General features: G+C 69.9%; 54 protein-coding genes and 2 pseudogenes (2 of these 56 cut by a window edge). 34 read left to right on the top strand and 22 right to left on the bottom strand.

The features are described 5' to 3' along the window. Both ACS5NL_RS09130 and ACS5NL_RS09125 read right to left on the bottom strand, forming a co-directional pair. Nucleotides 1–1,200, bottom strand: the 5' portion of a protein-coding gene (locus ACS5NL_RS09130; protein WP_439353414.1) for an AMP-binding protein. The gene continues 492 nt to the left of window position 1, outside the view; only the first 1,200 of its 1,692 coding nucleotides appear in the window; the start codon lies at nt 1,198–1,200; the stop codon falls past the left edge of the window. A gap of 157 nt (nt 1,201–1,357) precedes the next feature. Further along, a complete protein-coding gene (locus ACS5NL_RS09125; RefSeq protein WP_439353413.1) occupies nt 1,358–2,881 on the bottom strand; it encodes an APC family permease in 1,524 nt (507 codons plus the stop codon). 140 nt (nt 2,882–3,021) lie between these two features. Between ACS5NL_RS09125 and ACS5NL_RS09120 the strand changes: the two genes are divergently transcribed. The 10 genes from ACS5NL_RS09120 to ACS5NL_RS09075 all read left to right on the top strand — a co-directional run bounded on the left by ACS5NL_RS09120 (nt 3,022) and on the right by ACS5NL_RS09075 (nt 14,548). After that, nucleotides 3,022–4,017, top strand: coding sequence for a helix-turn-helix domain-containing protein (locus ACS5NL_RS09120; RefSeq protein WP_439353412.1), 996 nt, complete (start codon nt 3,022–3,024; stop codon nt 4,015–4,017). A gap of 351 nt (nt 4,018–4,368) precedes the next feature. Beyond that, complete coding sequence (locus ACS5NL_RS09115; protein ID WP_439353411.1) at nt 4,369–5,829, top strand: NAD-dependent succinate-semialdehyde dehydrogenase; 1,461 nt, start codon at nt 4,369–4,371, stop codon at nt 5,827–5,829. 14 nt (nt 5,830–5,843) lie between these two features. Next, complete coding sequence (locus ACS5NL_RS09110) at nt 5,844–7,208, top strand: aminotransferase class III-fold pyridoxal phosphate-dependent enzyme (protein WP_439353410.1); 1,365 nt, start codon at nt 5,844–5,846, stop codon at nt 7,206–7,208. Then, on the top strand, nt 7,205–8,491 hold the full coding sequence (locus ACS5NL_RS09105; protein WP_439353409.1) for a Tm-1-like ATP-binding domain-containing protein: 1,287 nt from the start codon (nt 7,205–7,207) through the stop codon (nt 8,489–8,491). The genes ACS5NL_RS09110 and ACS5NL_RS09105 overlap by 4 nt, the downstream gene beginning before the upstream one ends. Continuing rightward, complete coding sequence (locus ACS5NL_RS09100; RefSeq protein ID WP_439353408.1) at nt 8,488–9,147, top strand: HAD-IA family hydrolase; 660 nt, start codon at nt 8,488–8,490, stop codon at nt 9,145–9,147. The genes ACS5NL_RS09105 and ACS5NL_RS09100 overlap by 4 nt, the downstream gene beginning before the upstream one ends. Before the next feature lie 34 nt (nt 9,148–9,181). Continuing rightward, the gene (gene ygiD, locus ACS5NL_RS09095; RefSeq protein ID WP_439353407.1) at nt 9,182–10,111 is read left to right on the top strand and encodes a 4,5-DOPA-extradiol-dioxygenase; all 930 of its coding nucleotides are present in this window, start codon (nt 9,182–9,184) and stop codon (nt 10,109–10,111) included. 38 nt (nt 10,112–10,149) lie between these two features. Then, nucleotides 10,150–10,845 (top strand): alpha/beta hydrolase, encoded by a 696-nt coding sequence (locus tag ACS5NL_RS09090; protein WP_439353406.1) that lies wholly within the window; start codon nt 10,150–10,152, stop codon nt 10,843–10,845. 91 nt (nt 10,846–10,936) lie between these two features. Beyond that, entirely contained in the window at nt 10,937–11,689 is a 753-nt protein-coding gene (locus ACS5NL_RS09085; protein ID WP_439353405.1) for an SDR family NAD(P)-dependent oxidoreductase, read from the top strand. Between the two features lie 103 nt (nt 11,690–11,792). Continuing rightward, entirely contained in the window at nt 11,793–13,742 is a 1,950-nt protein-coding gene (locus ACS5NL_RS09080) for a methyl-accepting chemotaxis protein (RefSeq protein WP_439353404.1), read from the top strand. A 101-nt stretch (nt 13,743–13,843) separates the two neighbouring features. Then, nucleotides 13,844–14,548: an alpha/beta hydrolase gene (locus ACS5NL_RS09075; protein ID WP_439353403.1), complete on the top strand. Its 705-nt coding sequence runs from the start codon at nt 13,844–13,846 to the stop codon at nt 14,546–14,548. On the opposite strand, the gene ACS5NL_RS09070 is transcribed toward ACS5NL_RS09075, so the two are convergent. Further along, entirely contained in the window at nt 14,525–16,003 is a 1,479-nt protein-coding gene (locus tag ACS5NL_RS09070) for an 8-oxoguanine deaminase (protein WP_439353402.1), read from the bottom strand. The two genes, ACS5NL_RS09075 and ACS5NL_RS09070, sit on opposite strands and share 24 nt — an antisense overlap. A gap of 39 nt (nt 16,004–16,042) precedes the next feature. Between ACS5NL_RS09070 and ACS5NL_RS09065 the strand changes: the two genes are divergently transcribed. The 16 genes and pseudogenes from ACS5NL_RS09065 (at nt 16,043) to ACS5NL_RS08990 (ending at nt 30,351) form a co-directional block, all read left to right on the top strand. Then, on the top strand, nt 16,043–16,867 hold the full coding sequence (locus tag ACS5NL_RS09065) for a hydroxypyruvate isomerase family protein (protein WP_439353401.1): 825 nt from the start codon (nt 16,043–16,045) through the stop codon (nt 16,865–16,867). Further along, entirely contained in the window at nt 16,864–18,177 is a 1,314-nt protein-coding gene (locus tag ACS5NL_RS09060; RefSeq protein WP_439353400.1) for a glycerate kinase type-2 family protein, read from the top strand. Before ACS5NL_RS09065 ends, ACS5NL_RS09060 begins: the two co-directional genes overlap by 4 nt. Nucleotides 18,178–18,244: 67 nt before the next feature. Next, nucleotides 18,245–19,018, top strand: coding sequence for a DeoR/GlpR family DNA-binding transcription regulator (locus ACS5NL_RS09055; RefSeq protein WP_439353399.1), 774 nt, complete (start codon nt 18,245–18,247; stop codon nt 19,016–19,018). After that, nucleotides 19,015–20,190, top strand: coding sequence for an MFS transporter (locus ACS5NL_RS09050; RefSeq protein WP_439353398.1), 1,176 nt, complete (start codon nt 19,015–19,017; stop codon nt 20,188–20,190). Before ACS5NL_RS09055 ends, ACS5NL_RS09050 begins: the two co-directional genes overlap by 4 nt. Nucleotides 20,191–20,201: 11 nt before the next feature. Beyond that, nucleotides 20,202–20,585 (top strand): VOC family protein, encoded by a 384-nt coding sequence (locus ACS5NL_RS09045; protein WP_439353397.1) that lies wholly within the window; start codon nt 20,202–20,204, stop codon nt 20,583–20,585. Between the two features lie 135 nt (nt 20,586–20,720). Beyond that, nucleotides 20,721–21,353: a twin-arginine translocation signal domain-containing protein gene (locus ACS5NL_RS09040; RefSeq protein ID WP_439353396.1), complete on the top strand. Its 633-nt coding sequence runs from the start codon at nt 20,721–20,723 to the stop codon at nt 21,351–21,353. Nucleotides 21,354–21,400: 47 nt separating this feature from the next. Next, nucleotides 21,401–22,969, top strand: coding sequence for a GMC family oxidoreductase (locus ACS5NL_RS09035; protein WP_439353395.1), 1,569 nt, complete (start codon nt 21,401–21,403; stop codon nt 22,967–22,969). Nucleotides 22,970–23,114: 145 nt separating this feature from the next. After that, nucleotides 23,115–23,450, top strand: a complete 336-nt coding sequence (locus tag ACS5NL_RS09030; protein WP_439353394.1) for a ribbon-helix-helix domain-containing protein — start codon at nt 23,115–23,117, stop codon at nt 23,448–23,450. 49 nt (nt 23,451–23,499) lie between these two features. Beyond that, nucleotides 23,500–24,036: a lactoylglutathione lyase gene (gene gloA / locus ACS5NL_RS09025; protein ID WP_439353393.1), complete on the top strand. Its 537-nt coding sequence runs from the start codon at nt 23,500–23,502 to the stop codon at nt 24,034–24,036. Between the two features lie 12 nt (nt 24,037–24,048). After that, nucleotides 24,049–24,468 (top strand): VOC family protein, encoded by a 420-nt coding sequence (locus ACS5NL_RS09020; protein ID WP_439353392.1) that lies wholly within the window; start codon nt 24,049–24,051, stop codon nt 24,466–24,468. Next, nucleotides 24,468–25,238, top strand: a complete 771-nt coding sequence (locus ACS5NL_RS09015) for a 2OG-Fe(II) oxygenase family protein (RefSeq protein WP_439353391.1) — start codon at nt 24,468–24,470, stop codon at nt 25,236–25,238. Before ACS5NL_RS09020 ends, ACS5NL_RS09015 begins: the two co-directional genes overlap by 1 nt. 179 nt (nt 25,239–25,417) lie before the next feature. Beyond that, nucleotides 25,418–26,119, top strand: coding sequence for a DUF3348 family protein (locus ACS5NL_RS09010; RefSeq protein ID WP_439353390.1), 702 nt, complete (start codon nt 25,418–25,420; stop codon nt 26,117–26,119). Then, nucleotides 26,109–28,754, top strand: a complete 2,646-nt coding sequence (locus ACS5NL_RS09005) for a DUF802 domain-containing protein (RefSeq protein ID WP_439353389.1) — start codon at nt 26,109–26,111, stop codon at nt 28,752–28,754. The genes ACS5NL_RS09010 and ACS5NL_RS09005 overlap by 11 nt, the downstream gene beginning before the upstream one ends. A gap of 61 nt (nt 28,755–28,815) precedes the next feature. After that, complete coding sequence (locus ACS5NL_RS09000) at nt 28,816–29,493, top strand: OmpA family protein (protein ID WP_439353388.1); 678 nt, start codon at nt 28,816–28,818, stop codon at nt 29,491–29,493. Further along, nucleotides 29,406–29,885 (top strand): annotated as a pseudogene (locus ACS5NL_RS08995) (DUF2894 domain-containing protein); the annotation flags it as partial. The gene ACS5NL_RS09000 and the pseudogene ACS5NL_RS08995, both read left to right, overlap by 88 nt. Nucleotides 29,886–29,931: 46 nt before the next feature. After that, a complete protein-coding gene (locus ACS5NL_RS08990) occupies nt 29,932–30,351 on the top strand; it encodes a hypothetical protein (protein ID WP_439353387.1) in 420 nt (139 codons plus the stop codon). 69 nt (nt 30,352–30,420) lie between these two features. Here the strand turns inward: ACS5NL_RS08990 and ACS5NL_RS08985 are convergent, their stop codons facing one another. After that, a complete protein-coding gene (locus tag ACS5NL_RS08985; protein WP_439353386.1) occupies nt 30,421–30,792 on the bottom strand; it encodes a YciI family protein in 372 nt (123 codons plus the stop codon). A gap of 151 nt (nt 30,793–30,943) precedes the next feature. Here ACS5NL_RS08985 and ACS5NL_RS08980 point away from each other — a divergent pair, with 151 nt between their 5' ends. The 4 genes from ACS5NL_RS08980 to ACS5NL_RS08965 all read left to right on the top strand — a co-directional run bounded on the left by ACS5NL_RS08980 (nt 30,944) and on the right by ACS5NL_RS08965 (nt 33,741). Then, nucleotides 30,944–31,423, top strand: a complete 480-nt coding sequence (locus tag ACS5NL_RS08980; RefSeq protein WP_439353385.1) for a hypothetical protein — start codon at nt 30,944–30,946, stop codon at nt 31,421–31,423. After that, nucleotides 31,420–31,737 carry a single-stranded DNA-binding protein gene (locus ACS5NL_RS08975; RefSeq protein ID WP_439353384.1) on the top strand — a complete coding sequence of 106 codons (318 nt, stop codon included), beginning with the start codon at nt 31,420–31,422 and terminating at the stop codon, nt 31,735–31,737. The genes ACS5NL_RS08980 and ACS5NL_RS08975 overlap by 4 nt, the downstream gene beginning before the upstream one ends. Before the next feature lie 116 nt (nt 31,738–31,853). Then, entirely contained in the window at nt 31,854–32,789 is a 936-nt protein-coding gene (locus tag ACS5NL_RS08970; protein ID WP_439353383.1) for a PAS domain-containing protein, read from the top strand. Further along, nucleotides 32,782–33,741, top strand: a complete 960-nt coding sequence (locus ACS5NL_RS08965) for a PAS domain S-box protein (protein ID WP_439353382.1) — start codon at nt 32,782–32,784, stop codon at nt 33,739–33,741. Before ACS5NL_RS08970 ends, ACS5NL_RS08965 begins: the two co-directional genes overlap by 8 nt. Before the next feature lie 25 nt (nt 33,742–33,766). Here ACS5NL_RS08965 and ACS5NL_RS08960 read toward each other — a convergent pair whose 3' ends face one another. The 7 genes from ACS5NL_RS08960 to ACS5NL_RS08930 form a co-directional block, all read right to left on the bottom strand. After that, complete coding sequence (locus ACS5NL_RS08960; protein WP_439353381.1) at nt 33,767–34,216, bottom strand: cache domain-containing protein; 450 nt, start codon at nt 34,214–34,216, stop codon at nt 33,767–33,769. A gap of 209 nt (nt 34,217–34,425) precedes the next feature. Further along, nucleotides 34,426–35,187: an ABC transporter permease gene (locus tag ACS5NL_RS08955; RefSeq protein ID WP_439353480.1), complete on the bottom strand. Its 762-nt coding sequence runs from the start codon at nt 35,185–35,187 to the stop codon at nt 34,426–34,428. Nucleotides 35,188–35,189: 2 nt separating this feature from the next. Beyond that, entirely contained in the window at nt 35,190–36,161 is a 972-nt protein-coding gene (locus ACS5NL_RS08950) for an ABC transporter ATP-binding protein (RefSeq protein WP_439353380.1), read from the bottom strand. Nucleotides 36,162–36,214: 53 nt separating this feature from the next. Further along, nucleotides 36,215–37,606, bottom strand: a complete 1,392-nt coding sequence (locus tag ACS5NL_RS08945; RefSeq protein WP_439353379.1) for an MFS transporter — start codon at nt 37,604–37,606, stop codon at nt 36,215–36,217. A gap of 142 nt (nt 37,607–37,748) precedes the next feature. Further along, nucleotides 37,749–38,636, bottom strand: a complete 888-nt coding sequence (locus ACS5NL_RS08940; RefSeq protein WP_439353378.1) for an alpha/beta fold hydrolase — start codon at nt 38,634–38,636, stop codon at nt 37,749–37,751. A gap of 3 nt (nt 38,637–38,639) precedes the next feature. Continuing rightward, nucleotides 38,640–39,488, bottom strand: a complete 849-nt coding sequence (locus ACS5NL_RS08935; protein ID WP_439353377.1) for an esterase/lipase family protein — start codon at nt 39,486–39,488, stop codon at nt 38,640–38,642. Between the two features lie 45 nt (nt 39,489–39,533). Next, complete coding sequence (locus tag ACS5NL_RS08930; protein WP_439353376.1) at nt 39,534–41,069, bottom strand: wax ester/triacylglycerol synthase family O-acyltransferase; 1,536 nt, start codon at nt 41,067–41,069, stop codon at nt 39,534–39,536. Between the two features lie 132 nt (nt 41,070–41,201). On the opposite strand from ACS5NL_RS08930, the gene ACS5NL_RS08925 reads away from it, so the two are divergent. Next, on the top strand, nt 41,202–42,296 hold the full coding sequence (locus ACS5NL_RS08925) for a PA0069 family radical SAM protein (RefSeq protein WP_439353375.1): 1,095 nt from the start codon (nt 41,202–41,204) through the stop codon (nt 42,294–42,296). A 101-nt stretch (nt 42,297–42,397) separates the two neighbouring features. Beyond that, nucleotides 42,398–42,964, top strand: a complete 567-nt coding sequence (locus tag ACS5NL_RS08920; RefSeq protein WP_439353374.1) for a hypothetical protein — start codon at nt 42,398–42,400, stop codon at nt 42,962–42,964. A 1-nt stretch (nt 42,965) separates the two neighbouring features. Here ACS5NL_RS08920 and ACS5NL_RS08915 read toward each other — a convergent pair whose 3' ends face one another. The 4 genes and pseudogenes from ACS5NL_RS08915 to ACS5NL_RS08900 form a co-directional block, all read right to left on the bottom strand. Then, nucleotides 42,966–43,139 carry an oxidoreductase-like domain-containing protein gene (locus tag ACS5NL_RS08915; RefSeq protein ID WP_439353479.1) on the bottom strand — a complete coding sequence of 58 codons (174 nt, stop codon included), beginning with the start codon at nt 43,137–43,139 and terminating at the stop codon, nt 42,966–42,968. A gap of 66 nt (nt 43,140–43,205) precedes the next feature. After that, nucleotides 43,206–43,448 (bottom strand): annotated as a pseudogene (locus ACS5NL_RS08910) (DUF1653 domain-containing protein); the annotation flags it as partial. A gap of 16 nt (nt 43,449–43,464) precedes the next feature. Further along, the gene (locus ACS5NL_RS08905) at nt 43,465–44,091 is read right to left on the bottom strand and encodes a response regulator transcription factor (RefSeq protein WP_439353373.1); all 627 of its coding nucleotides are present in this window, start codon (nt 44,089–44,091) and stop codon (nt 43,465–43,467) included. Beyond that, nucleotides 44,088–46,076, bottom strand: a complete 1,989-nt coding sequence (locus ACS5NL_RS08900; RefSeq protein WP_439353372.1) for a sensor histidine kinase — start codon at nt 46,074–46,076, stop codon at nt 44,088–44,090. The genes ACS5NL_RS08905 and ACS5NL_RS08900 overlap by 4 nt, the downstream gene beginning before the upstream one ends. 21 nt (nt 46,077–46,097) lie before the next feature. Between ACS5NL_RS08900 and ACS5NL_RS08895 the strand changes: the two genes are divergently transcribed. Then, nucleotides 46,098–47,126 (top strand): DctP family TRAP transporter solute-binding subunit, encoded by a 1,029-nt coding sequence (locus ACS5NL_RS08895; RefSeq protein ID WP_439353371.1) that lies wholly within the window; start codon nt 46,098–46,100, stop codon nt 47,124–47,126. A gap of 101 nt (nt 47,127–47,227) precedes the next feature. Then, nucleotides 47,228–48,574 (top strand): dicarboxylate/amino acid:cation symporter, encoded by a 1,347-nt coding sequence (locus ACS5NL_RS08890; RefSeq protein ID WP_439353370.1) that lies wholly within the window; start codon nt 47,228–47,230, stop codon nt 48,572–48,574. Between the two features lie 60 nt (nt 48,575–48,634). On the opposite strand, the gene ACS5NL_RS08885 is transcribed toward ACS5NL_RS08890, so the two are convergent. The 7 genes from ACS5NL_RS08885 to thiC all read right to left on the bottom strand — a co-directional run. After that, a complete protein-coding gene (locus tag ACS5NL_RS08885; protein WP_439353369.1) occupies nt 48,635–49,717 on the bottom strand; it encodes a TRAP transporter substrate-binding protein in 1,083 nt (360 codons plus the stop codon). A 105-nt stretch (nt 49,718–49,822) separates the two neighbouring features. After that, entirely contained in the window at nt 49,823–51,412 is a 1,590-nt protein-coding gene (locus ACS5NL_RS08880; protein ID WP_439353368.1) for a PfkB family carbohydrate kinase, read from the bottom strand. Beyond that, nucleotides 51,409–52,200 carry a thiazole synthase gene (locus tag ACS5NL_RS08875; protein WP_439353367.1) on the bottom strand — a complete coding sequence of 264 codons (792 nt, stop codon included), beginning with the start codon at nt 52,198–52,200 and terminating at the stop codon, nt 51,409–51,411. The genes ACS5NL_RS08880 and ACS5NL_RS08875 overlap by 4 nt, the downstream gene beginning before the upstream one ends. A gap of 28 nt (nt 52,201–52,228) precedes the next feature. Further along, nucleotides 52,229–52,609 (bottom strand): aspartate 1-decarboxylase, encoded by a 381-nt coding sequence (panD, locus tag ACS5NL_RS08870; RefSeq protein WP_439353366.1) that lies wholly within the window; start codon nt 52,607–52,609, stop codon nt 52,229–52,231. Nucleotides 52,610–52,638: 29 nt separating this feature from the next. Further along, nucleotides 52,639–52,836 carry a sulfur carrier protein ThiS gene (gene thiS, locus ACS5NL_RS08865; protein WP_439353365.1) on the bottom strand — a complete coding sequence of 66 codons (198 nt, stop codon included), beginning with the start codon at nt 52,834–52,836 and terminating at the stop codon, nt 52,639–52,641. Continuing rightward, the gene (locus ACS5NL_RS08860) at nt 52,830–53,915 is read right to left on the bottom strand and encodes an FAD-dependent oxidoreductase (RefSeq protein WP_439353364.1); all 1,086 of its coding nucleotides are present in this window, start codon (nt 53,913–53,915) and stop codon (nt 52,830–52,832) included. Before ACS5NL_RS08860 ends, thiS begins: the two co-directional genes overlap by 7 nt. A gap of 3 nt (nt 53,916–53,918) precedes the next feature. After that, nucleotides 53,919–55,389: the 3' portion of a phosphomethylpyrimidine synthase ThiC gene (gene thiC, locus ACS5NL_RS08855; protein WP_439353363.1), read on the bottom strand. The gene runs 422 nt beyond the window's last position; only the last 1,471 of its 1,893 coding nucleotides appear in the window; its start codon lies beyond the right edge, outside the window — the gene reads right to left on this strand; its stop codon occupies nt 53,919–53,921.

The following is a 55,389-nucleotide window of genomic DNA, read 5'->3' as shown; positions in this document are numbered from 1 at the left end:
CTCGGCGGTCTTCTCGGGCTCCTTGTAGTAACCCATCATCAGCGCCTGGCTGCGCATCTGGATCTCGCCGGTCTCCGGCTCGATGCGGTGCTCGACGCCGGGGTAGGTGGGGCCGACGGTGCCCTGCTGCGGCTGGCCGTTTTGCGTGATGTGCGAGAGCGCGAGGTTCTCGGTCATGCCGTAGCCCTCGTTGATGAGCAGGCCCAGCTTCGCGTACCACTGCAGCAGCGCCATCGGCATCGGCGCCGCGCCGCCGGCGGCCAGTGTGCAGTGGTCCAGGCCCAGCGCCTTCTTGACCTTCTTGCGCACCAGGCCGCCGATCAGCGGAATGCCCAGCAGCCGGTCGAGCTTGGCCGGTGGCATCTTGTGGTGCACACCCTGCTGGAACTTGACCCACAGGCGCGGCACCGAGAAGAACACGGTGGGGCGGGCGCGCTGCAGGTCGGCGGCGAAGGTGTCGAGCGACTCGGCGAACCACACCCGCATGGCCGTGCGCAGCCAGCCATGTTCGACCAGCATGCGCTCGACCACGTGGGCCAGCGGCAGGTAGGACAGCATGCGGTCCTCGCCGGTCAGCGGGATGCGCGAAAGGCCCTTGTCCAGCGCCCAGGCGAAGTTGCCGAAGGAATGCATCACGCCCTTGGGCATGCCGGTGGTGCCCGAGGTGTAGATCAGGGTGGCCAGCTCGTCTTCGCCGCGCACGGGCTCGCCGGCCATCGGTGCGGTGCGGGCGACGATGGCGTCCCAGCCGTCGTGGTCGGCCTTCACGTCGTCGGGCGAGAGTGCGTAGCTAATGCAGGGCAGGCCGGCCGGCACGCCGGGTTTCATGCCCTTCCAGCCGTCGAGCTTGCCGATGAACAGGGCCTTCGATTCGCTGTGGGTCAGGATCTGGGCGATGGTCTCGGGTGCCAGCGTCGGGTACAGCGGCACCGAGACATACCCGGCCATCCAGATCGCCAGGTCGCTCATCATCCACCAGGCGCAGTTCTTGGACAGGATGGCGATCTTGCTGCCCGGCGCCCAGCCCTGGGCCTGCAGGTGGGCGGCCATGCGCCGGGTCTCGCCGGCCACCTCGGCCCAGGTGTAGTCCTTGACCACGCCGCCGCCCATGGGCTGCGAGAGGGCGATGCGCGACGGAGAGGTCTTCTCCCAGTGGTACAGGCGTTGCAGGGCGAGGAATTCGGGGGCGATTTTGCTCAAGTCTTGTCTCCAGATCGGTGCCGCGCAATCTACCGGCCGGGGCCGCAGAGGGGCAGCGGGCTTTCCCGCGCTTTTTCTAGAGCTTGCGCTCCACTCCAGCGCAAAGCCCTGATCTGGATCAAGGGCAAAGTGCGGGGCCCCCGAGGCCCCGCCGGCCTCAGGAAATCACGTCGCGGATCAGTTCGGCGCTGTCCTTGTGGCGGACCTGGGCAAACAGGTGGCCGAGCACCAGCGTGCCGAAGGGCAGCAGCGCCATGAACCAGCCCAGGCCGCTCATGCCCCAGGCGGTGGTGGTCGGGTCCACGCCCTCGGCCACGGCACCGGTCAGCAGGCCAAAGCGCGAGAGCAGCAGGTACAGGCCGACCGCCAGGCCGACGATGGCCAGCAGCGGCGCGATCAGCGACTGGAACATATTGGCTTCGCCGGGGACGACGCGGAACCAGGCGATCACCGAGCAGCAGACCAGGATCTCGATCAGCAGGATCGCGACCACGGCCAGGCCCGAGAACCAGAAGAACATGTTGAGCACCGGGTCCAGGCCGGCGATGGCGAACAGCACGATCACGCCGGCGGTGATGACCGAGGTGGTGATCGAGCCGGCCGAGGGCGCGCCGCGATCGTTGACCTGGCTGAGGGCCGCCGGCAATGTGCCACCACGTCCCAGCGCGAACAGGTAGCGCGCGGCCGAGTTCTGGAACGCCAGCAGGCCGGCGAACAGACTGGAGAGCAGCAGGCTCTTCATCAGCGCCGAGAGCCAGTCGCCCACGTATTGCGAGGCCAGGGTGAACAGCACGTTGGCCGGGTTGGTCAGCGGCGTGCCGTTGACCGACGACAGCTCGACCACCTTGTCCACGGCCTTGCCGGCGCCCAGGCCGGTGACGATGGCGAACGCGGTGAAGGCGAACAGCAAGGTGATCAGCAACACCGCGCAGTAGGTCGCCACCGGCACGGTGCGCTTGGGGTCGACCGATTCTTCGCCATAGATGGCCGTGGCTTCGAAGCCGACGAACGAGGCAAACGCGAACGCCAGCGCGATGCCGGCCGAGCCCGCCAGACCACCGGCCAGGATGTTCGACGGGCTGAACGAGGCCAGGAAGTTGGTGCCCTCGGGGCCGCCGTGCACGAAGATCGCGACCGAGGTCGTCACCAGCGACAGCAGCTCCAGGCTCAGCAGCACGCCCAGCACGCCGGCGCCCACGTCCACGCTGCGCAGCGACAGCCAGGTCACGGCGGCCCAGGCCACGAAGGCCCAGGCCCACCAGGGCATCACACCGACCTGTTCGGCCATCAGACCACCGAAGAAGCCGAACAGCGAGAGGTGGATCGCGAGGTAGGCCAGCAGCGAGGTGAACGCCGAGGCCACGCCCATGTGCAGGCCCAGGCCGCGGCCGATGTAGGCGAAGAAGGCGCCGGAGTTGGTGACCTGGTGGCTCATGGCGGCGTAGCCGACGCTGAACAGCAGCAGCGTCAGGCCGGCCAGCAGGTAGGCGCCCGGCGCGGCCGCGCCGTTGCCCAGCACGATGGCCGCGGGCAGTGCACCGGTCATGCCGGCCAGCGGTGCGGCGGCTGCGATGACGAAGAAGACGATGCCGATCACGCCCAGGCGCCCGGCGCGCAGGGAGTGGGAGCCATCGTCGGCAGCGGGGGCCGGTGAAGCCGGCAAAGCGCGTGCAGTGGTCATGGGAAGGGTCCGGTGGTGAAAGGGTAGGCGGATGCTAGGGACGGCGCGCCACACCCGTTATCAAGCTTGCGCACGATGTTCTGCGGGTTTCCCCTATCCGGTCCGTGCGCTGCTACGCTGCATCCACAATCCGCCCCTCCATGGACAGCAACGCCCCCGACCTGAATGAAGACGCCGAAGCGCCCGGCTGGGCGCGCTCGGTGCTGACCTTCGACATCGACGCCCACGCGGCCGCGCAGGGCGAGTGGGCGCTGCAGTACGAGCAGCTCTCCAGCGGCAGTTTCCGCGGCGAGCTGACCATGGTGCAGCTCGATGGTCTGCGCCTGTTCGGCGAGAAGACCAACCTGTCGCTGCGCCAGCGCGGGCGCCTGGGCGACGAGATTTACGGCTTCGCCATGTCGGCCGAGGCGGCCGGCGAGGTGTATTTCGACGGCCGCAAGGTGCACCCCGACGCGATCCTCTGCGGCCGCGGCCACCAGATCGATTTCGTCACGCCGCCGAACCACTGTCTGATCGCCGTCGCGGTGGACCGCAGCCTGCTCAACCCGCTGTGGGAGCGCATGTACCAGAAGCCGCTGGCGGCCTGGCTGGAGCACCAGATGGAGCTGCTGCCGACGCCGGCCAGTGCCGAGGCGCTGCGCAGCAAGCACCTGCAGGTGCTCAAGGAGGCGCTGGCGCTGGCCCAGCATTTCCCCGACGCCTCGGGCCTGCGACAGCTGCGCGACGACATCCTGATCGAGTGGATCGAGGCGTTGCCGCCGACGGTGGACACGTCCGATCTGGATTCGCTGGCGCGGCGCAAGCGCATGGTCGACAAGGCCTGCGAGCTGATGCTGGCCAACCCGGACGAGCCGCCGTCGATCCTGGAGATCTGCAGCCGGGTGGGCGCGAGCCGGCGCAAGCTGAACTATTGTTTCCAGGATGTGCTGGGGACGTCGCCGACGCAGTATCTGCGGGCCTTGCGGCTGAACGGGGTGCGGCGTGGGTTGCGCGAGGCGGGCGCCGGGGCGACGGTGCAGGATGTGGCGGCGCGCTGGGGGTTCTGGCACCTGGGGCAGTTTTCGCTGGACTACAAGAAGCACTTTTTCGAGTTGCCTTCGGAGACCTTGGCTCGGGCTCGTCGCTCCAGGAGTTGATGCTTTTCGTCGGTGGCACCTTGCGGCTGCGGCAGGCGCTCCGTGGCCGGGGCACATCCGGGGTGGTCGGCGCGTTGCGCCGACTGCGCTGTGTCCGCCCGACCGGGGCCGGCGCGGCCCAACTCGCTGCGTTCGCTGACGCTCTCTCCGCTCAGACAGGGGCCGCGAGTCAGTCAACAAAGCGCGCACCTGCGCGCCCGGCCCCGGTCGGACGGACACAGCCACCCCGGAAAATCGCCCCGGCCACGGAGCGCCTGCCGCAGCAAGGGCGGGGGTGTTCGGGTAAACCCGTAAGCGCAGTTTGCGCATTTCCGATCACGCAAGAAGAGAGGTGGCCGGCACAGTGACGGCATGACTGTTTCCTACCCAACGCTTTCTCTGCACGTGGCCGGCCAATGGCTCCCGCAAGCCTCGGGCGGCACACGCCCCGTCATCAACCCCGCGACCGAAGAAACGCTTGCTGTGCTGCCGCTGGCCGGCCCGGTCGAACTCGCGGCCGCCGCTGAGTCCGCGCAACGCGGCTTTGAACAGTGGCGCCGCGTGCGCCCGCACGACCGCTATGTGATCCTGCGCCGCGCCGCCGAGCTGTTGCGCCAGCGCGCCGGCGAGATCGCTCACGTGCTCACGCTCGAACAGGGCAAGCCGCTGGCCGAAGCCAAGCGCGAGGTGCTGCTCTCGGCCGACATCATCGATTTCCAGGCCGAGGAGGGCAAACGCCTCTACGGCCGCAGCGTCGCACCGCGCGTCGACGGCATCCTCTCGCACACCGTGCAGCGCGTGCCGGTCGGCCCGGTCGCGGCGTTCACGCCCTGGAACTTCCCGGTCAACCTGCCCAGCCGCAAGCTCGGCAGCGCGCTCGCCGCGGGCTGCAGCGTGGTGCTCAAGCCGGCCGAAGAAACGCCGGGCAGCGCCATGCTGCTGGTGCGCTGCTTCCTCGACGCGGGCGTGCCGGCCGACGCGATCAACCTGGTCTGCGGCGACCCGGCGCAGGTGTCGTCCTTCCTGATCGAGCGGCCCGAGATCGCCAAGGTGTCGGTCACCGGTTCGGTGGCCGTGGGCAAGCTGCTGGGTGAGCAGGCGGCGCGCCACGTCAAGCGCTTCACCGGCGAACTCGGTGGCCACGCGCCGGTCATCGTGGCCGAGGACATGGCCACGGGCGCGGGCCTCGACTTCGTGCTCAAGCAGTCGGTCACCGCCAAGTACCGCAACGCGGGTCAGGTCTGCGCCTCGCCGATCCGCTTCTACGTGCCGCGCGCACAGCTCACCGTGTTCAGCGAGCGTTTCGCCGCCGCCGCGCAGAAGCTGCAACTCGGTTCGGGGCTGGACGCCGCCACGCAGATGGGACCACTGACGCACGCGCGCCGCATCGAGGACATGGAGCGTTTCGTCGACGACGCGGTGGGCCAGGGCGCACGCCTGCTCACCGGCGGCCACCGCGTCGCGCGGCCCGGCTTCTTCTTCGAGCCCACCGTGTTCGCCGACGCACCGGCCAGCAGCCGCGTGATGCAGCAGGAACCCTTCGGCCCCATCGCCGTGGTCCAGCCCTACGACACGCTGGACGCTGCCATCGAACAGGCCAACGCGCTGCCCTACGCGCTCGGCGCCTACGCCTTCACGCGCGACCTGCACACCGCGCACCGCCTGGGCGAAGAGATCGCCGCCGGCATGGTCGGCATCAACCACTTCGGCGTCTCGCAGCCCGAACTGCCCTTCGGCGGCCACAAGGAAAGTGGCCTCGGCCAGGAGCAGGGCGCCGAGGGTATCACGCACTACACCGAGGTGAAAACCATCACCGTCGGCCAACCTTTCTGAACAGGGAATACCTCATGAGCAGCATCGAACAACTCAAGCAGGACAACGCCGAATTCCAGTGGCACCCCATGGCGCACCCGGCGGCCATGAAGAAGGCCAAGCCCGACATCGTCGCGCGCGGCGAAGGCTGCTGGATCTGGGACGTGGACGGCCACAAGATGCTCGACGGCGTGGGCGGCCTCTGGGCCAGCAACCTCGGCCACAGCGCCAAGCCGGTGCGCGACGCCATCGTGGCCCAGCTCGACGAGCTGCCCTTCTACAACACCTTCCGCGGCACCTCGCACCCGCGCGCCATCGAACTCTCGGCCCGGCTGGTGAAGATGATGGAGCCCGATGGCGTGGCCAGCGTCATGTTCTCCAGCGGCGGATCGGACGCGGTGGAGACCGCGCTCAAGCTGGCGCGCCAGTACCACAAGCTGCGCGGCGAGAAGGACCGCTTCAAGTTCATCAGCCTGCGCCAGGGCTACCACGGCGTGCACTTCGGTGGCATGAGCGTCAACGGCAACACCAACTTCCGCCGCGCCTACGAACCGCTGCTGCCCGGCTGTTTCCACATCGACACGCCCTGGCTCTACCGCAACCCGTACACCAGCGACCCGCTGGAGCTGGGCGAGATCTGCGCCGAGCTGCTGGAGCGCGAGATCGTGTTCCAGGGGCCGGACACGGTGGCGGCCTTCATCGCCGAGCCGGTGCAGGGCGCGGGCGGCGTGATCGTGCCGCCGGCCAACTACTGGCCGCTGGTGCGCAAGATCTGCGACAAGCACGGCGTGCTGCTGATCGCCGACGAGGTGGTCACCGGCTTCGGCCGCACCGGCCATCTGTTCGGCACCCGCCTGTGGGGCGTGCAGGCCGACCTCTGGTGTCTGGCCAAGGGCATCAGCTCGGGTTACGTGCCGCTGGGCGCGACCGCGATTTCTTCGAAGGTCGCGCAGGTGTTCAACGACGACAAGACCGGCCAGGCCGCCGTGGGCCACGGCTACACCTACAGCGCCCACCCGGTGGCCGCGGCCGCCGCGCTGGCCACGCTGGACCAGATCGCCATGCTGGACGTGCCGGGCAACGCCGGGCGCGTCGGGGCGGTGATGCAGGAGCGCCTGCGCAAGCTGGAGCAGAGCTGCAGCTTCGTCGGCAACGTGCGCGGTGTCGGCCTGATGCTGGGCATCGAGATGGTGGACGACAAGGCCCTGCGCACGCCCATGCCGCGCAGCAGCGACATCCCGGCGCGCGTGGCCAAAGAGGCGTATCAGCGCGGCCTGATGGTGCGCATCTCCGGCCCCAACCTCATCCTCTCGCCACCGCTGGTGATTTCGCTGGAAGAAGTGAACCACCTGTGCGATGTGCTCGAAGCCTCGTTTGCCGCCGTGGAGGCCTCGCTGTGAGCCCCACGAAGGCTGGCCGCGCGCCGGTCATCCTGCTGATCGGCACCGTCGACACCAAGAGCGACGAGATCGCCTACCTGCGCGAGCAGGTCGCGGTGTGCGGTGGCAGCGCGCTGGTGATGGACGTGGGCGTGCTCGGCCAGGGCGGCTTCACGCCCGACATCCTCAACACCGAGGTGGCGGCGGCCGCCGGCGTGACGCTGCAGCAGGTCATGGCCACCGGCGACGAGAACACCTCGATGAAGCTGATGGCCGAAGGCGCGGCGCTGATCGCCAACCAGTGGTACCTCGAAGGCCGCTTCGACGGCCTGCTGGCCCTGGGCGGCACCATGGGCACCGACCTCGCGCTGGACGTGACCAACCGCCTGCCGCTGGGCGTGCCCAAGGTGGTGCTCTCGACCATCGCGTATTCGCCGCTGATCCCGCCCGACCGCATCCCGCCCGACCTGATCATGCGGCTGTGGGCCGGTGGCCTGTACGGCCTGAACCGCCTGTGCAAGGCGGCGCTGGGGCAGGCGGCCGGCGCGGTGGTCGGCGCCTGCCTGGCGCGCGCAGCCGAGCCGGACGCGCGCCCGGTGGTGGGCATGACCTCGCTGGGCAGCAGCGCGCTCACCTACATGAAGAAGCTCAAGCCGGCGCTGGAAGCCCGCGGCTACGAACTCGCCGTGTTCCACACCACCGGCATGGGTGGGCGGGCCTTCGAAGACCTGGCCCACCGCGGCTACTTCGCCTGCGTGATGGACTTCAGCCTGCAGGAACTGGTGAACGACCTCGCGGGCAGCTGCGTGAGCGCGGGCAGCGAGCGCCTGCTGGGCGCGGGCCGGGCGGGCGTGCCGCAGATCGTGGCGCCGGGCGCGACCGACATGGTCGACTTCGCGGCCTGGACGCGTTGCCCCGAACCCTTCATCGGCCGCTCGGTGCACGAGCACAACCGCCTGATCGCCTCGGTCTGCATCGACCCCGAGATGCGCCGCCATGTGGCGCGCGCCATCGCCGATCGGCTGGAGCAGGCCACCGGGCCGACCTGCCTGCTGCTGCCCACGGGCGGCGTCGAGCAGTGGGACCGGCCGGGCGAACCGCTGCACGACCCCGAGGGCCTGAAGGCGTTCACCGACGAGATGGTGCACGTGATCGCGCCCGGCACCGTGTTCCAGCCGGTGGATGCGCACATCAACGACGAGGCCTTCGTGCAGGCCGCGCTGCGCGTGTTCGACGGCTGGGTGGCCGCGGGGCTGGTGCCGCCTGGCGTTCTGGACGTGACCGAAGAAAGGAAAGCGGCATGAGCGGTGAACGCGGTGCAAAGGCACTGGTGCTCGACTTCGGCGGCGTCATCAGCCGCATGCTGTTCGAGACACACGCGCTGTCGGAACAGGCCCTGGGCCTGCCGCCCGGCACGCTGACCTGGAAAGGTCCGTTCGACCCGGCCACCGACCCGCTCTGGCAGGACATGCTGGCGGACAAGCTGAGCGAGCGCGACTACTGGATGGCCCGCACCCGCGAGGTCGGCCGCCTGCTCGGCGAGGACTGGGACAAGATGGAAACCTTCGTGCAGCGCGCGCGCGGCGCCGATGTCGAAGCCGTGATCCGGCCCGAGGCGGTGTCCATCATCTGCGCCACCAAGGCCGCCGGTCGCAAGCTGGCGATCCTCTCCAACGAGCTGGACCTGTTCTACGGCGCCGACTTCCGCCGCCGCCTGCCGCTGCTGCAGCTGTTCGACGTGACCGTGGACGCGACCTACACCGGCATCCTCAAACCCGACCCGCGCGCCTACGCGGCCGTGACCGAGGCGCTGGGGCTGCCGGCCGGCGAGTGCGTGTTCGTCGACGACCAGCAGCGCAACGCCGACGGCGGGGTGAAGGCCGGGATGCAGGTGGTGCACTTCGACGTGCTGCAGCCGACGGTGTCTTTTGCGAAGGCGCGGGAACTGTTGGGGCTCTGAGCGTTCACACTCGGGTCTTCCACGTCCCGATCCCATGAACGCTCCCTCCCGCTTCAACCGCCGCACCCTGGCCACGGCCTCGGCCGCCGGTGCCGCCCTGCTCACCCTGGGCGTCTGGCTGCGCCAGTCCAATGCCGCGAACGCCCGCCCGCGGCCCGCCAGCACCCTGCCGCCCATGAAGGGCCCCGCGCCGGCCCTGTTCATCGGCCACGGCAGCCCGATGAACGCGATCCAGAACAACCGCTTCACCAAGGCGCTGAACCAGTGGGGCGAGACACTGGGCCGGCCCAAGGCCATCCTGATGGTCTCGGCCCACTGGCTGACCGAGCGCGACACCCGCGTGTCGACCACGGCCGAGCCCGCACTGATCTACGACTTCGGCGGTTTCCCGGCGCCGCTCTACGAGGTCCAGTACCCCGCACCCGGCGCACCGGCGGTGGCGCAGCAGGCCGCCGGCCGGCTGGCCCCCCGCATCGTCGGCCAGGACACGGCCCGGGGCCTCGACCACGGCGCCTGGACCGTGCTCAAGCACCTGTATCCGGCCGCCGACGTACCGGTGTTCCAGCTCTCGATCGACATCACGCGCGAGGGCGCCTTCCACGTCGCCATGGGCCGCGCCCTGGCCGCGTTGCGTGGCGAGGGGGTGATGGTGGTCGGCAGCGGCAACGTGGTGCACAACCTGGGCATCCTGGACCGCGATGCGGGCGAAACCGGGCGCGCCAGCGCCGGTTGGGCGCAGGGGTTCGACGATGCGGTCAAGGCCGCGATGGACGCCGGCGACACGCCGGCGCTGGCCAAGTGGGAAGGCCTGTCGGCCGGTGCCCGCACGGCGGTGCCGTTCCCCGACCACTACTACCCCATGCTCTACGCGCTCGGCGCCGCGCAGGCCGGCGAGAAGCCGCGCCATGTGTTCGAGGGCTTCCACGAAGGCACGCTGTCGATGCGCTGCGTGCAGTGGGGCTGAGCGGCGACAGGGCCGTCCGGTGACGCTATGCTGGCCGGATGAACCCACCCAGCCACTCCATCGAACTGCTCGAATTCACCACCGGCGGTGACGCCGGCGCCCAGCCGGCCGCCAGCATCATCGTGCTGCACGGTCTCGGCGCGGACGGCAGCGATTTCGTGCCCGTGGCCGAGGCCATGGACCTGTCGGCCGTCGGGCCGGTGCGCTTCGTGTTCCCCAGCGCGCCGGTGCGGCCGGTGACGATCAATGGCGGCCACGAGATGCGCGCCTGGTACGACATCTACCCGCCGGGGCCGGACGGAGGCCGCCGCGAGGACGAGCCCGGTCTGCGCGAGTCGCAGGGCATCGTGCAGCAGCTGATCGATCGCGAAGTGCAGCGTGGTGTGCCCGCCGGGCGTGTGGTGCTGATGGGGTTTTCGCAGGGCTGTGCCATGACCCTGCTGGCCGGCCTGCGGGTGCCGCAACGGCTGGCGGGCCTGGTGGCTCTCTCGGGCTACCTGCCGCTGGCCCTGCAGACCGGTGCCGAGATCAGCGACGCCAACCACGGCGTGCCGGTCTTCATGGCGCACGGCGACCACGACGATGTGGTGGTGGTCGAGCGCGGCGAAGGCGCGCGGGATGTGGTCCAGGCCCTGGGCTATCCGGTGGACTGGCACCACTACCCGATGGCGCACGAGGTCTGCATGGAAGAGATTGCCGACCTCAACGCCTGGCTGGTGCGACAGCTTTCTTGACCGGATCGGTGGCCAGCGTCACATGAACCGCCCAGAATGAATCCATGGCGCCGCAACCCGTGGCGCCCTGAATCCTTCCGGAGGTATTTCCATGCGACTGCAAGACCAAGTCATCCTCGTCACCGGTGGCGCCAGCGGCATCGGCCTGTCCACGGTGGAGCGCTGCCTGGCCGAGGGCGCCAGGGTGGCGCTGGCCGATCTGGCCAGCTCGACCGGGGCGACCGAAGCCGCCCGGCTGGACGCGCGTTATCCCGGCCGCTGCCTGTTCGTGCCGGTCGACGTCAGCTCCACCGAACAGGTCGACGCGATGGTGGCGGCCACGGTGGCGAAGTTCGGCCGGCTCGACGGCGTGTTCAACAACGCCGGCATCGGCGGCATCCACCCCGCGGACAGCTACCCCGACGCCGACTTCCTGCGCATCATCGACATCAACCTCAACGGCGTGTTCCGCGTCGCCCGCGCTGCGCTCAAGCCGATGTACGCGCAGGGCAAGGGCAGCATCGTCAACTGCGCGTCCATCCTGGGTGTGTTCGGCCAGAGCGGCACCGCGGCCTACACCGCAGCCAAGGGCGGCGTGGTCAACCTGACCCGCACGCTCGCCCTCGAAGGGGCCAGCAAGGGCGTGCGCGTCAACAGCATCGGCCCGGGCTACATCGACACCCCGCTGCTGTCGGCGCTGGACGAGGCGACCAAGAACTTCCTGATCGGCCTGCACCCGCTGGGCCGCCTGGGCCGACCGGAAGAGGTCGCCAGCGCCACGCTGTTCCTGCTCAGCGACGAGGCCAGCTTCGTGACCGGTGCCAACCTGCTGGTCGACGGTGGTTTCACGGCCGGCAAGTCCTGAGGCAAGACCGAAATACGGCAGCGGAGCCGCGCTGATCCGGTGTTAAGTATGGGGAGCGTGCGTCGATAGTACCGAGACCCTCCGTCTCCGTACCGTCGACGCCATGAACGATCGCTCCCTTGCCGCCGGATTCCGGCCCGGCGCCTGGTCCCTGACCGCCAAGCTCAGCCTGGCTTCGGTGGCCCTGTGTGTCCTTTGTGTGGCCGCCACCAGCGCCGTGGTCGGTCTGAAATCGAGCGAACGGGCCCGTCAGGCGGCCGGCGATCAGGCCGCGCTCGCCGCCGAACACGCCGCCGCGCAGATCGGCGGCGAACTGGGCCGCAGCTTCGCGGCGGTGCTGACCTTCGGTGCCACGCTGGAGGGCATGAAGTCCTCCGGGCACCCGCCCAGCCGCGACCAGCTCGACGACACCTCCCGCCAGGTGCTGACCCAGCGCACCGAGTTCATCGGTTCCTATTCGATCTGGGAGCCCAACGCCCTGGACGGCAAGGACGCCGAATTCGTCAAGAAGACGCCGGCCTACGACGACACCGGCCGCTACATCGCCTACTGGAACCGCGGCAGCGGCCAGATCGCGGTCGAACCGCTGCTCGACTATGAAAAGGAAGGCGCCAACGACTGGTACAACATTCCCCGCAAGACGCTCAAGCCCGCGCTGATCGAACCCTACGTCTACCCGGTGGCGGGCAAGGACGTGCTGATGACGACGATGGTCACGCCGATCCTGGTCGGCGGCAAGTTTGTCGGTGCCGCCGGTTCCGATCTGCCGCTGTCGGGTTTGTCGGAGCGGCTGGGCACGCTGGAGCCGGTGCCGGGCGGCCGGGTCTCGCTGCTGTCCAACGGCGGCCAGTATCTGGCGACCCAGGACAAGGCCCGCCTGGGCAAGAAGGCCGACGACCTGCCGGCCGACGTGCTGGCCAAGGTGGCCAGGGGCGAACGCCAGGTCTGGGACGACGGCCGGGGCTGGGCGCACATCTACACGCCGGTGACCATCCAGCCGGGCACGGCGCCCTGGAGTGTGGTGGTGTCCTATCCCCTGGCGGTGGCCGCCGCCGCCGCGCAGCAGCAGCTGTACGCCGCCATCGCCGCGGCCGCCGTGGCCTGTGCGCTGGCCGCGGTGTGCATGAGTCTGCTGGTGCGTTCGCTGATGCGACCGCTGCGCGACCTCGGCCGCACGATGGAAGGGCTGGCTTCGGGCCACACCGACCTGCGGGTGGAGCTGCCGGTGCGCGGCAACGACGAACTCACCGTGATCGCCCGCGGTTTCAACGGCTTCTCGCGCAAGCTGCGCGAGGCCTTCGGCGAAGTCGGCGATGTGTCGGGTGGTGTGGCCAACGCCTCGCGCGAGATCGCCAGCGGCAATGCCGACCTGTCGGTGCGCACCGAGCAGCAGGCCTCGCACCTGCAGCAGAGTGCCAGCGCCATGCGCGACCTGTCGCAGGCCGTGGCCCACAGCGCCGAATCCTCCGACCACGCGGCGCAACTGGCGCGCGAGGCGGTCACCCAGGCCCACAACGGCCAGCACGTGATGCGCGAGACCCGCGACGCGATGGACAAGATCAACGAATCGAGCCGCCGCATCGCCGACATCACCGGCCTGATCGACTCGATCGCCTTCCAGACCAACATCCTGGCGCTCAACGCCGCGGTCGAGGCGGCCCGTGCCGGCGACCAGGGGCGCGGCTTTGCGGTGGTGGCCGGCGAGGTGCGCACGCTGGCCCAGCGCAGCGCCGCCGCGGCCAAGGACATCCGCCAGCTCACCGTCGACTCGGTCGAGCGGGTGGCCTCCGGCGCCGCCCTGATCCACCAGGCCGAGGCCTCGCTGAACCACCTGGGCGACGCCGTCCAGCAGGTCGACCAGCTGCTGTCCGAGGTCAGCCAGGTGACGCGCGAGCAGTCGGGGCGCATCCGTGCGGTGACCGACGCGATCGGCGAGATCGACCAGAACACCCAGCAGAACGCCGCCATCGTGGAGCAGGCGGCGGCGGCGGCCGATGCGCTGCAGCAGCAGTCGGCCCGGCTGGTGCAGACCGTGCGGCAGTTCGTGGGCTGAGCGCGACGTTCCGGTGCCGCGAGTGCATCCGTCTGTAACAGGCGCGGGGATCGTGCGAACGACAGGCTTCCGCGGACCCCTTGCAAGGCTATGCTGCCGCCATGAGCGTCCGACAGAAAATCCAGCTGCGTGAAACCGTCACCGGCCCCGACCCCAAGGCCATTCCCGCCGCGACCCTGATCGTGCTGCATGGCCTGGGCACCGACGGGCGCGATTTCGCGCCGCTGGTGAGCGAGCTGGACCTGTCCAAGGTCGGTGCGGTGCGTTATGTGTTTCCCGATGCGCCGCTGCGCAAGGTCAGCGTGAACGACGAGCCGATGCGCGCCTGGTACGACCCGCGACCGGTGGCCGCGGTCACGGGTGCCCTGTCGACGCAGGACGAAGAAGGCCTGCGCGCCTCGCAGGAGGTGGTGCAGGCCCTGATCGACCGCGAGGCCGCGCGTGGCGTGCCGCCGGAGCACGTGGTGCTGCTGGGTTTCTCGCAGGGTGCGGTGATGGCGCTGATGGCCGGCCTGCGTGCCCCGCAGCGGCTGGCCGGGCTGGTCGTGCTGTCCGGCTATCTGCCGCTGCCGGGCGCCACCGAGGCCGAGCTCCACCCCGCCAACCGCGACGTGCCGATCTTCATGGCCCACGGCGACCAGGATGCCGTCGTGGTGCCGTCGCGCGCCAAGGCCTCGCGCGACGCCCTGACCGATCTGGGTTTTGACATCGCCTGGCACCCCTATTCGATGGGGCACGAGGTCTGCCCGCAGCAGATCCGCGACCTCAACAGCTGGCTCGCCTCATTGCTGCAACCCTGGCATTAGTTGCTGGTGGCGAGCCGCCTGCGCGAGCCCGATCGCGAGGCGGTTGTGCCGCTCCACCAGCGGGCCGAGGTCGACGGTCGCCAGCTGTCCCTCGCGCACCACGACCTGGCCGTTGACCACGGTGTACGCCGCGGGCGGGCTGGCGCAGAGCATCAGGCTGGCGACCGGGTCGTGCACCGCGCCGCCGGCAAAGCCCAGCGTGCGCAGGTCGAACAGCGCGAAGTCGGCGCACATGCCGACCGACAGATGCCCGATGTCTTTGCGGCCCAGCACCTGCGCGCCGCCGCGGGTGGCGATGTGCAGCGCGTCGCGCGCCGTCATCTCGGCCGGGCCCAGGTCGCAGCCGAAGAAGGTGCGTCCGTCGCGGGTTTCCGGCGGCTGCAGGGCGCGGCCCACGCGCGCCAGCAGCAGCGCCTGCCGCGCCTCGTTGACCATGTGCGCCGCGTCGTTGCTGGCGCTGCCGTCCACGCCCAGGCCCACCGGCACCCCGGCGCTGACCATGCGGCGCACCGGCGCAATGCCGCTGGCCAGGCGCATGTTGCTGCAGGGGCAGTGCGCCACACCGGTGCGCGTGGCGGCGAAGAGTGAAATGCCTTCGTCGTCCAGCTTCACGCAGTGCGCGTGCCACACGTCCTCGCCCAGCCAGCCCAGCTCCTGCGCGTACTGCGCCGGCGTCCTGTTGAACTTCTCGCGGCTGTAGGCGATGTCGTGGTCGTTCTCGGCCAGGTGGGTGTGCAGGCGCACGCCCTGGCCCTTGAAGCTGCGCGCCAGTTCGGCGCTGGCCTTCATCAGCGCCGGGCTGACGGAAAACGGCGAACACGGCGCCAGCGCCACCTGCACCATGGCGCCGTGCGATGCGTCGTGCCAGGTCTCGATCAGGCGCTGGCTGTCCTTGAGGATCGCGTCTTCCTTTTCGACCACGCGGTCGGGCGGCAGGCCGCCTTGCGATTGCCCCACGCTCATGCTGCCGCGCGTGGCCACGAAGCGCATGCCGATCTGCTGCGCCGCCTCGATGCTGTCTTCCAGCCGCACGCCGTTGGGGTAGATGTAGAGGTGGTCGCTGCTGGTGGTGCAGCCGCTCATCAGCAGCTCGGCCATCGCCACCTGGGTCGAGACCTGCACCATCTCCGGCGTCAGCCCGGCCCAGATCGGGTAGAGCCCACGCAGCCAGCCGAAGAGTTCGGCGTCCTGCACGCCCGGGATGGCGCGCGTGAGGCTCTGGTACATGTGGTGGTGCGTGTTCACCAGCCCGGGCGTGACCAGGTGGCCGCGCGCGTCGATGGTCTCGTCGGCCGCCTCGCGCAGCGCGGGCGGCAGTTCGGCGCCGGGGCCGATCCATTCGATGACCTGGCCGCGCACGAACAGCGACGCGTCCTTCAGTTCGCGGCCCTGCCAAGGGTCGGTGTGGTCGAAGGTGGCGATGCAGGTGGCGTGGTCGATCAGCAGGGTCTTCATGAGGTCGCGGGGGAAGGGTGCTGCGCCACAATGGTCAGCATGTTTGCATTCTCAGCCAACCTCAGCACCCTGTTCACCGATCTGCCGTTTCCCGAACGCTTCGCGGCCGCCAAGGCCTGCGGATTCGACGCGGTCGAATGCCAGTTCCCCTACGCGCACCCGGCCGACGAACTGGCCGCCCTCCTGCAGGCCCACGGCCAGCGCATGGTGCTGCACAACCTGCCGGCCGGCGACTGGGCCGCGGGCGAGCGCGGCATCGCCTGTCACCCGGAACGGGTGGGCGAGTTCCTCGCCGGCGTCGAACAGGCGATCGGCTACGCGAAAGCCCTGGGGGTGCCGAGGCTCAACTGTCTGGCCGGCATTCCGCCCGAGGGTGTGGACGCCCGCGAGGCGATGGTGACCCTGCGCGCCAACCTGCGCACCGCCGCCCGCATGCTGGCCGGGCACGGCTTGCAGCTGCTGGTGGAACCGATCAACAGCGTCGACATCCCCGGTTTCTTTGTGGACCGGCCGTCGCAGGCCATCGCCCTCATTGGCGAACTGCGCGAGCAGCACCGTCTGGACAACCTGTTCCTGCAGTACGACGTCTACCACGCGCAGCGCATGGAAGGCGAGCTGGCCGCGAACCTGCAGCGCTGGTTGCCGCTGATCGCGCACATCCAGATCGCCGACAACCCCGGCCGCGCCGAGCCGGGCACGGGCGAGATCTGCTACGCCTTCCTGTTTCACTGGCTGGAGCGCATCGGTTACCAGGGCCATGTGGGCTGCGAATATTTCCCGGCCGACAAGGGGCCGGGCGGTACGCAGGCCGGCCTGGGCTGGCTGGCCGCGCACAGGCGGCAGGCGTCGGGAGCGCCCCTGTGACCGCGTCGCTGCTGGACGATCCGCGCGCCTTGCTGCGCCATCTCTACGACGTGGCGGTGCAGCGTGCGCTGCCGCTGCGCAACACGGCAGCCCACCTGCCGGCGCCACCGAAGGGGCGCACGCTGGTGCTTGGCGCCGGCAAGGCGGGCGGGGCGATGGCGCAGGTGGTCGAGGCGCTGTGGCCGGCCGGTGCGCCGCTGTCGGGCCTGGTGGTCACGCGCTACGGCCACACCCCGCCCCGGCCCGCCGGGCTGGCGCAGCGCATCGAGGTGGTCGAGGCCGCGCACCCGGTGCCCGACGCGGCCGGGCTGGCCGCCGCGCAGCGCATCCTGGCACTCACGCAGGGCCTGACCGAAGACGACCTGGTGCTGTGCCTGATCTCGGGCGGCGGCTCGGCGCTGCTGACCCTGCCGTGCGACGGGTTGACGCTGGCAGACAAGCAGCGCATCAACCGCCAGCTGCTGGAGAGCGGCGCGCACATCGGCGAAATGAACACGGTGCGCAAGCACCTCTCGCGCATCAAGGGCGGGCGCCTGGCGGCGGCGTGCGCACCGGCGCGGGTGGTCACGCTGACCATCAGCGACGTGCCCGGTGACGACGTGAGCGTGATCGCCAGCGGGCCGACCGTGGCCGACGCCACCACCTGCGCCGACGCGCTGGAGATCCTGCGGCGCTACGGCATCGACGTGCCGCCCGCCGTGCGACAACAGCTGGAGGCGGATGCACTCGAAACCCCCAAGCCCGGTGACCCGCGGCTGGCGCGCTGCGAGACCCACCTGATCGCCACGCCGCAGCAGAGCCTCGACGCGGCGGCCGGAGCGGCGCGTGCCCTGGGCCTGCGGGCGTATGTGCTGAGCGACGAGATCGAGGGCGAGTCGCGCGAGGTCGGCAAGGTGCACGCGGCGCTGGCCCGCTCGACCGCGCTGGGGCGCAGCAGCTTCGAAGCGCCTTGCGTGATCCTCAGCGGCGGCGAGACCACGGTGACGGTGCGCCCGCGTGCCGAAGGCCAGGCCAGGGGCCGCGGCGGTCGCGCCGGCGAGTTTTGCCTCGGCCTGGCGCAGGCGCTGGGCGGGCAGGGCGGCGTCTGGGCACTGGCGGCGGACACCGACGGCATCGACGGCGTGGAGGACAACGCGGGCGCCCTGGTCACGCCCGACACGCTGGCGCGGGCGGCGGCACAGGGGCTGAAGATCGCGGACCACCTGGCCCGCAACGACGCCTATGGCTTCTTCGCGCCGCTGGGCGACCTGGTCATCACCGGCCCCACCCACACCAACGTCAACGATTTCCGGGCCGTGCTCATGACCTGACGCGGTCTCCGGAAAATGCACGTTTGTGCATGTTGTATTTCTTGTTTGTGCACGTTATGATGCGGGCATGAGCAATCCCATTCCCCTGGCCCGGCGCGACCAGATCGCGGCACGGCTGGCGCAGGGCCAGCCGGTGGTGGCCGGTACGCTGGCAACCGAATTCCAGGTGTCCGAAGACGCGGTCCGGCGCGACCTGCGGGCCCTGGCCGCCGAGGGCCTGTGTCGCCGCGTCTATGGCGGCGCGCTGCCTCCGCTGCCGGGCGCGACGCCGATGGCGGTGCGCATGGACGAGGGACGCGAGCGCAAGGCCGCGCTGGCGCGGGCCGCGGTCGCGACCATCGCGCCCGGCGAGTTCCTGTTCCTCGACAGCAGCAGCACCAACCTGGCGCTCGCGGCCGAGCTGCCGGCCGAACACGCACTCACCGTGGCGACCAACTCGGTCGACATCGCCGCCGCCCTGCTGCGCCGGCAGGACGTGCGCCTGGTCATGGTGGGCGGCGCGGTCGATCCGCTGGTCGGCGGCTGCATCGATGCCACCGCCGTGCTGGCCGTCGGGCAGATGAACATCGACCGCTGTTTCCTGGGTGTCTGCGCGATCACGGTCGAGGCCGGTGTCTGCACGGTGGATGCGGGCGACGCGGCCTTCAAGCGTGCGCTGCGCGCCGCCAGCCGCCACTGCGTGGCCATGGCCACCAACGACAAGCTGGGCCTGCAGTCGCCGCACCGCGTCGCGCCGGTGCGCGAACTCGACCAGCTGGTGGTCGAGCACGACGCCGATTTCCAGACGCTCAAGGCGCTGGCCAGGGCCGGCGCGCTGGTGCTCAAGGCCGGGTCGCCATGACGACGGAGGTCTTGTGCTCACCGGCCGTGGCCGGCAGCGGCGCCGACCGACCGTCGACCCGGCTCGCCACGCGCCTGGCCTTTCTGGTCGCCGGTTTTGCGCTGGCCTGCTGGGCGCCGCTGGTGCCGTTTGCCAAACAGCGGCTGGGCGTGAGCGACGGCACGCTGGGGGCGCTGCTGCTGTGCCTGGGCATCGGATCTGTGGTGGCGATGCTGTGGGCCGGCTGGGTCAGCGCGCGCCACGGCAGCCGGCCGGTGGTGATCGCGGGCGGCCTGGGGGTGGCGCTGCTGCTGCCGCTGCTGTCGGTGGCGGACCAGCCGCTGACGCTGGGTCTGGTGCTGCTGGTGTTCGGCGCCGCGCTGGGTTCGCTGGATGTGGCAATGAACGTGCATGCGCTGGCGGTCGAGCGCGACGCGGGCCAGCCGCTGATGTCGGGTTTCCATGCGCTGTTCAGCGTCGGCGGCCTGCTCGGCGCGGCCATGGTGACGGCGCTGCTGTCGGTCGGCTGGACGCCGCTGGCGGGCACGCTGCTGGGCGCCGTGCTGATGCTGGTGGCGATGGCGGTCGTGGCGCCGCGCCTGCTGGCGAGCGCACCACCGGCCGAGCCGCCCCGGCTGGCCTGGCCGCGCGGCCCGGTGCTGCTGCTGGCGGGGCTGGCGGGCGTGTGTTTCCTGGTCGAGGGTGCGGTGCTCGACTGGAGCGCGCTGCTGCTGACCGAGGGCGGTCTGGTGCCGGCGGCGCAGGGCGGTCTGGGTTTCATGGTGTTTTCCGTCGCGATGACGGCCGGGCGTTTCGGCGGTGATGCCTTGTGCGCGCGGCTGGGCGACCGCGTGGTGCTGACGGTGGGCGGGCTGCTGGCGGTGGCCGGGTTCGTGCTGCTGCTGGTGGCGCCCTCGGTGGGGCCGGCGATGGCGGGTTTTCTCTGCATCGGCCTGGGCGCCTCCAACCTGGTGCCGGTGCTGTTTCGCCGCGCCGGTGCGCAGACGGCGATGCCGCCGGGGCTGGCGATCGCGGCGATCTCGACCACCGGCTACGCCGGCGTGCTGCTCGGCCCGGCCGCGATCGGCTTCGTGTCGCAGCTGGCCAGCCTGCCGGTCGCGTTCGCGCTGCTGGCGGTGCTGCTGGGCCTGCTGCCGCTGTGTGCGCACCGGGTGGTCGCCCGGTCGACCTGAAAGGAATCCCCGTGCAACTGGCCCACATCGCCCTCTGGACCCGCGACCTCGACGCCGCGGCCGCGTTCTGGCAATCCGTTTTCGGCGCCACGGTCGGTGAGCCGTACTTGAGTCGCCGGCGCCCTGGATTTGTCTCCCGCTTTGCGGTGCTGCCCGGCGACGCCGCGCGCGTGGAGCTGATGACCGGCCCGTGGATCGAAGGGGCGCCCGACGCCGAGCGCCAGGGCTGGGACCATGTCGCGATCGCGCTGGGCAGCGCTGAGGCGGTCGATGCCATGGCGGCGCGCTGCCGGGGCGAGGGCTGCCTGGTCTCGGCGCCGCGCACCACCGGCGACGGCTTCTACGAAGCCGTGATCGCCATGCCCGACGGCACCCGGATCGAGATCACCGCCTGACGGTCGCCAGCGGCACGGGTTCGGGTTAACCCGGTATGTAGTCAGCTATCACCACGCGACGCTGCTTTTGTCGAACACTGAGGTTCCCCCACCGCACCGGGACAGCCCGGGCCATAACGACCTCTGGAGACAAACATGCGCGTCATTCCCATTGCGGATTCGTCCGCTCCCGCCGCTGGCGGCTGTGATGAAGACACGGGCGAAGTCCGCCCGGTGAAGCTGCCGCTGGCGCGGCGCGATTTCCTCAAGGGCTCCGGCCTGCTGTTCGGCAGCCTGGTCGCCGGCACCCTGCTGGCCGGCCTGGCGCCCTCGACCTCGTGGGCGCTGGAGCTCAAGAAGCTCAGCGCCGATGACGGTGCGGCGCTGATGGCGATGGGCCGTGTGCTCTACCCGCACGAGAAGTTGCCCGACGCGGTCTACGCGCTGCTGGCCAAGGACCTGGACGCCAAGGCCGCGGGCGACGCCGAGGCTGCGAAGCTGCTGGCCGACGGCATCGCCGCGCTCAACAAGGCCGCCGGTGGCAGCTTCGCCAAGGCCAGCGAAGCGCAGCGGCTGGATATCGTGCGCGGCCTGGAAGGCACGCCCTTCTTCGGCACCGTGCGCGGCCAGTGCATCACCTCGCTCTACGACAACGACATGGCCTACGCCGTGTTCGGCTATCCCGGCGCGTCCTGGGAGAAAGGCGGCTACATCACCCGCGGGTTCCAGGACCTGCAGTGGTTGCCCGCACCTCCCGCCGAAGCCAGTCCGCCGCCCTACATGGGCTGACGCGGCGCCCGGATCCATCCCCCGAACACACACAGAGCGAGACAGACATGGCGAAATTTGAACATTCCGACGACGCGGTGGTCGTCATCATCGGTTCCGGCGCCGGCGGCGGCACCCTGGCCAACGAGTTGTGCCAGAAGGGCATCAAGGTGGTGGTGCTGGAAGCTGGCGCGATGCAGTCCAACGAGAGCTTCATCAACGACGAGTGGAAGTCGTTCTCCCAGCTGGCCTGGCTGGACAAGCGCACCACCTCCGGCACCTGGCGCGTGGCCAAGGACTTCTCCGGCCTGCCGGCCTGGATCTGCAAGACCGTGGGCGGCACCACCACCCACTGGGCCGGCGCCTCGCTGCGCTTCCAGGACCACGAGTTCCGCGCCAGGACCACCTACGGCGAGATCAAGGGCGCCAACCTGCTGGACTGGCCGGTGACGCTCAAGGAGCTGGAGCCCTACTACGCCAAGGCCGAGAACAAGATGGGCGTGACCCGCACCCACGGCATCCCCGGCCTGCCCGGCAACAACAACTTCAAGGTGATGTACGCCGGCGCCAGCAAGCTCGGCTACAAGGAAGTGCACACGGGCAACATGGCCATCAACAGCCGGCCGCGCGACGACCGCGGCCGCTGCATGCAGCTGGGGTTCTGCTTCCAGGGCTGCAAGAGCGGCGCCAAGTGGTCCACGCTCTACACCGAGATCCCCAAGGCCGAGGCAACGGGCAACTTCGAGCTGCGCACCCAGGCCCACGTGACCCGCATCGAACACAACGCCTCGGGCAAGGTGACGGGCGTCGTGTACGTCGACAAGGACGGCAAGGAGCAGCGCCAGAAGGCCCGCATCGTCTGCGTGGCCGGCAACTCGATCGAGACGCCGCGCCTGCTGCTGCTCTCGGCCTCCAGCATGTTCAAGGATGGCCTGGCCAACTCCTCGGGCCAGGTCGGCCGCAACTACATGCGCCACATGACCGGCTCGGTCTACGCCGCCTTCAAGGACCCGGTGCACATGTACCGCGGCACCACCATGGCCGGCATCGTGCGCGACGAGGCGGGCCACAACCCGGCGCGCGGGTTTGCCGGCGGCTACGAGCTGGAAACCCTGTCGCTGGGCATCCCGTTCATGGCCGCCTTCCTCAACCCGGGCGGCTGGGGTTCGGAGTTCAGCTGGTGGATGGACCGCTACACCCAGCTGGCCGGCATGTGGCTGGTGGGCGAGGACATGCCGCGCGAGACCAACCGCGTGACACTCAACACCAACGCCAAGGACCAGTGGGGCAACTACGTGCCCAACGTGCACTTCGACGACCACGAGAACGACATCGCCATGCGCAACCACGCCTTCACCCAGGGCGAACGCATCTACCAGGCCGCCGGGGCGATCCGCACCTTCCGCACGCCACCGTACCCCTCGACCCACAACCTGGGCACCAGCCGCATGAGCGCGCGGCCGCAGGACGGCGTGGTCAACAAGTGGGGCCAGACGCACGACATCCCCAACCTGTTCATCAGCGACGGCAGCCAGTTCACCACCGGCGGCGCGGAAAACCCCACGCTGACCATTGTGACTCTGGCGATCCGCCAGGCCGAATACATCGCCGAGCAGATGATGAAGAGAGCCCTATGAGGCACCCCCCGCGCCGCTTCGCGTCACCCCCCGGGGGGGCGGCACCTGAGGCCCGGCGAAGCCGGTTCCTCGGTGCCCCTGGGTCTTGCGCCATCGCATGTGCTCTGGATGGCGCTTCGGAACCGTTGTTTATCAGGAGGCACACATGTGTGAATTTTTCGTCAAGGCCGACCCGATCCAGTACGAGCAGCGCACCCGCACCGTGCGCATCCACAACGGGCTCACCAGCATCCGGCTGGAGAACATGGTGTGGGACATCCTGGCCGAGATGGCCGAGGAAGACGGCTGCACCACAAACGCGCTGATCGCCAAGTTCCACGAAGAGATCCTCGCGCACCGGGGCGAGGTGCCCAACTTCGCCTCTTTCCTGCGGGTGACCTGCATGCGCTACCTGCGGCGCTGCGCGATGGCCGCCGAACCGCAGGTCCGCAACGCACCGGTGCCCGCGCTCCCAAAGCACCTGAAGGCGGTGGGCGCCTGATCCTGCTGCCGCTGGCCAGTTCCTTTCCCGAAATTCCCCCGACCGATCCATGAGCTTCGTGACCGAAACCTACCCCGGCGTTGTCGCCGACACCCCCGCCGCCGCGCGCGGCTTCGTGCTCAACCATTCGATGCTGCGGGTGAAGGACCCGGCAGTCTCGCTGGCCTTCTACACCGGCGTCATGGGCATGCAGGTGCTGCGCAAGCTGGACTTCCCCGAGATGCAGTTCTCGCTGTACTTCCTGCACCGCAACGACGGCGACCAGCACCCGCCTGAAGACATCGGCGAGCGCACCGCCTGGACCTTCGCGCAGCGCGGCATCCTCGAACTGACCCACAACTGGGGCACGGAAAACAACCCCGATTTCAGGTACCACGACGGCAACGCACAGCCCCAGGGCTTCGGCCACATCTGCTTCTCGGTGCCCGACCTGGACGCCGCGGTGGCTTGGTTCGACCAGCATGGCCTGACCTACGTCAAGCGCCCGGAGCAGGGCAAGATGCGCGACGTCGCCTTCATCAAGGACCCCGACGGTTACTGGATCGAGATCGTCCAGCCCGAACGCCTGAAGAACCTGGGCCGCTGAGCCGCCCGGCCGATGAAATACCTTCATACGATGGTCCGGGTGACCGACCTGGAGGCCTCGCTGCGCTTCTACCGCGACGGGCTCGGCCTGCGCGTGCTCCACTCGACGGACGTGCCGCAAGGCCGTTTCACCCTGGTCTACCTGGCCGCCCCGGGCGACGAGCAGGCCCAGGTCGAGCTGACCCACAACTGGGACCCCGAGGTCTACACCGGTGGTCGCAACTTCGGCCACCTGGCCTACGCGGTGGACGACATCTACGCCGCCTGCGAGCGGTTGCAGCAGCACGGCGCGGTCATCGTGCGACCGCCGCGCGATGGCTACATGGCCTTCGTGCGCTCGCCCGACCAGATCTCCATCGAGCTGCTGCAGCGCGGCTCGCCCCTGCCGCCGGCCCGCCCCTGGATCGACATGCCCAACGTCGGGCGCTGGTGATGGACTGGCCGCAGACCCGGGTGGTGGCCCGGCTCACCGGCTCTCTGCCCATGGGCGGCGTGGTGCCCGACACGCCCATCCACGCCTTCGCCCAGACCCCGGCCGCCCTGGCGCTGGGGCCGGCGCCAGCGCTCCAGCCGCGGCGGCGCGACATCGAGCTCGGCGGCCTGCTGGCTTTTGCCATCGACGAGGTGGTCACGGCCGAGGAGGCCGACCGCATCGTGGCCGCCAGCGAGGTGTTCGGTTACCGAGACGAGGCGCCCGGCATCGCCACCCCGCCGGGCATGCGCCTGAACAAGTCGGTGCACTGGGTGGCCGACGAAGCGCTGCTGGGCCCGATCCTGGCGCGCATCCGCCACCTGCTGCCGCCCGAGATCGACGGCGCGCCGCTCCATGGGCGCCTGAGCCACCGCATCAACATGTACCGCTACGACGACCAGGACGTCTTCAACCGCCACATCGACGGCGACTGGCCGGGCTATGGCCTCGACCCGGATCGCACCGAGATGCTGGAGTGGGGCGGGGCGCTGCGCTCCTGCCTGTCGATGCTGCTCTATCTCAACGGTCCGGAGGACGGCGTTGCGGGCGGGCAGACCCGGCTGCTAGCGCGCGATGGCGGGTGGACCGATGTGACGCCGCGCAAGGGTGCCGCCCTGTTCTTTCGGCACGGTTTTTCGCCCGATTCGGTGATCCACATCGGCGCCCGCGTCAGCGGCCCGGTGCCCAAATACCTGGCGCGCATCAACGTGATGTACGGTCGGCCGGACTGAGCGCCGGGCCTCTGGCCACCGGGGCGCAAAGGCCGGTTACAAACCCGGTCGGCGAATCGTTTCTAATTACCCCCCTGTCGCCGGCCCAACCGCCGGACCGGCACCGGCCCCTCGCGGACCGGAAACCCCCTCCAGAATCGATTCACCACCGGCGCCTTCCGGGGCGCTGCGGACCCGTTTTGCGCAGTTCCTTCCACCATGCCCTGCCATCTGCCCTCGCGCGCCAGCTCGCGCGCGGGTTGCCCGTGGGCGCGTCGGCCGACGCGCCGCGGCAGGACGTGGCCGAGCGCCTGGGGCAGTGGCTCAACGTGGCCGAGGCGATCGAGCTGCACGCCGCGCAGTCGGCCGTGACGGCGGCCGGGGCCGCAGCCAGCCGCCGTCCGCCCCGCGTCGAACCGGCCGCCCTGCACGCCAGCCTGCGCGCCGAGCTGGACCGCGTGCGGTCGGTGCTGAGCCGCTCGATCACCACGCGCCCGGCACACAAGCCTGACCCCAACGACCTCGACACCGAGTTCGCGTTCTTCCACCAGCGGCTGGGCGACCAGCAGCGGCGCATGGAAATGAGCGTGGACGCGCTGCGCGAACACGTGCGCCAGCAACTGGCCCAGTCCACGCCCGCGATGGCCCAGTTGGCCGCGCTCGACGCGGTGATGGACCAGCTCTTTGGCGGGCGCGAACAGCGCCTGCTGTCCCAACTGCCGGCCTTCCTCAAGGCGCGTTTTGCCGCGCTGCGCCAGGAAGCCGCCCGACCCGATACCCCAGACGACCTGCGCTGGCTGCACGCCTTTGCGACCGAGTTCGAGCAGACCCTGCTCTCCGAACTCGATCTGCGCCTGCAGCCCGTCACCGGCCTGATCGAAGCCCTTGCCCATGAGCACTGAAACCTCTTCTTCCCGTCCCTACCGCGCGCTGTCGTTCGCGGCTTTCTTCATCGGCCTGGCCGTGCTGGCCTGGGTCGCCAGCGGCTTTGCCGGCGTCGACGCCTTCGCCCTGGGCATGACCCTGCTGATCGGCCTCGTCTACCTGGGTGGTGCCTGGGAGCTGCGCCGCTTCGGCCAGATCACCGCAGCACTCAACACCGCCTTCGCCAAGGTGCCGCAGCCCCTGGCCCAACTGGGCGACTGGCTGCCCAGCGTGCCCGCGCCGCTGCGCAACGCGGTGCGCCAGCGCATCGAGGGCGAACGCAGCGCCTTCCCTGGCCTGGCGCTCACGCCCTACCTGGTCGGCCTGCTGGTCATGCTGGGCATGCTCGGCACCTTCCTGGGCATGGTGGTCACCTTCAAGGGCGCGGTGTTCGCGCTCGAAGGCTCGGCCGACCTCAACGCCATCCGCGCCGCGCTGGCCGCGCCCATCAAGGGACTGGGCCTGTCCTTCGGCACCTCGGTCGCCGGTGTCGCCACCTCGGCCATGCTCGGCCTCATGGCCACGCTCACGCGGCGCGAGCGCACCCAGGCCCTGCGCACGCTCGACGTGCTCGCCGCCACCAGCCTGCGCCCCTTCTCGGCCGCGCACCAGCGCCAGCAAAGTTTCGAAGCCCTGCAGCGCCAGGCCGAGGCCATGCCCGCCGCCGCGCAACACCTGCAGACCCTGATCGAACAGGTGGAGCGCCGCAGCCAGCAGCTCGACGATGCGCTGCTCGCCCGCCACGCCGAGTTCCAGCGCGAAGCCGCCGCCGCCTACACCGGGCTGGCCAAATCGGTGGAGCAGTCCCTGCGCGAGAGCCTGGCCGCCAGCGCCCGCGCCGCCACCGACAGCCTGCAGCCCGTGGTGCAGCAGGCGATGGCCGGCATCGCCGTCGAGTCGACCCGTCTGCACGAAGGCGTGAGCGCCGCGGTGCAGGCCCAGCTCGAAGGCCTCTCGGCCCGCTTCAGCGCCACCACCGCCACCGTGGCCGACACCTGGACCCAGGCCTTGGCCCAGCACCAGCAGGGCGGCCAGCAACTGCTGCAGGGCCTGGGCGATTCGCTCACCGCTTTCCACAGCGGCTTTGAACAGCGCGCCGCGCAGCTGTTGTCTGGCGTGCAGGCCTCGCAGACCGAGGCCCAGGCCCAGCGCGCCCAGGCCGAACAGCAGCAACAGGCCACGCTCACCGCCGCGCTCGAACGCATGGCGCAGAGCCTGAAGACCGAGTGGCAGCAGGCCGGCGAGCAGACCCTGGCGCAGCAGCGCGCCGTGCTGCAGGCGCTGGAAGACACCGCCACCACGATCACGCAACGCAGCAGCGAACAGGCCGGCCGCAGCCTGGACGGCGTGGCCCGCCTGGTCGCGCAGACCGAAGCGCTGGTGCAGTCGCGCACCACGAGCGAAGCCGCCTGGACCGAACAGCACGGCCAGCGCATGGACCAGCTGGCCGCGCTGTGGCGCAGCGAACTGGCCACCCTGCGCAACGAAGAATCCCAGCGCGGCGAAGCCGCCGCCCAGCGCGCGGCCGAGCTGCACGGTGGTGTGGCCCAGCAGCTCGCTGGCTTGCAAGCGGCCGCCGTGCAACAGCTCGCGGCCCTGCAGACCGAAGCCGCGCAGCAGATCACCACGTTGCAGACCAGTGTGGTGCAACGCCTGGACGGGCTGCACGCCGCCGAAGCCACGCGCCAGCAGTCGTTGACCGAACAACACGGCCAGACCCTGGCCACCCTGACCCAGCAACTGGCCACGCTGCGCGACGACGAAGCCGCCCGCGCCCAGGCCACGGCCGAGCGCCAGGCCGCGCTGCAGACCACGGTGGGCCAGCAGCTGCAGACCCTGCGCGACGAAGCCGCCACCCACCAGCAGGCCGCCGCCGCGCAGCAGGCCGCCGCCATCGCGGCCCTGGCCCAGCAGCTCCAAGCCCTGCGCGCCGACGAAGCCGCGCGCGGCGACGCCGCGGTGACGCGCCTGACCGATCTGCAGGCCGCGCTGGCGACCCAGCTCGCCACCCTGGGCACCGCGCTCGAAGCGCCGATGGCGCGCCTGATGCAGACCGCGTCCGAAGCGCCCAAGGCCGCGGCCGAGGTGATCGCCCAGCTGCGCGAACAGATGAGCCGCCTGGCCGAACGCGACAACGCCACGCTGGGCGAGCGCGCCGAGCTGGTGGGCCAGATTGGCAGTCTGCTGCAGCAGGTGCAGCAGACCACGGGCGAGCAGCGGGCCGCGATCGAAAACCTCGTGGGCTCGGCCACCAGCGTGCTCGACCGCGTGGGCCAGCAGTTCGCCGACACGGTGGGCGCGCAGGCCGGCCGGGCCGAAGCCATGGCCGAGCAGGCCGCCACCAGCGCGGCCCAGCTCGCCAGCCTGGGCGAGGCCTTCCAGCAAGGCACGCAGCAGCTCGCCGCCAGCCACGAACAGCTGGTGCAGAGCCTGCAGAGCGTCGAAGGCGCCATCGGCCAGTCGCTCGCGCGCAGCGACGAACAGCTGGCCTACTACGTGGCGCAGGCGCGCGAGGTCATCGACCTGTCCATCAGCGCGCAGCAAGGCATCGTCGAAGACCTGCGCAAGTTGCGCGGCCCGGCCGCCAAGGCCGCAGCTGGAGCGGTGGCATGAGCGCCCGCACGGCCGCTCCGAAGGGTGCTCGCACCGCAGCGCGCAGCGCGGAGGTTTTCGAATGAGCGCCTTCCACGACGCCCCCGAAGACCTGCAGGCCGACGGCGACGACAGCGCCGAGATCACCGCGCCCGCCTGGGCGGTGTTCGGCGACCTCATGGCTGGCCTGGTGGGCGCCTTCGTGCTGGTCTTCATCGGCGTGCTGCTGTCGCAGATCGACCTGGTCAACAACCTGCAGAGCGAGATCGCCAAGCGCCAGCAGGAAGAAGCCCGCCGCATGGCGCTGGAGAAGGCGCTGGCGATCCCGCTGCAGAGCGGGCGCGTCACGCTCAACAACGGCCGCATCGGCATCAGCGGCAGCGTGCTGTTCGACCTCAACTCCGACGAGCTGCGGCCCGAAGGCGAACAGCTGCTCAAGGCCCTGGTGCCGCCGTTGCAGGTCTACCTCGGCGAGCGCGACGAGATGCTGATGGTCAGCGGCTTCACCGACAACGTGCCGGTGCCGCGCAGCAACACGCAGTTCGAGGACAACCTCGAACTCTCGGCCCAGCGTGCCCTCAACGTGACGCGTGCCCTGGTCAAGGCCGGCATGCCGCGCTCGCGCGTGTTCAGCGCCGCCTTCGGTGCCGAACAGCCCGTGGCCAGCAACGCCGACGAGAAAGGCCGCGCGCTCAACCGCCGCGTCGAGATGGCGCCCGTGCCCCGCTCGCGCAATGCCACGCCCGCACCCGCGCAGTGACCATGGCCACCCGCATCGCGCGCTCCCCGCTCACCGAGCTCAACGCCTACCTTGAACAGGCGTCTGGTCAGGCCCGGGCGGGCCTGCCGGCCGGCGGCGGCCGCTGGCCCGAGCTGCGCAGCGCGCAGCGCTTTCGCGAAACCTGGGAGCGCATCGGTGCCGAGGTGCAGGTGCAGCAGGCGCGCGAGCGTGCCCCGCAGAACGCCGGCCCGCTCAACCCGCAGCGCCTGATGATCGAGACCCTGGCGCGCATGGGAGAGCTCTCGCCGCACTACCTGCGCCGCGTGCTGGCGCACACCGAAACCCTGATGTGGATCGAGCAGGCGCAGGGCCAGCTCAAGGCCCCGGCCGGCAAGGCCAAAGCCGCGAAGGCCGCGCGACCGAAGAAGTAGCGGGGGTCGCCAAGCGGGCGTGCGGCCGGTAAGATATTTCTCCACCATGCCGCTCCAGCCCCAGCAGTTCGCCCTGTTCAGCACCGTCGCGCTGCTGGTGGTCACGGCCTACTTTCTGCTTGGCTCGATCCCGCTGCTCACGCTCAAGCACGACACCACGCTGGACGCGCGCTTCATCCGCTCCTTCTACGTCACCTACTACCGCTTCGCCCTGGTCACCGCGACCGGCGCGACCATCAGCTACGCCATGGCCTCGCGGCCGGCCTTCGCCACCGGCGCGGCGGGCATCGTGATCCTGACCGTGGTCCTGCGGCGGCGCTTCCTGCCGCAGATGGACGCGCTGGGCAACCAGATCCACGCCAACGCCGAAGCCGCGATTCCCGCCTTCCGGCAGATCCACCAGCGGGCGATCCTGATCAACCTGGCGCAGCTGCTGGGGATTCTGGGGAGTCTGGTGGCGTTGTGAGGCGTGCGGTGGCCGCCGCCGTTCCGGGTCGATGCGATACCGGTGTCCTGACTGGCTGGCCGCTGGCGCTCAGCGGGCGAGATAGAAGTCCATCGGAATGAGCTCGACGGCCCATCCGCCTTGTTCGCCCAGCTGGGCGGCCGGGTGCATGGAGGCGATGCGCAACGCCTCGTCGGGGTTGTCCGCTTCGATGATGAAAAGTCCACCGACCACTTCTTTGGCTTCGGTGTAGGGCCCGTCGCTGACCAGCGTCTTGCCGTTGCGCGGGCGCAGTGTTCGCCAGCGCTCCAGGTCACCCAGAGAGGCGGAGACCAGCACCTGACCAGTGGCACGCATCTGTTCGTCCAGTGGCGGGCACTGGCTCACCAGCTTCTGCACGTCGTCGGGTGCCATGTCAGCGAATTTTTCCGGGTTGAAGTAGGCGAGTCCGAGGTATTTCATGGTGGGGTGATGACTGAGTGTTGGAACCTGGACGACGAAGCAGGGCGCCGCCATTCGACATTGTTCCCGCGGATCGGGTTGGCGCGCCAGCTTTCAGCGCGGTCTGTCCGGTTTTTCCCGTGGTGCTGTCGACCGGCTTACCATCCCCCCCATGACCCAAGACACCCACGACCCCATCCACGAAGACCGCGTGTGGAGCGACGAGCGCTGGACGGCGCGCGTGATCAAGAACGAAGACGACGATGGCTGGGCGGTGGCCATGTTCCTGGACGGGCAGTCCGAGCCCGCGCTGGTCGGGCCCTGGACCATGGGGCGCGACAAGAAGAATCCCAAGCCGCTGGACGTCAACGCGTTCAACACGCTGGTCAAGACCGCCAGCGAGGTGATCCGCCGCTCCGAGCAGCAGCGCCACGCCGAACTGAACAAGAGCGTGAACGTGTCGGTGGACGGGCGGCGCCTGCGGGTGGCGCTGGCCATCGTTCCGGACGAGGAGGGCGCGACCGCGACCTTGCGCGCGACCGACGAATACGATGAGGAGTTGGCCGTGGTGCCGGTGCCGCCGACCTTCAAGCTCAATGTGGCGAGTGCCGAGGCCTGGGTGGCCTCGGGTTTTGAAAAGCCGCGCCGATGATCGACGGTCTGGTCGCCGGCCGGCTGATGGGCGATGCCTCGCGCCGCGTGGACAAGGCGGGGCGCACCTTCATCGTGGCGCGCGTGCTGGCGCGCAACAAGGCGGACGAGGAGTTCATCGTGAACGTGATCGCCTTCGACGACGCGGCCTGTGCGGCGCTGCTGGCGCTGGCCGACGGCGATGCCCTGTCGCTGGCGGGCTCCCTCACCCCCAAGGTCTGGACCGACAAGCAGGGCGTGGTGCGTCCGAGCCTGGACATGGTCGCGGCGCGGGTGATGGCGGTGCGCGACGCAACCCCGGGTTTTCCCGGGTGAGCGGGTGGGTCAGAATCGCGGGCCTGACCACTTTCTGACCCCTTTTGAGCCGAGCTTCACCCCTCCACTCCTGGCCCGAGCCGCCGTCCATCGTGGCCGCGCGCTCGGAGATCGCCATGCGGCTGTCCTGGATGACGGCGGCGCTGGGGCTGGGGCTGTTCGTGATCGACCGGATCGCGGGCGTGCCGGCCACGGCGGACAGCATGATGACCTTGGTGCTGGCGGTCATGGGTGCGCTGTCCTGGGTGCTCCTGAAGACACGTCACTACGACAGCGTGGCCTGGCTGCTGGTGGTGTTCCTGTTCGGCATGGCGGCCTCGTCGACCTGGTTCTTCGGCTCGGTGCGCACGGTCAACATCGTGCTGATCCTGATGGGGCAGGTGGCGGCGGGCATCTTCCTGAGCCACCGCGGCCTGCTCTGGACAACCTGTGCCGCGATCGCCTTGCTGGGTCTGCTGACCTGGGCCGATGCGGCGGGTGTGCTCGCGGGCACGCCGCGCTTCGTGGTGAGCTGGCGGACCTGGATGACGCAGAGCGCGAGCCTGCTGGGCGTGGCCGCGATGATGTACCTGAACCGCACGCAGATGCGTCTGGCGCAGGAGATGCATCTGAAAGAAGCGACGCAGCGCCTGAAGACCCAGCTGGACCGCGACATCGGGCAGGAGCGCTTCTCGCGCCTGTTCCGGGCCAGCCCGACACCGATCTTCGTGCAGTCGGCGCGCACGGGGGCGATCCTGGATGTGAACCGGGCGTTCGAGCAGGTGCTGGGCTATTCGCGCAACGAGGTGATGAACAAGCGCGACGGTTTCCTCTGGTTGCACGACGAACAGTACAAGGCGTTCTCGCACGACCGCCGCGGCGCGCGCCGCACCGACTGGCACCCGATCACCGGGATCGGGCGCAACGGCCAGCACATCGGGCTGCAGATCTGCAGCGAGCGGGACGAAGGCCCCGACGATGGCTTGCGGATCACGGCCCTGCGATTGCCGGGTGCCAGCACCAGCGCGCTGCCGACCTTCTATGCGCCGCTGGAGGAAGCCGGCGATGCTTGACTCGCTGCCGCTGGAGGATCCGGCCGAGATCGAGCGCAGCCACCGCCGCGCCCAGCACAGCAGCCTGCGCTGGGTGCTGGTGTGCGTGACGCTGACGATGCTGGTCATGGCGGTGGCCGACCAGCTGTTGTCGCCTCCCGGGGAGTCGCGCGCGTACATCTCGCTGTCGATGGGCATCTTGGCCCTGCTGTCCTACCTGCTGGTGCGGCTGGACCGGCGCAAGTGGGAGAGCCCGCTGATGGTGACGGGCGTGATGGTGGCCACGACCTGGGCGGTGTACAGCTATGGTTCGGTGCGGTCTGCGTCCACCTTTGCCTACCTGGGGGCGGTGGTGATGGCGGGCACCTACCTGCGGCTGCGGGCCCTGTGGATCACGACCATCGCGGGGGTGTTGCTGCTGGGTCTGCTGACCTGGGCCGAGGCCAGCGGGAACATGGCGCAGGCCGGGCTGGTGCCGGACCTGCGCTACTGGCTGATGGGCAGCGTCATCATCCTGCTGATCGGTGCGCAGCTCCATCACACGCGCAAGGCGAACGACGAGGTGTACCTGCGGCACCTGAGCCAGGTCGAAGAACGGCTGCGGCTGGAGCACGAGCGCGACCAGTCGATGCGCCGGTTCCGCCGCATCTTCCTGCTGAACCCGACGGCGCTGCTGGTGCAGACCGCGAACACGCAGGCGGTGGTGGAGGCCAACCCGGCGTTCGAGCGCAGCTTCGGCTACCGGGGCGACCAGATCGCCGGTCTGCACGCGGGGGCGCTCTGGGTCGACGGGCAGGAATGGCAGGAGCACCGCAAGACGCTGATCGAGCGGGGCCACACCGACTGGCAGCAGCGCCGCTGGCGCCGTGCCGACGGCACGGAGGTCGAGGTGCTGGTCAGCAGCGAACTCAGCGAGGACCGCAGCGGCATGCTGATCCTGACCACCGTGATCGACGCGCCGGGCGCCGGCTGATCGCGCAGCGCCCGGACGGGTTCTCTTACTGGTAGTAGCCCACTGCGCAGACCTGGTCACCGACCTTGGTGACCAGGCTCACTTTTTTCACCGGATCGGTGGAGCCGGGACGCGGCCACTGGTAGGCGACTTCGGACACGGCGCCTTCCTTGGCCTGCTCGTAGAACTTGCTGCCCAGCGGCTGGTCGGCCTTGTCCTTGAGGTCCTTCATGCTCTTGCCGTTGAGGCTGGGGTGGGCGGTGAAGTTGCCGTCGGGGCCACCGCAGAACGGGTACAGGTCGCGGTCCTTGAAGCCGCCTTCGCCCTTGGCGAATTGCGCCAGCGCTGCGGCCTTGTCGGCCTTCACGGCGGACACGGCCTTGTCGAGCATGGCGCGCGCTTCGGCGGCGGTGCCGAACTCGCCCGCGGCCAGGGCCAGCGTGGCGCTGGCGCACAGGGTGACAGCGCAGGCGGCGGAAATGATGGTCTTGAACATGACTTCTCCTTGAAGTGTTTTTGGGTTGAAAACGGCGTCGGACGGACCGGCGGGAACGTGTGGTCCCGAGGCCGTCGACGCCGCCGCGCAGGTTAGTGGCGCCACCCTTGGAGAAGGCTTACATCGACCGGTCTGCTTTGCAACCGGGCGTGTCGGTGTTTACAAATGCGGGCGCGGGTCCCGAGTCCGCACTCCGCTGATCGCGCCTTTCAGCGGCGGATGCGGTGCCCGGTCTTGAACACCCACCAGACCACCACCAGGCAGACGCACATCACGCCCAGCGTCATCGCGGTGCTGATGCCGATGTGCACGTCGGCGGCGCCGTAGAAGGCCCAGCGCAGGCCGCTGATGAGGTAGACCACGGGGTTGAACAGCGAGACGGTGCGCCAGGGCTCGGGCAGCATGCCGATGCTGTAGAACGCACCGCCCAGGAAGGTCAGCGGCGTGATCACCAGCAGCGGCACGACCTGCAGCTTCTGGAAGCTGTCGGCCCACAGGCCGATGATGAAACCGAACAGGCAGAAGGTGACGGCGGTGAGGATCAGGAAGCCGACCATCCAGACCGGGTGGTCGATGTGGTACGGCACGAAGGCGCGCGCGGTCAGCAGGATCAGCGTGCCCAGCAGCAGGCTCTTGCTCGCCGCCGCGCCCACATAACCCAGCAGCACCTCGATCCAGCTCACCGGCGCACTCAGCAGCTCGTAGATCGTGCCGGACCACTTGGGCATGTAGATGCCGAAGGCCGCGTTGGAGATGCTTTCGCCGAGCAGCGAGAGCATCAGCAGGCCCGGGATGATGTAGGCGCCGTAGTTGACGCCGCCGATGTCACCCATGCGCGAGCCGATGGCCGAGCCGAAGACGATGAAGTACAGCGAGGTGGTGAGCACTGGCGCGATGATGCTCTGCGCCCAGGTGCGGAAGGCGCGGTTCATCTCGAACATGTAGATGGCGCGCACGGCGTGCAGGTTCAGGCTCATGCGGCCACCTCTTTGTTTTCGTGGACCAGGCTGACGAAGATGTCTTCGAGCGAGCTTTCGCTCGACCGCAGGTCCTTGAAGCCGATGCCCTGCGCGCCCAGTGCGGCCAGCAGTTCGGCGATGCCGGTGTCGTCCTTCTGCGCGTCGAAGCTGTAGGTCAGCGTCAGGCCGTCGGCTGAGAGCGCGAGCGGCCAGCGGGACAGGCCCGCGGGCACGGCGCCCAGCGCGTGCTGCAGCGTGAGCGCGAGCTGCTTCTGGCCGAGCTGGCGCATCAGGGTCACCTTGTCCTCCACCACGATCAGCTCGCCCTTGCGGATCACGCCGATGCGGTCGGCCATGTCCTCGGCCTCTTCGATGTAGTGCGTGGTCAGGATGATGGTGGTGCCGGCGTCGCGCAGCTCGCGCACCAGGCGCCACATTTCGTGCCGCAGCTCGACGTCCACGCCTGCGCTCGGTTCGTCCAGGAACAGGATCTTGGGTTCGTGCGAGAGCGCCTTGGCGATCAGCACGCGCCGCTTCATGCCGCCCGAGAGCGTCATGATCTTGTTGTCCTTCTTGTCCCAGAGCGAGAGGTCTCGGAGGATCTTCTCGATGTAGGCCGGGTCGGGCGCCTTGCCGAACAGGCCGCGGCTGAAGTTCACCGTGGCCCAGACGGTTTCGAAGGCGTCGGTGTGCAGTTCCTGCGGCACCAGGCCGATGGTGGCGCGGGCCAGCCGGTAGTCGCGCACGATGTCGAAACCGTCGGCGATGACGCTGCCCTCGGTGGGGGTGGCCATGCCGCAGATCACGCTGATCAGCGTGGTCTTGCCGGCGCCGTTGGGGCCGAGCAGGGCGAAGATTTCACCGCGGCGGATGTCCAGGTGGATGTTCTTCAGCGCCTGGAAACCACCGGCGTAGATCTTGGAGAGGCCTCTGACCTGGACGATGGCGTCGGTGGAGGCGGGGATGTTGTTTTGAGGGGCGCGCATCCCCTATTGTCCTGCCCCGGCCAATGGCCGGGGGAAAGACAGGTTTTGGCGGCTCAGCGCGGCCGGCTCAGGGCTTCCTGGCGGGCCTGCTGGTAGTCGGCTTCGGAGGCCGGGGTGGCGTTGGCGTTGCCCAGGTCGTGCATGTGCACGCGCGAGGTTTCGCGCGCCGACCAGGCGGCCAGCGCGGCCAGCACCGTGATGCCGAAGGTGATGCTGCCGATCACCAGCGGGATGTTGGCGGTGCCGGGCGGGGCGACCATCACGAACAGCGCGGGCAAGAAGGCCGACATGGCCGTGCCCAGGTTCTGCGCAATGGCCATGGCCGAGACGCGGATGCGGGTGCGGAACAGCTCGGGGAAGAAGCTGGGGAAGACCGCGTTGTAGCCCTGGTAGACCAGGCCCCACATCAGCAGCGACATGCAGACCGCCAGCGGCACGCTCTTGATGCTGATGGCGTAGAGGTAGGCGAACGAGAGCAGGCCCGCGCCCAGCGCGCCCACGATGATGGGCGGGCGGCGACCGATGCGGTCGGACAGGTTGCCGACGAAGGGAATCACGACCACGGCCAGGACGTTGCCCAGCACCGGAATCCACAGGTAGATGCTCTTGTCAAAGCCGATGCCGTAGCTGGCCTGCACCGCGTAGGCCGCGCCGAACACCGAGGTCACGGTCGGGATCACGTTCATCAGCGACATGCAGATCACGCGCAGGATGTCGCGCCAGCTGGTCTGGATCGCTTCGACGATGGGCGCCTTGGGCACCTTGCCCTGTTCGCCTTCTTCGGCGAAGGCGGGCGTTTCCTCCACTTCCTTGCGGATCACGTAGCCCATGGCGATCACGATCACGCTCAGCAGGAACGGAATGCGCCAGCCCCAGGACATGAAGGCGACCGGGTCCATGAAGGCCTGCAGCGGCAGGAACACGGCGGCGGCCATGATCTGGCCGGCCTGCACGCCCTGCAGCGTGAAGCTGGCGAAGAAGCCGCGGCGGCCGAACGGCGCGTGCTCCAGGATCATCGAGCTGGCGCCCGAGATCTCGCCGGCCACGGCGAAGCCCTGCACCAGGCGCAGCAGCACCAGCAGCGCCGGCGCCAGCAGGCCGACCTGGTCGTAGGTCGGCAGCAGGCCCACCGCCACGGTCGAGAAGCCCATCAGGAACATGCACAGCACCAGCACCTGCTTGCGGCCGTGCGTGTCGCCCCAGTGGCCCAGGAAGAAGGCGCCGATGGGGCGCGCCACGTAGCCCACGCCGTAGGTGGCCAGCGAGGCCACGATGGCCACCGTCGGGTCGCCCTTGGGGAAGAACAGCTGCGGGAAGATCAGCGCGGCGGCCGAGACGTAGATGAAGAAGTCGTAGTACTCCAGCGCCGAACCGATCCAGCCGCTGGCGGCGGCCTTCTTGCTCTGGTGCTGGCCTTGCGGCTCGTGTTCGGTGGAGGCAGACATGGCGGATTCCCGTGACCGTTGGATGAAACGGGGCGCACTTTATCGGCCTGGCCCGCCAAAACCATCGGTTCGCGGGCGTGTTTTGTGCGTTTATCGAACGCTGCGAGGTGTTATTCGCGCGTTATCGGTAGAAACCCTTGGGTCAACCGCCGCTGCGCACCGCGTTGCCGGCAATGTCCTGGGCGAAGCGCTCCAGCAGCGCCTCGGGCAGGTCGTGGCCCATGCCGGGGATGAAATCGGACCGTGCGCCGGCGATGCGGCGGGCCAGGTCTTCGCCGCAGGCCAGCGGCACCAGCGGGTCGTCGGTGCCGTGGATCACCAGGGTCGGCGCCGCGATGTGCGGCAGCAGGGCCGAGCGGTCGCCGTCGGCCACGATGGCCAGCAGCTGGCGGGCCGAGCCGGCCGGGTGCCAGGATCGCTGCACCGAGGCCAGGGCACGCGCCTGCAGGGTCGGCGGGTCGGTCGGGTAGCCGGGGCTGCCGATGGCGTTCATCACGTGGCCGATCCAGTCGACCGCGGCCTGCGCGCCGGGCGCCATGGGCCGCGACATCAGCACGCGCCGCACGGGCCACGACGGTTGTGGCAGCCGCCGGGAGCCGCTGCTGGTCATCATCAGCGTGAGGCTGGCCACGCGCGCGGGTGCCTGCGCCGCGAGGTGCTGGGCGATCATGCCGCCCATCGAGGCGCCGCACACATGGGCTCTGGCGATGCCCAGCGCGTCGAGCACGCCGAGCGCGTCCTGCGCCATGTCGGCCAGGGCATAGGGGCTGCGCACCGGCAGGTGCAGCGCGTGGCGCAGGCCGGCCAGTGCCATGTTGGGCACGCCGGCCGCGTCAAAGTGCTGGCTCAGGCCCATGTCGCGGTTGTCGAAACGCACGACGCGGAAGCCGCGCTCGACCAGCGCTTGGACCAGGGCCTGCGGCCAGGCGATCAGCTGCATGCCCAGGCCCATGATGAGCAGCACCACCGGCCCTTCGCGCGGCCCCTGGTCGTCGACTTCGATCTGGATGCCGTTGGCTTCAAGCTTCATGGATCAGTACCACTGGGTGACGACCTCAGGCTGGTGCGCGACCTTGAAGAACCAGCGCCGCGCGCCCTGCACGTCAAAGCGTTGCCAGTGCGCCGGGTCCTGGCGCAGGCGGTCGGCGATGGCGTACATCGCCATCGGGTTCATGCCCATGCCGATGTGGCTGGCGTGTACCTCGATGTTTTCGGTGTGGGCGTGGCGCGCGGGGTTGATGCTGCACTGCCAGGCCACCACGCCGTCGGTCTTGCTGTAGATCGAGGTGGTGGGCACCGGCGGCGGCTTGCGCACCTCGGCCAGCAGGTCCTCGTCGTGCGGGTGTTGTCCGCTGACCAGCTTGTAGAAGCGCCAGGCGTTGGTGGCCATGGGGTGGCCGGTGAAGGGTGTGCCCAGCGTGATCACGCAGCGCACCAGGTCGGGCACTTCCTTGGCCATCTCGCGCGCGTAGATGCCGCCCAGGCTCCAGCCGATCAGGCTGATCTTGCCGTCGTATCTCTGGTGCAGTTCTTCGATGCGGGCGCGGCAGCCTTCGAGCACACCGCTGCGTGGACCGAGGTTCAGGCCCTGCTTCCAGCCGTGGGCTTCGTAGCCGTGCTGCTTGAGGAAGCGGCGCAAGGCCAGCGTGCTGACATCGGAGGCGCCCAGGCCCGGGAACACCAGCACCGCGTGGCCGTCGCCCGACGGCATCTTCGACAGCCAGGGCGACACGGCGGCCAGCGCCATGGCTTCCCAGGGCGCGCGCGCCTCCAGCATCATCAGCCAGAGGCCGGGCGGCACGGTGTGCAGCCCGGCGTCGGCGTCGTGGTCCGGCGGGGGGATGGGTTGCGTGGTCTGGCGTCGCGGGCGGTTGGGACTCATGCGTGCACGGATGCAGGAAAGCATCGAAATGGGCATCGGACCATGTTAGCCAGCGCGCGGCGACTTCTTTGGTGCGGCAGCCCTAGAGGCAGGTCGCTTGCGGGACACGATCTGGGGCTTGGCTGCGACCTTTGGCACGCTCACGGCAACCGGCACGGGCAGCGCCCGCAGTTCGTCCAGCGCGGCGTCCACCGCCAGCGCGAGCGCTTTCACATCGGGCAGCGCGGCGCCGTCGGCCATCAGGCCGAAGTCCATCGCCGCGTCGAAGCTCTGCACCGTGATGTTCAGCGCCAGGCCGTGCACCACGATGCTGGTCGGGTGGTTCGAGAGCACGCGCGCACCCGCCAGGTACAGCGGCACCTGCGGCCCGGGCACGTTGGAGATCACCACGTTGGCGACCTGCGGCAGCCGCTCGGCGGCCTTGGCCTTGCCGTACAGCGAGGCGGCGGCCTCGATCAGCCAGGGCACGCCGATCGATGGGTAGTCGGTCGGCAGGATGCTCTTCATGCGGCCCATGGTGGCCTTCATCGCGGCCGTGGCGGCGCGGATGTGGGCCAGCCGTTTCGCCGGATCGGCGAGGTGCGTGCCCAGGCTCACCAGACTCATCGAGGCCTGGTTGTCGGCGCTGGTGTCACCCGCCTCGCGCAGCGAGATCGGCACCGCCGCCACCAGGCTCTTGCGCGGGAGCGTGCCGTGCTGCTGCAGGTAGCTGCGCAGCGCGCCCGCGCAGAGCATGAGCACCAGGTCGTTGAGCGTGGCGCCGTGTGCGTGCGCGAGGTTCTTGAGTTCACGCAAGGGCACGCTGGCGGCGGCAAAAGCGCGCGCGGGTGTGACGGTGGCGTTCATCGGCGTGTTCGGCGCCAGCGTGACGTTGCCCGAGCCTTTGCCGAGCAGGGTCTTGGCGTTCAGCGCGTTCTTCGCGGTGCCGGCGACCGTGCCCAGCGTGGCCGGCAGGTCGCGCACGATGCGCGCCACCTGGGCCACCTCGTTGCTCAGCGCGCCGCGCAGCATCTCGACCATGTCGAGCTTGAAGGTCCTGGTGCGCCGGGACGGGCGGATCTCGATGTCGCGCGGCTCGGGCGTGAGGTCGAACAGCACATTGGCCAGCGCCACCGCGGCCTGGCCGTCGACAGCGGCGTGGTGCAGCTGGGTGTAGATGCCGACCTGCTTGCGGCCTGTCGCGCTGCGCGGCAGGCCTTCGATCACGTGCATCTTCCACAGCGGCCGGTGGCGGTCCAGCAGCACCGGATGCAGCGCCGACACCTGCTGCTCCATCAGCGCGCGTGCATCGCCGTGGGTCGCGCTGCCGCGCGGCAACCGGATCTCGACCACGTGCTGCGCCAGGTCGGGTTCGGCGTCGACCCAGGCCGGGTTGGCCAGGTTCAGCGGCATCCACCACAGGCGCCGGCGCAGCACCGGCGCGGCTGGCAGGCGGGCCGCGAGGTGGCGCCGCAGGTCGTTCACGTAGCGTCCCCGGTGGCCGGCCGGCAGCTCGAGCAGGTGCATCGCGCCCACGTGCATGGGCATCTCGGGCTTTTCCAGGTAGAGGAAGGTGGCGTCCAGGCCGGAGAGTTGTCGCATGCCCATGGCTGGTCCCGGTGGTTTTGTCGGTCGCGGCCATTGTGTTCTCCGGGGACGGCGCGGGAAACACCCGCCGGTCTCTTGCGCAACAACTGTAAATATGTACAGTATCTACCTCAGCCCTCAACACCGATGACCGACGTCCGCATTCCTCTCACCGCCCTCAAGGGCCGCGGCGTCGCCCAGCGCCAGCCGCACCGCTTCGAACGCGACCAGCGTGCCGCTTTCGACGACGGCTGGGGCACGCTCGAAGACGGCCTGGCCGAAGGCGAAGAAGCCGCCGCACCGGCCACCCAGGTGACCTGGGAAGACTGCAGGAGCGCCATCACCCGCAACGACTCGCCCGACATCGGCTTTAACCTCGGTCTCAACCCCTACCGGGGCTGTGAACACGGCTGCGTCTATTGCTACGCGCGGCCCACGCACAGCTACCTCAACCTCTCGCCCGGCCTCGACTTCGAAACGAAGCTGGTGGCCAAGCGCAACATCGCCGCCGTGCTGCGGCAGGAGCTGATGCGTCCCGCCTTCGTGCCCGAACTGGTGGCGGTGGGCACGGTGACCGACGCCTACCAGCCCATCGAACGCGAATGGCGGTTGACCCGCGCCGTGCTGGAGGTGCTGGGCAGCGCGCAGCTGCCCATGGCCATGGTCACCAAGGGCAGCGGTGTGGAGCGCGACCTGGACCTGCTCGCGCCGCTGGGCCAGCAGCGCCTGGCCGCCGTGTACGTGACCATCACCACGCTGGACGCCAGGCTCGCGCGCATCCTGGAGCCGCGCGCCGCCGCGCCGCACCGGCGGTTGCGCACCATCCGCACGCTGTCGGAAGCGGGCGTGCCCACGGGCGTGAGCGTGTCGCCGCAGATCCCGTTCATCAACGACGACATGGAGCAGGTGCTGGAGGCGGCCTACGAAGCCGGCGCGCGCCGCGCCTTCTACCAGGTGCTGCGCCTGCCCTGGGAACTCTCGCCCATGTTCCGCCAGTGGCTGGAGCTGCACTACCCGGACCGCGCCGCGCGGGTGATGGGCCGGGTGCAGGACCTGCGCGGCGGCAAGGACTACGACGCCGACTTCGCCACCCGCATGAAGGGCCAGGGCATCTGGGCCGACCTGATCCGCCAGCGTTTCGTGAAGGCCTGCGAGCGCCTGGGCTTCAACCGCGAGCGCGAACCGCTGGACCTCAGCCGCTTCCGGCCGGCGGCGCTGCGCGGGCAGGGCGATCTGTTCTGAGCCGCGGCCGCGCCACCGAAGTTCGCGGACAGGTCGCTATGATCCGCGCCGGGCTCGCGCTGCATGGGCGTGGCCCGCACAAAAAATGTCAGGAGGAAACCATGTTGAACCGCACCGCGGCCGCGCTCGTGTTGGCTGCCCTGTCTTCGCCCGTGTGGGCCATGAACCAGTGCCTGGACACCACCGGGCACAAGTCATTCACCGACCTGCCGTGCCCGGGTGTCACCCCGGCGCAGGCCGCCGCCTTGCCGGGGCGCTCCGGTGCGGTCGACACCGCAGACCCGCAGACCCCCGTGACGCCGCCGCACCTGCCCTTGCTGACCGCCGGCCAGGGCGCTCCGCGTGAGCTGGTCACGGCGCTGTACCGCTGCCTGGAGGCCGCGTCGTCGTCGTCGCAGCGCCAGTTCCGCGAGTGCAGCTGGCCCGAGGGCAGCGTCCATCGGCTGGCCACCAGCGACTGGCGGGCGTTGCTGATGCTGTGGCGCGAGCAGCTGCCACAACGCCTGCTCGCATCGGCCGGCTCGGTGGACAAGGCCGAGCGCAACGGTCAGCTCGAACTGGTGGACGGCACCGCAGACCGGATGGACCGGCGGCTCTCGGCGAGTTTCGCGCGCCACGAGGGGCGCTGGAAACTGGTGAGCCTGGGGTTCGGGGTCGCCCGCAAGTGAGTCAGCCGGCGAGCCGCGCCAGCGCGTCTTCGCGCCAGCCGGCCAGCGCCGTGTAGAAACCCTCCCACACGCAGCCGTTGCAGCCGCGGCCGCAGCAGCCCGTGGGTTCGGGCGGCGGCGGGCGCAGGACGGTGTCGAGGTGTTCGCCACGTTCGCGTTGCGCGCGGCCGCGCAGGTGGGCGATCAGCGCGTGTGCCGTCGGCAGGTCGCCCAGCGGAATCCGCGCCGGGTCGTGTGGTGTGAAGCGGGGCTGCTGTCTGCCCTCGAACACGCCGTGCTCGGCGAACATGGCCGCCGGCCGCACCCACAGGCCGCCCGTGGTCAGGCCGTCGCCGTAGAGCGCTCGGTAGAGCGCCATGCCCTGCAGGGTCTCGCTGCAGCGCACGGTGTCGATGACCTCGTACCAGCCGCCCTTGTAGTGGCGGTACAGGCCGGGGGGCGTGGGGTTCAGCGGGGGGAGGTCGTGGTCGGTGGGCGCGGTCATGCGGGAAGCGGAAAGGTCATTCGCCCGGGTCGGCGATCAGCCGGCCCATGCGGTGGGCGAGTTCCACCGCCGACTGCACCTGGAGCTTCTCGAAGATCTTGGCGCGGTGGAATTCCACCGTGCGCTGGGCGATGCCCAGGTGGTCGGCGATGTTCTTGTTGTAGTGGCCCTGCAGCAGCTCGTCGAGCACCTCGCGTTCGCGCGGGCTGAGGGCGGCCAGGGCCTGCTGGAACCGCAGCTTCTCCTGCGAATCGGTCTGCAGGCGCACGGCGGCCTCGCGCGCCGCCTCGACCTTGTCGACCAGCAGGTTGTTCTGGAACGGTTTTTCGAGGAAGTCCCAGGCGCCGTTCTTCACCGCGGCAACCGCCATGCTGACGTCGCCGTGACCGGTCAGGAACAGCACCGGCCAGGGCCAGGGCAGGGCCTTGAGATGCTCGAAGGTGGCCAGCCCCGACAGCGGCTCCATGCGGATGTCCAGCAGCACCACGGCGCAGGCGTTGGGCACCTCGCCGCTGCGCACCGCCTGCAGGAACAGGTCGCCGCCCGCCCAGCTGCGGGTGGGCAGGCCGCGCGAGTCGAGCAGCCAGGCCAGGCCTTCGCGGAAGTCGGTGTCGTCGTCGACGATGTGGACGGTCGGGTTCATGGGTTCAGGGGCAGCCAGAGCGTGAATTGTGCGCCGAGCAACTCGGGGCTGTCGGCCAGCTCGATGCGGCCGTGGTGCGCCTCGGCGATCGAGCGGCAGATCGCCAGCCCCATGCCCATGCCGCCGGGCTTGTGGCTGGCGAAGGCGTCGAACACCGTGCCGCGCTGCGCGGGAGGCACGCCCGGCCCGCTGTCGGCCACCCGCACGCCGATCTGCTGCTCGCCCGGCACCAGGCTCACGCGCACCCGCGCCGGCCGGCGGTCGCCGCGCGCGGCCCACTCGCCGGCGTTGAGCACCAGGTTGTGCAGCGCGTTCTCCAGCAGCAGCGCGTCGGCCGGCACGGTGGGGCCGTCGCCGGCGGCCAGGCTCAGTTCCAGACGCACGCCGTCGGGCAGCGGCACCTGGTTGGCCACGCGCGCGACGAAGGGCGCCAGCGCCATCGGCAGGCGCGTCATTTCCTGCCGCCGCGCGAAGGCGTTGACCCGCTGGATCACGCGGCCGGCCTTCTCGGCCATGCGCTCCATGCGCTCGACCACCGGCACGATCTCGTCGAACGTGATGCGCTGCTCGCGCACGCGGTTGAGCAGGCCGGTGGCGAAGCTGCTGAGCGCGCCCAGCGGCTGGTTGAGTTCGTGCGCCAGCGTCGAAGCGACCTCGCCCATCGCGACCAGCCGGCCCGAGGCTTCGAGCAGTTCCTGCTGCCGCGCGGCCAGGCGTTCGATGCGCCGCCGCTCGGTCAGGTCCAGCACCGAGCCGACCCAGCCGACCACCTCGCCACTGGCCAGCGTGAGCGGCGCGCTGTGGGTCAGCACGTCGAGCCGCGAGCCGTCGCGGTGCTGCAACTGCTGTGGCACGCCGGTCTGCTGCGTCAGCGGGTCGCTGGCGGCCTGCTGCATCTGGGCGAACTCGTGGCCCTGGGTCTCGGGCCAATAGGGGGGCGTCGAGGCTGGCGTGTCGGACCGGGCGATCAGTTCCTGTGGCGTCCAGCCCACCAGGCGACCGAACGCCGGGTTGGCGTAGAGCAGGCGCCCCTGGGTGTCCCAGGCGCGCAGGCCGAGCGATACCGAGCGTTCCATGGCCGTGCGCAACGCGAGCTGGGTCTGCAGCCGGTGTTCGGCGCGCTGGCGCCGCGCGGCGTCGCGCCACAGCGCCAGCAGCGCCAGCAGCATGGCGGCCAGGCAGACCATGGCGGCGGCGAAGAAGGCGCGCGGCGCCAGCGGGGCGGTGTCGGCGGTGGTCCTCACCTGCAGGCGCAGCTGCGCGCCGGCGAGGTTGATCGGGGCGAGGTAACGCTGCCGTGTGTCGGGGCCCGGGTCGGCGCCGTCGTCGGCGAGGGCCAGTGCGTGGTCCTGCTGGAACCAGGCGGGAATGAACCCGGCCAGCAACGGCCCGACCGGCACCGCCGCCACGTAGTCGCCCGTGAAGCGGCCCTGTTCGAAGTGCGGCACCGCCAGCCAGAGCAGGGCGTCGCCAGCGGGCGATGCCAGCGGTCCCGCGTAGGCCGGGCGCTGCAGGCCGCGCGTGGTGTCCAGCAGGGTGCTCAGGGCCTCGGCGTGCGCCGGCGTCTGAGCCGCGGCCTGCAGGAAGGCCGGCCAGGGGCTGCGGTCGCCGGCGCTGGCTGCGGGCACCCAGCCGTGAAAGGCCAGCAGCCCGGACTGGCGCCACCAGGGGCCGCTGCGCAGGGCGCTGCCCGATCCCGTGCGCAGGCTGCCGGGCTGCGCCTGCAGCGCGAGCACGGCGAGGTCGGTCTCCAGCCGCCGGAAGTGGAAGCGCAGCGTCTGGTCGAGCCACTCGGCGTCGGCCGTGCGGCGGCGGTCGGCCTCGCGCGCTTCTTCGGCGCGCAGGAACAGCCACATCGCCACCGCCGAGGCCGCCACCAGCAACAGCAGCGCTGCCAGCCAGGCCATGGCACGCCGCGTCAGCGCCGAGGCCCGGCGCGTGTCCAGGTCCAGCGTGTCGAAATCCAGCGGGGTGTCGGTTGCCATGGCCTCGTTAGCATAGCGAGCATGTCCGCCGTGCCACCTCCCCGTCCGCCGCAGCGACTGCGCCGCGCGCTGCTGGGCGCGGCCTGCGTGGTGGCGGGTGGCGTGGCGCTGGCGGCCCGGCCAGCGGTGCTGCTGCGGTTTTCGCATGTGGTGGCGCCCGACACGCCCAAGGGCCAGATGGCGCAGCGCTTCCAGGCGCTGGTGCACGAGCGCGCGGGCGGCCGCATCCGGGTCGAGGAGCACCCGGACTCGTCGCTCTGGGGCGACGACGACGAGATGGAGGCGCTGCGCCTGGGCGCGGTCGAGATGCTGGCGCCCTCGCTGTCGAAGTTCGGCATGGCCGGGGTGCCCGAGTTCGAGGTGTTCGACCTGCCCTACCTGTTCGCCGATCTGGCGCAGGTGCGCCGTGTCACGCAGGGCGGGGTGGGGCGCGAACTGCTGCAGCGCCTGGGCCGACAGCAGATGCTGGGACTTGGGTTCCTCGACAACGGCTTCAAGCAGATGAGCGCACCGCGACCGCTGCGCACGCCGGCCGACTACCGGGGCCTGCGCGTGCGGGTGCAGGCCTCGCGCGTGCTGGGCGAACAGATGCGCGCCCTGGGTGCGCAACCGGTGGTGCTGCCGTTTGGCGAGACGCAGCGGGCGCTGGCGACCGGCGTGGTGGACGCGGCGGAGAACCCGCTGTCCAACTTCCTCACTCAGGGGCTGGCCGCGTTGCAGCCGCACCTGACGCTGACCCAGCACGGCTACCTGGGCTACGCGGTGGTGACGCACCCGCGCTTCTGGGCCAGCCTGTCGGCGGCCGACCGCACATTGCTGGAGGGCGCACTGGCCGAGGCGCTGGCGCACGGCAACCGGCTGGCGGCCGACCTCGACGCCCTGGCCCTGGCCGCGTTGCGGCGCACCCCCGGCCTGCAGGTGCACAGCCTGGCGGCGGACGAACGCGCCACGCTGCGGCGCCATCTGCAGCCGGTGTTCGACGGCTTCCAGCGCAGCTTCGGACCGGCGCTGCTGCGCGACGTGCAGCGGGCCGTGGACGGTCTTGCGTAGCGGCCGTACGTAGTTCTACGACTGTTGAACGCCACAGTTGGCGCGACCCCGGCCGGTGCGTATCGTCCGTCTCCTCACAAGTTCTGCTGGAGACAAGCACCATGGCCACAAGCACCGCGGGCAAGCCGCTCTACAAGTCCCTCTACGTCCAGGTCCTGTTCGCGGTCACCGTCGGTGTGCTGCTGGGCCACTTCTATCCCCAGCTCGGGGCGCAGATGAAACCGCTGGGCGACGGCTTCATCAAGCTGATCAAGATGATCATCGCGCCGATCATCTTCTGCACCGTGGTGGTGGGCATCGCCGGCATGGAGGACATGAAGAAGGTCGGCAAGACCGGCGGCCTGGCGCTGCTGTATTTCGAGATCGTGTCGTCGCTGGCGCTGGTCATCGGGCTGCTGGTGGTCAACCTGATCCAGCCCGGCGCGGGCATGCACGTGGACCCGACCACGCTCGACACCAAGGGCATCGCCGCCTACACCGAGCCGGGCAAGATGCAGGGCACGGTCGACTTCCTGCTCAACGTGATCCCGACCTCGGTGGTGGACGCGTTCGCCAAGGGCGAGATCCTGCAGGTGCTGCTGTTCTCGGTGCTGTTCGGCTTCGCGCTGCACAAGTTCGGCGGCCGCGGTACCCTGGTGTTCGACCTGATCGAAAAAGGCTCGCACGTCCTGTTCGACATCGTCGGCATCATCATGAAAGTCGCCCCCATCGGTGCCTTCGGCGCCATGGCCTTCACCATCGGCAAGTACGGCATCGGTTCGCTGTTCTCGCTGGGCAAGCTGATGGGCACCTTCTACCTGACCTGCCTGATCTTCGTGTTCCTGGTGCTGGGCCTGATCAGCCGGCTGCACGGCTTCAGCATCTTCAGGTTCGTGCGCTACATCAAGGAAGAACTGCTGATCGTGCTGGGCACCTCGTCGAGCGAATCGGTGCTGCCGCGCATGATGGAGAAGATGGAGAACCTGGGCGCGAAGAAGTCGGTCGTCGGTCTGGTGATTCCCACCGGCTACTCGTTCAACCTCGACGGCACCTCGATCTACCTGACCATGGCCGCGGTGTTCATCGCCCAGGCCACCGACACGCCGATGACGCTGGTGCAGCAGCTGACCCTGCTGGCGGTGCTGCTGCTGACCTCCAAGGGTGCGGCCGGCGTGACCGGCAGCGGCTTCATCGTGCTGGCGGCCACGCTGTCGGCGGTGGGCCATGTGCCGGTGGCGGGCCTGGCGCTGATCCTGGGCATCGACCGCTTCATGAGCGAAGCCCGCGCCCTGACCAACCTGGTGGGCAACGGCGTGGCGACGCTGGTGGTGGCCAAGTGGACCGGTGACCTGGACATGCAGCGCCTGCAGCAAGGTCTGGCGCACCCGACCGAGCAGGAATCGCAGGAGCCGGAGGCCATCCTCGACCAGCAGGTGGCGCACATGGCGGTGGGCGAGGCCCGGTCCTGACCGGCGTCACGCACCCACAAAAAAAGCCGCTCATCGAGCGGCTTTTTCATGGTCGGCCGATCAGAGCTTCAGACCGGCGATGTAGCTGTCGTAGCGCCATTCGGAGAACTTGTTCCACAGCACCTGGTCGCGCTGGAAGGCGCGCATGTCCTGGTGGATCTTCCGGAACTCGGGGGACTTCGCCTCGTGTCCGGCGAAGACTTCCATGGAGGCTTTGTAGCCCGCATCCATGATCTCCTTGCTGAACGCCTGCAGCTTGGTGCCAGCGGCCACCAGACGGCGCAGGGCCGCCGGATTCTGGGCGTCGTACTTGGCGGTCATGTCGCGCGCGGCCACGTCGGCGGCGGCGTTCACGATGGCCTTGTTCTCGGCCGACAGCGCGTCGAAGGCCTTCTTGCTGATGAAGAACTCCAGCTCGGCGCCGCCTTCCCACCAGCCGGGGTAGTAGTAGTTCTTGGCCACTTTCTGGAAGCCCAGGCGCTCATCGTCGAACGGACCAACAAACTCGGTGGCGTCCAGCGTGCCCTTTTCCAGCGCCTGGTAAACCTCGCCGGCCGGCATGTTCTGGGCGACCACGCCGAGCTTGGCCATGGCTTCGCCAAACAGCCCGCCACCCAGGCGCATCTTCAGGCCCTTGAGGTCGGCCACGGTCTTGATTTCCTTGCGGTACCAGCCGCCCATCTGGGTGCCGGTGTTGCCCGCGCTCATCGAGACGATGTTGTACTTCGCATAGAACTCGTTGAGGTACTTGCGGCCGTTGCCGTGTTCCATCCAGGCGTCCATCTGGCGCGCCGTCAGACCGAAAGGCACGGCGCAGCCGAAGGCGAAGATCGGGTCCTTGCCGGTGAAGTAGTAGGAGGCGGTCTGTGCCATCTCGACGGTGTTGCCCTGCAGCGCGTCGACCACGCCGAAGGGCGGCACCAGCTCGCCGCCGGCATGCACCGAGACCTCGAACTTGCCGCCCGAGAGGGCCTTGACGGTTTCGGCGAACTTCTCGGCCGAACCGAAGATGGTGGGCAGCGTCTTGGGGAAGCTGGACGCCAGGCGCCAGCGCACGGCGGCCTGGGCGTGCACGGCGGGGGCCAGGCCGGCGGACAGCACGCCGGCGATGCCAGCGTTCTTGATGAGGGAACGACGATCCATGGGTTTTCTCCGGGATGAAAAATGCCGGTGCTCCTGGGCGTCTGGCGCCCCGGTCGCCCGGCGGTGACGAAACCCCCGAACCTTATCAGATATCAGGGTTAACCCTTAGATCTCCGTGTCGCCGAAAGGTCCGTGCAGCGTGGGGTGCGGCCACCCCGGAAGCCCCCGGGTGGCCCGTTGCGCCAGACCGTCCCGCCAGGCCCGGCGCCAGTCGGGCAGCGTCCGGGAGGGATCGTCGCCCAGGCCGCGCACCACGCAGCCGCCGGCCGCGCCCGCCGCAGCGACCGACCGCAGCTGCGCCGGTTCGAGGACACCGCCGATGCCGACCACCGGTGCCGGCGCCATGTGCGCCCACCAGGCCAGGTTGTCCAGCCCCTGCGGCCGCCACGGCATGTCCTTGGTCGTCGTGGGCCAGACCGGGCCGCAGGCGATCAGGTCGGGTTGCAGGGCCGCCGCGCGGCAGAGCTCCCACAGGCTGTGCGAACTCAGGCCGAGCTGCACGCCGTGCCCGCGGGCAGTCTGCAGTTGCGTGCGGTCGGTGGGCGTGAGCGCCAGCAGGTCTTCCTGCCCGAGGTGCAGCGCGCGGGCGCCGGCGGCCAGCGCGGTCTGCCAGTGGTCGTTGACCACGAGCTGCACCCCCGCGGCGTCGGCCGCGCGCTGACTGCGGGCGATGGCCTCGCCCAGCCGGGCCTGCCAGGCCGCATCGGCCAGGCCGGCGGGGCGCTTCATGCGCAGCTGGATCGTGTCGACCGTGGGCTGCGCCCGCAGCACGGCCTCGACGCGCTCGGCGCTGTCCACGATGGCGTAGACGCCGGGCGTCCGGGCCGGGGTGGGCGCCGGTGCATGGCGTGGCGGCTCTTCGTCCAGGCCCAGCAGGGGCAGCAGGGTCGGATCGGTGCCGAAGCCTTCGCGGGCGATCACCGGACCTGCGCCCAGGCCGACGGCGCGCGCGTGGCGCAGGGCGTGGGTGGTCGCCATCTTGGCGAGCACGGCGGCGTCGGCGCCCACCCAGCCCAGCGCGAGTGCCGAGGCCAGTGCGCTGGCGAAGGTGCAGCCGGTGCCGTGGTGGTGGACCGTCGGGACGCGTGGCAGCGACAGCCAGCCGCAGGCGTGCGGCGTCTGCAGCCAGTCGAGCGACTGGTCCGGTGTGGCCGCGTCGCCGCCGGTGACCACCACCGCCTCCGGTCCCAACGCCTGCAGTGCGCGCGCCAGTGACGGCACGCCGTCGGGCGACGGGTCGCCGAGCAGGATCAGCGCTTCGGACTGGTTGGGCGTGATGACCGTGGCGCGCGGCAGCAGGGCTTCGCGGTAGGCCCGCAGCAGCTCGACGTCGGCGAAGGCGGCGCCGGTGCTGGCGCGCAGCACCGGGTCGATCACCAGCGCCACCGGACCGCGCTGGCGCAGCCGGTCGATCCAGCGGGCCACGACCCAGGCGTTGTCCGCGCTGCCGAGCAGGCCGGTCTTGATCACGGCGGGCGGCAGGTCGGCCGCCAGCGCCGAGAGCTGTGCGTCGAGCAGCGCGGGCGCGACCGCGTCGATGCGGGTCACTGCGGTGGTGCTCTGCGCGGTCACCGCGGCCACCACGGGGCACAGGTGCACGCCGAAGGCATCGGCCGCGCGCTGGTCGGCCGCGAGGCCCGCGCCGCCACCGCTGTCGGTGCCGGCGATGCTCCAGATCACGGGGGTCTTGTTCATGGGATCAGAAAGGGGTGTCCGCTGACGGGCGTGCTGGCGACAGCCATCTCCTGCGGTGCCATGACGCCGGCCTCGAACGCGGCACGTCCGGCCTCGATCGCCAGGCCGAAGGCACGCGCCATGCGCACCGGGTCCACCGCCTGGCTGACGGCGGAGTTCAGCAGCACAGCGTCGAAACCCAGTTCCATCGCGGCCGCGGCGTGCGACGGCGCGCCGATGCCGGCATCGACCACCAGCGGCACGCCGGGCAGGCGCGCGCGCAGGGTGCGCAAGGCGAACGGATTGATCAGGCCCTGGCCCGAACCGATCGGCGCACCCCAGGGCATCAGCACCTCGCAACCCACATCCAGCAGGCGCTGGCAGGTCACCAGGTCGTCGGTGCAGTAGGGGAACACCGCGAAGCCGTCGCGGATGAGTTGCGCCGCCGCCTCCACCGTGCCCCAGGGGTCGGGCTGCAGCGTGTGCTCGTCGCCCACCACCTCCAGCTTGATCCATGGTGTGCCGTACAGCTCGCGCGCCATGTGCGCCAGCGCGATGGCTTCGCGCGCGGTGCGGCAGCCGGCGGTGTTGGGCAGCAGGCGCGCGCCGCGTTCGCGCATCGCCGCCCGGACGATGTCGATGAAGCCGTTGTCGCCGCCGGCCGCCAGGGTGCGCTTGAGGCCGACGGTGACGACCTCTGCGCCGCTGGCCGCGATGCTGTCGGCCAGCACCTGCGGCGACGGGTAGCCGGCGCTGCCGAGCAGGAAGCGGCTCGCGAGAGCGACGCCGTAGACGTTCAGGGAAGACATGGGCTCGGGCTCCTCGGACCGTGGCGGTTCACGACTGCTGCGTCGGCACGTGGTCGCGCGATCCGGTGGCGCGGTTGTGTTCGTCCACGAACACCAGCTGCGGGCGGTGCGTGGCGACCTGGTCTTCGTGCACCTGCGCGAAGGCGGCGATGATGATCAGGTCGCCGGCCGAGGCGCGGCGCGCGGCCGAGCCGTTGACCGAGATCATGCCGCTGCCGCGCTCGCCCTTGATGGCGTAGGTGACGAAGCGCTCGCCGTTGTTGATGTTCCAGATGTGGATCTGTTCGTTCTCGGCGATGTTGGCGGCGTCCAGCAGGTTTTCGTCGATGGCGCAGGAGCCTTCGTAGTGCAGCTCGCACTGGGTCACCGCGACGCGGTGGATCTTGGACTTGAGCAGGGTGCGGAACATGGTGTGTCTCCTGAAGAAATGGTCCGGCGTCAGCCGCCGACGATGGCCTGGAAGGTCAGCACGGTGTCTTGTGGCTTGAGGGGGGTGGCGCCCCGCTGCGGGCGGGGCACGAACTGTCCGTTCACGGCGGTCGCGACGGCAGCGGCATCCACGCCCTGTTCCTCCAGCAACTGCGCCAGGGTCAGGCCGTCGGGACAGGGCAGGGTCAGGTCGTTGAAGGTCAGCATGGGGTGACGGGCGCGGGGGGGAGTTCCAGCTGTTCCACCAGTGCGGGCGCGAGCAGCCAGCCGTGGCGGAACAGGCCGTTGATGCGCAGCAGGCCGGGCGTCTGTTCGGTGCGTGGTTCGTTGTCGGGCAGGGCGGGGCGCAGGTTGGCTTCCATGTGCACGATGCGCGCCTCGGCGAGCTCGGGGATCACGCTGTGCGCCGCGGTCATCAGTTCGACCGCGCTGCGCAGGCTGACGGGCGAACGGTCTTCGCTCTCGATCTCGCTGGCGCCGACCACGAACAGGTCACCCGGTCGCGGCACGATGTAGACCCGGTGGCGCGGGTGCAGCAGGCGCACCGGGCGCTGCAGCCGCACTCCCGGCGCGTGCAGCCAGATCACCTCGCCGCGCACGCCGCGGATCGGCATGTCCGGCCGGGCACCGGCGCCGCGCACATCGATGGCGAGATCCACGGCCACCGACTCTCCGTCGGCGAGGGTGATCTGCCGCGGCGCCACGCGGGTCACGCGTTCGCCCCAGCACCAGTGCACATTCGGCGCGTGCAGCGCCAGTGCGGTCAGCATGTCGCGGCTCATCACCTGGGCCTCGCCGGGCAGCAGCCAGGCGTGCAGATCGGGTGCCAGCGCCGGCTCCAGGGCGGCGAGCGCGGTGCGGTCCAGCGGCTGCGGCGCCGGCAGCTCGGTCGCCAGCGCCGGGGCCGCCTCCAGCCGCGCCAGCACGCGGCGCGCCGCGCCCAGGTCGGCGCCGTGCGCGACCATCAGGCTGCCGTGTTGCGCGAACAGCGGTGCGGTGCAGCCGGCATCGCGCAGCGCGTCGGCGATGCCGTGCCACAGGGCCAGCGAGCGCCAGCCCAGCCGTGCGACCTCGGGACCGGCGTTGTCCAGCTCGGCCAGCGGGCTGAGCATGCCGGCCGCGGTGAACCCGGCCGCGTGCGGGGCGGACAAAGTCAGCGAGCCCGTCTCCGGAGCCCCCGGCCCGGAGGCCGGGTCGAACACCGTGACCGTGTGTCCGGCGCGGCCGAGCTGCCAGGCCAGCAGCCGCCCCAGCACGCCGGCCCCGGCGATGCCAATGCGGGCCATGGCTCAGGCCTTGGTGGCGATGGACGAGACGGGCACGTAGAACTCGCCGCCCACGGCCTTGAACTCTGCGCTCTTCTGCGCCATGCCATCGCTGAGCGCCTGCTCTTCGCTCAGGCCCTTGGCGGCGGCGTAGTCGCGCACATCCTGCGTGATCTTCATGGAGCAGAACTTCGGGCCGCACATGCTGCAGAAATGCGCTTCCTTGCTGGAGTCCTTGGGCAGGGTCTCGTCGTGGTAAGCCTCGGCGGTCTGCGGGTCCAGGCCGAGCGCGAACTGGTCGCGCCAGCGGAACTCGAAACGCGCCTTGCTCATCGCGTCGTCGCGCGCGCGTTGTCCCGGATGGCCCTTGGCCACGTCGGCCGCGTGCGCCGCGATCTTGTAGGCAATGATCCCCTGCTTCACGTCGTCGCGGTCCGGCAGGCCCAGGTGTTCCTTGGGCGTCACGTAGCAGAGCATGGCCGTGCCCATCCAGCCGATCATGGCGGCGCCGATGGCGCTGGCGATGTGGTCGTAGCCCGGCGCGATGTCGATGGTCAGCGGGCCGAGCGTGTAGAACGGCGCTTCGTGGCAGTGCTTGATCTGCTCGTCCATGTTGGCCTGGATCATGTGCATGGGCACGTGGCCGGGGCCTTCGATCATGGTCTGCACGTCGTGCTTCCAGGCGATCTGGGTCAGCTCGCCCAGGGTGCGCAGCTCGGCGAACTGCGCCTCGTCGTTGGCGTCGGCGCCCGAGCCGGGGCGCAGGCCGTCGCCCAGCGAGAAGGTCACGTCATACGCCTTTATGATTTCGCAGATCTCGTCGAAGTGCGTGTACAGGAAGTTTTCCTTGTGGTGCGTGATGCACCACTTGGCCAGGATGGACCCGCCGCGCGAGACGATGCCGGTGCGGCGCTGCGTCGTGAGGTGGATGAAGGGCAGGCGCACGCCGGCGTGGATGGTGAAGTAGTCGATGCCCTGCTCGGCCTGCTCGATCAGCGTGTCGCGGAAGATTTCCCAGGTGAGGTCTTCGGCCACGCCACCCACCTTCTCCAGCGCCTGGTAGATCGGCACCGTACCGATGGGCACGGGCGAGTTGCGCACGATCCAGTCGCGCGTGGTGTGGATGTTCTTGCCGGTCGAGAGGTCCATCACCGTGTCGCCGCCCCAGCGGATAGCCCACACCAGCTTTTCCACTTCCTCTTCGATCGACGAGGTCACGACGGAGTTGCCGATGTTGGCGTTGATCTTCACCAGGAAGTTGCGGCCGATGATCATCGGCTCCACCTCGGGGTGGTTGATGTTGGCCGGGATCACGGCGCGGCCACGCGCCACCTCGTCGCGCACGAACTCGGGCGTGATCACGTCGGGAATGCGGGCGCCCATGGGGTTGCCCTTGAGACGCGCCTCGCGCTCGGCGCTGCCGAGGTATTCCTTCATCCACTCGCGCTTGCCGTTCTCGCGGATGGCGATGTATTCCATCTCGGGGGTGACGATG

This window comes from Hydrogenophaga sedimenti, assembly GCF_051857515.1.
Classification (GTDB): domain Bacteria; phylum Pseudomonadota; class Gammaproteobacteria; order Burkholderiales; family Burkholderiaceae_C; genus Hydrogenophaga.
This window is presented reverse-complemented; position numbering and strand designations above follow the sequence as displayed.

Bases quoted from the DNA above. Each gene is read 5' to 3' on its own strand.
- ACS5NL_RS08890 (WP_439353370.1), top strand. From the start codon at position 47,228: ATGGCCACAAGCACCGCGGGCAAGCCGCTCTACAAGTCCCTCTACGTC.
- ACS5NL_RS09035 (WP_439353395.1), top strand. From the start codon at position 21,401: ATGGCGAAATTTGAACATTCCGACGACGCGGTGGTCGTCATCATCGGT.
- ACS5NL_RS08920 (WP_439353374.1), top strand. From the start codon at position 42,398: ATGTTGAACCGCACCGCGGCCGCGCTCGTGTTGGCTGCCCTGTCTTCG.
- gloA (WP_439353393.1), top strand. From the start codon at position 23,500: ATGAGCTTCGTGACCGAAACCTACCCCGGCGTTGTCGCCGACACCCCC.
- ACS5NL_RS08970 (WP_439353383.1), top strand. From the start codon at position 31,854: ATGCGGCTGTCCTGGATGACGGCGGCGCTGGGGCTGGGGCTGTTCGTG.
- ACS5NL_RS09015 (WP_439353391.1), top strand. From the start codon at position 24,468: ATGGACTGGCCGCAGACCCGGGTGGTGGCCCGGCTCACCGGCTCTCTG.
- ACS5NL_RS09050 (WP_439353398.1), top strand. From the start codon at position 19,015: ATGACGACGGAGGTCTTGTGCTCACCGGCCGTGGCCGGCAGCGGCGCC.
- ACS5NL_RS09065 (WP_439353401.1), top strand. From the start codon at position 16,043: ATGTTTGCATTCTCAGCCAACCTCAGCACCCTGTTCACCGATCTGCCG.
- ygiD (WP_439353407.1), top strand. From the start codon at position 9,182: ATGAACGCTCCCTCCCGCTTCAACCGCCGCACCCTGGCCACGGCCTCG.
- ACS5NL_RS08925 (WP_439353375.1), top strand. From the start codon at position 41,202: ATGACCGACGTCCGCATTCCTCTCACCGCCCTCAAGGGCCGCGGCGTC.
- ACS5NL_RS08895 (WP_439353371.1), top strand. From the start codon at position 46,098: ATGTCCGCCGTGCCACCTCCCCGTCCGCCGCAGCGACTGCGCCGCGCG.
- ACS5NL_RS09070 (WP_439353402.1), bottom strand. From the start codon at position 16,003: ATGAAGACCCTGCTGATCGACCACGCCACCTGCATCGCCACCTTCGAC.
- ACS5NL_RS08935 (WP_439353377.1), bottom strand. From the start codon at position 39,488: ATGAGTCCCAACCGCCCGCGACGCCAGACCACGCAACCCATCCCCCCG.
- panD (WP_439353366.1), bottom strand. From the start codon at position 52,609: ATGTTCCGCACCCTGCTCAAGTCCAAGATCCACCGCGTCGCGGTGACC.
- ACS5NL_RS08930 (WP_439353376.1), bottom strand. From the start codon at position 41,069: ATGCGACAACTCTCCGGCCTGGACGCCACCTTCCTCTACCTGGAAAAG.
- ACS5NL_RS08975 (WP_439353384.1), top strand. From the start codon at position 31,420: ATGATCGACGGTCTGGTCGCCGGCCGGCTGATGGGCGATGCCTCGCGC.
- ACS5NL_RS08980 (WP_439353385.1), top strand. From the start codon at position 30,944: ATGACCCAAGACACCCACGACCCCATCCACGAAGACCGCGTGTGGAGC.
- ACS5NL_RS08905 (WP_439353373.1), bottom strand. From the start codon at position 44,091: ATGAACCCGACCGTCCACATCGTCGACGACGACACCGACTTCCGCGAA.
- ACS5NL_RS08900 (WP_439353372.1), bottom strand. From the start codon at position 46,076: ATGGCAACCGACACCCCGCTGGATTTCGACACGCTGGACCTGGACACG.
- ACS5NL_RS09115 (WP_439353411.1), top strand. From the start codon at position 4,369: ATGACTGTTTCCTACCCAACGCTTTCTCTGCACGTGGCCGGCCAATGG.
- ACS5NL_RS09100 (WP_439353408.1), top strand. From the start codon at position 8,488: ATGAGCGGTGAACGCGGTGCAAAGGCACTGGTGCTCGACTTCGGCGGC.
- ACS5NL_RS08990 (WP_439353387.1), top strand. From the start codon at position 29,932: ATGCCGCTCCAGCCCCAGCAGTTCGCCCTGTTCAGCACCGTCGCGCTG.
- ACS5NL_RS08940 (WP_439353378.1), bottom strand. From the start codon at position 38,636: ATGAAGCTTGAAGCCAACGGCATCCAGATCGAAGTCGACGACCAGGGG.
- ACS5NL_RS08880 (WP_439353368.1), bottom strand. From the start codon at position 51,412: ATGAACAAGACCCCCGTGATCTGGAGCATCGCCGGCACCGACAGCGGT.
- ACS5NL_RS08960 (WP_439353381.1), bottom strand. From the start codon at position 34,216: ATGTTCAAGACCATCATTTCCGCCGCCTGCGCTGTCACCCTGTGCGCC.
- ACS5NL_RS09030 (WP_439353394.1), top strand. From the start codon at position 23,115: ATGTGTGAATTTTTCGTCAAGGCCGACCCGATCCAGTACGAGCAGCGC.
- ACS5NL_RS09110 (WP_439353410.1), top strand. From the start codon at position 5,844: ATGAGCAGCATCGAACAACTCAAGCAGGACAACGCCGAATTCCAGTGG.
- ACS5NL_RS08860 (WP_439353364.1), bottom strand. From the start codon at position 53,915: ATGGCCCGCATTGGCATCGCCGGGGCCGGCGTGCTGGGGCGGCTGCTG.
- ACS5NL_RS08985 (WP_439353386.1), bottom strand. From the start codon at position 30,792: ATGAAATACCTCGGACTCGCCTACTTCAACCCGGAAAAATTCGCTGAC.
- ACS5NL_RS09005 (WP_439353389.1), top strand. From the start codon at position 26,109: ATGAGCACTGAAACCTCTTCTTCCCGTCCCTACCGCGCGCTGTCGTTC.
- ACS5NL_RS08945 (WP_439353379.1), bottom strand. From the start codon at position 37,606: ATGTCTGCCTCCACCGAACACGAGCCGCAAGGCCAGCACCAGAGCAAG.
- ACS5NL_RS08885 (WP_439353369.1), bottom strand. From the start codon at position 49,717: ATGGATCGTCGTTCCCTCATCAAGAACGCTGGCATCGCCGGCGTGCTG.
- ACS5NL_RS09020 (WP_439353392.1), top strand. From the start codon at position 24,049: ATGAAATACCTTCATACGATGGTCCGGGTGACCGACCTGGAGGCCTCG.
- ACS5NL_RS09080 (WP_439353404.1), top strand. From the start codon at position 11,793: ATGAACGATCGCTCCCTTGCCGCCGGATTCCGGCCCGGCGCCTGGTCC.
- ACS5NL_RS09000 (WP_439353388.1), top strand. From the start codon at position 28,816: ATGAGCGCCTTCCACGACGCCCCCGAAGACCTGCAGGCCGACGGCGAC.
- ACS5NL_RS09090 (WP_439353406.1), top strand. From the start codon at position 10,150: ATGAACCCACCCAGCCACTCCATCGAACTGCTCGAATTCACCACCGGC.
- ACS5NL_RS09120 (WP_439353412.1), top strand. From the start codon at position 3,022: ATGGACAGCAACGCCCCCGACCTGAATGAAGACGCCGAAGCGCCCGGC.
- ACS5NL_RS09040 (WP_439353396.1), top strand. From the start codon at position 20,721: ATGCGCGTCATTCCCATTGCGGATTCGTCCGCTCCCGCCGCTGGCGGC.
- ACS5NL_RS08965 (WP_439353382.1), top strand. From the start codon at position 32,782: ATGCTTGACTCGCTGCCGCTGGAGGATCCGGCCGAGATCGAGCGCAGC.
- ACS5NL_RS09075 (WP_439353403.1), top strand. From the start codon at position 13,844: ATGAGCGTCCGACAGAAAATCCAGCTGCGTGAAACCGTCACCGGCCCC.
- ACS5NL_RS09085 (WP_439353405.1), top strand. From the start codon at position 10,937: ATGCGACTGCAAGACCAAGTCATCCTCGTCACCGGTGGCGCCAGCGGC.
- ACS5NL_RS08875 (WP_439353367.1), bottom strand. From the start codon at position 52,200: ATGTCTTCCCTGAACGTCTACGGCGTCGCTCTCGCGAGCCGCTTCCTG.
- ACS5NL_RS09055 (WP_439353399.1), top strand. From the start codon at position 18,245: ATGAGCAATCCCATTCCCCTGGCCCGGCGCGACCAGATCGCGGCACGG.
- ACS5NL_RS09125 (WP_439353413.1), bottom strand. From the start codon at position 2,881: ATGACCACTGCACGCGCTTTGCCGGCTTCACCGGCCCCCGCTGCCGAC.
- ACS5NL_RS08950 (WP_439353380.1), bottom strand. From the start codon at position 36,161: ATGCGCGCCCCTCAAAACAACATCCCCGCCTCCACCGACGCCATCGTC.
- thiS (WP_439353365.1), bottom strand. From the start codon at position 52,836: ATGCTGACCTTCAACGACCTGACCCTGCCCTGTCCCGACGGCCTGACC.